Source organism: Streptomyces californicus (genome assembly GCF_000717645.1).
Lineage (GTDB): Bacteria > Actinomycetota > Actinomycetes > Streptomycetales > Streptomycetaceae > Streptomyces > Streptomyces californicus.
Genome location: NZ_JNZZ01000038.1, coordinates 1 through 49424 on the forward strand (window position 1 = coordinate 1; position 49424 = coordinate 49424).

The 49424-nt window shown below is 74.0% G+C and carries 42 protein-coding genes and 3 tRNA genes; 25 read left to right on the forward strand and 20 right to left on the reverse strand.

Annotation, left to right across the window (positions count from 1 at the left end; genetic code table 11):
• From IF19_RS01000000135155 to IF19_RS0131840, 12 genes are all read left to right on the forward strand, one after another.
• A partial coding sequence (locus IF19_RS01000000135155) for an LPXTG cell wall anchor domain-containing protein (protein ID WP_032788683.1) occupies window positions 1-191 on the forward strand: 191 nt, incomplete at its 5' end.
• A gap of 201 nt (window positions 192-392) precedes the next feature.
• A complete protein-coding gene (locus tag IF19_RS0131790) occupies window positions 393-1163 on the forward strand; it encodes a GntR family transcriptional regulator (protein WP_030113165.1) in 771 nt (256 codons plus the stop codon).
• 217 nt (window positions 1164-1380) lie between these two features.
• Window positions 1381-2505 carry a TIGR03364 family FAD-dependent oxidoreductase gene (locus IF19_RS0131795; protein WP_030113164.1) on the forward strand — a complete coding sequence of 375 codons (1125 nt, stop codon included), beginning with the start codon at window positions 1381-1383 and terminating at the stop codon, window positions 2503-2505.
• A gap of 5 nt (window positions 2506-2510) precedes the next feature.
• Window positions 2511-3224 (forward strand): phosphonatase-like hydrolase, encoded by a 714-nt coding sequence (locus IF19_RS0131800; RefSeq protein ID WP_030113163.1) that lies wholly within the window; start codon window positions 2511-2513, stop codon window positions 3222-3224.
• Complete coding sequence (locus tag IF19_RS0131805; RefSeq protein ID WP_234313239.1) at window positions 3221-4384, forward strand: ABC transporter ATP-binding protein; 1164 nt, start codon at window positions 3221-3223, stop codon at window positions 4382-4384. The genes IF19_RS0131800 and IF19_RS0131805 overlap by 4 nt, the downstream gene beginning before the upstream one ends.
• On the forward strand, window positions 4381-5274 hold the full coding sequence (locus tag IF19_RS0131810; protein WP_030120206.1) for a 2-aminoethylphosphonate ABC transporter permease subunit: 894 nt from the start codon (window positions 4381-4383) through the stop codon (window positions 5272-5274). Before IF19_RS0131805 ends, IF19_RS0131810 begins: the two co-directional genes overlap by 4 nt.
• Window positions 5261-6058, forward strand: a complete 798-nt coding sequence (locus IF19_RS0131815) for an ABC transporter permease (RefSeq protein ID WP_030193330.1) — start codon at window positions 5261-5263, stop codon at window positions 6056-6058. The genes IF19_RS0131810 and IF19_RS0131815 overlap by 14 nt, the downstream gene beginning before the upstream one ends.
• A 25-nt stretch (window positions 6059-6083) precedes the next feature.
• On the forward strand, window positions 6084-7139 hold the full coding sequence (locus IF19_RS0131820) for a 2-aminoethylphosphonate ABC transporter substrate-binding protein (protein ID WP_030113158.1): 1056 nt from the start codon (window positions 6084-6086) through the stop codon (window positions 7137-7139).
• A gap of 134 nt (window positions 7140-7273) precedes the next feature.
• Window positions 7274-8818: an alkaline phosphatase family protein gene (locus IF19_RS0131825; RefSeq protein WP_030113157.1), complete on the forward strand. Its 1545-nt coding sequence runs from the start codon at window positions 7274-7276 to the stop codon at window positions 8816-8818.
• A gap of 74 nt (window positions 8819-8892) precedes the next feature.
• Window positions 8893-9732: an HAD-IIA family hydrolase gene (locus IF19_RS0131830; RefSeq protein ID WP_030113156.1), complete on the forward strand. Its 840-nt coding sequence runs from the start codon at window positions 8893-8895 to the stop codon at window positions 9730-9732.
• A 124-nt stretch (window positions 9733-9856) separates the two neighbouring features.
• Window positions 9857-10423, forward strand: coding sequence for a hypothetical protein (locus tag IF19_RS0131835; RefSeq protein ID WP_030113155.1), 567 nt, complete (start codon window positions 9857-9859; stop codon window positions 10421-10423).
• A 1-nt stretch (window position 10424) separates the two neighbouring features.
• Window positions 10425-11171: a class F sortase gene (locus IF19_RS0131840; protein ID WP_030120207.1), complete on the forward strand. Its 747-nt coding sequence runs from the start codon at window positions 10425-10427 to the stop codon at window positions 11169-11171.
• A gap of 524 nt (window positions 11172-11695) precedes the next feature.
• Here IF19_RS0131840 and IF19_RS0131845 read toward each other — a convergent pair.
• A tRNA-Lys gene (locus IF19_RS0131845) sits at window positions 11696-11769 on the reverse strand.
• A 192-nt stretch (window positions 11770-11961) separates the two neighbouring features.
• Between IF19_RS0131845 and IF19_RS0131850 the strand changes: the two genes are divergently transcribed.
• From IF19_RS0131850 to IF19_RS0131860, 3 genes are all read left to right on the forward strand, one after another.
• Entirely contained in the window at window positions 11962-13254 is a 1293-nt protein-coding gene (locus IF19_RS0131850; protein WP_030113153.1) for a peptidoglycan-binding protein, read from the forward strand.
• 752 nt (window positions 13255-14006) lie between these two features.
• The gene (locus IF19_RS0131855) at window positions 14007-15812 is read left to right on the forward strand and encodes an SPFH domain-containing protein (RefSeq protein ID WP_418952754.1); all 1806 of its coding nucleotides are present in this window, start codon (window positions 14007-14009) and stop codon (window positions 15810-15812) included.
• Window positions 15813-16045: 233 nt separating this feature from the next.
• Complete coding sequence (locus tag IF19_RS0131860) at window positions 16046-16636, forward strand: lytic polysaccharide monooxygenase auxiliary activity family 9 protein (protein ID WP_030113151.1); 591 nt, start codon at window positions 16046-16048, stop codon at window positions 16634-16636.
• A 159-nt stretch (window positions 16637-16795) separates the two neighbouring features.
• On the opposite strand, the gene IF19_RS0131865 is transcribed toward IF19_RS0131860, so the two are convergent.
• The 6 genes from IF19_RS0131865 to ehuB all read right to left on the reverse strand — a co-directional run bounded on the left by IF19_RS0131865 (window position 16796) and on the right by ehuB (window position 21096).
• Window positions 16796-16869: transfer RNA gene (locus IF19_RS0131865), tRNA-Lys, on the reverse strand.
• Between the two features lie 160 nt (window positions 16870-17029).
• Window positions 17030-17788 carry an IclR family transcriptional regulator gene (locus IF19_RS0131870; RefSeq protein ID WP_030113150.1) on the reverse strand — a complete coding sequence of 253 codons (759 nt, stop codon included), beginning with the start codon at window positions 17786-17788 and terminating at the stop codon, window positions 17030-17032.
• Between the two features lie 167 nt (window positions 17789-17955).
• Complete coding sequence (gene ehuA / locus IF19_RS0131875; RefSeq protein WP_030113149.1) at window positions 17956-18813, reverse strand: ectoine/hydroxyectoine ABC transporter ATP-binding protein EhuA; 858 nt, start codon at window positions 18811-18813, stop codon at window positions 17956-17958.
• A complete protein-coding gene (ehuD, locus tag IF19_RS0131880; RefSeq protein ID WP_030113148.1) occupies window positions 18803-19447 on the reverse strand; it encodes an ectoine/hydroxyectoine ABC transporter permease subunit EhuD in 645 nt (214 codons plus the stop codon). The genes ehuA and ehuD overlap by 11 nt, the downstream gene beginning before the upstream one ends.
• The gene (ehuC, locus tag IF19_RS0131885; protein WP_030120211.1) at window positions 19444-20175 is read right to left on the reverse strand and encodes an ectoine/hydroxyectoine ABC transporter permease subunit EhuC; all 732 of its coding nucleotides are present in this window, start codon (window positions 20173-20175) and stop codon (window positions 19444-19446) included. The genes ehuD and ehuC overlap by 4 nt, the downstream gene beginning before the upstream one ends.
• 18 nt (window positions 20176-20193) lie before the next feature.
• The gene (ehuB, locus tag IF19_RS0131890; RefSeq protein WP_030113145.1) at window positions 20194-21096 is read right to left on the reverse strand and encodes an ectoine/hydroxyectoine ABC transporter substrate-binding protein EhuB; all 903 of its coding nucleotides are present in this window, start codon (window positions 21094-21096) and stop codon (window positions 20194-20196) included.
• A 224-nt stretch (window positions 21097-21320) separates the two neighbouring features.
• Between ehuB and IF19_RS0131895 the strand changes: the two genes are divergently transcribed.
• The gene (locus tag IF19_RS0131895) at window positions 21321-21794 is read left to right on the forward strand and encodes a hypothetical protein (RefSeq protein ID WP_030113144.1); all 474 of its coding nucleotides are present in this window, start codon (window positions 21321-21323) and stop codon (window positions 21792-21794) included.
• Here the strand turns inward: IF19_RS0131895 and IF19_RS0131900 are convergent.
• Window positions 21784-22848, reverse strand: coding sequence for a D-2-hydroxyacid dehydrogenase (locus tag IF19_RS0131900; protein ID WP_078581019.1), 1065 nt, complete (start codon window positions 22846-22848; stop codon window positions 21784-21786). The two genes, IF19_RS0131895 and IF19_RS0131900, sit on opposite strands and share 11 nt — an antisense overlap.
• A gap of 449 nt (window positions 22849-23297) precedes the next feature.
• Between IF19_RS0131900 and IF19_RS0131905 the strand changes: the two genes are divergently transcribed.
• Together IF19_RS0131905 and IF19_RS0131910 are read left to right on the forward strand one after the other, a co-directional pair.
• A complete protein-coding gene (locus tag IF19_RS0131905; protein ID WP_030277878.1) occupies window positions 23298-24062 on the forward strand; it encodes a maleate cis-trans isomerase family protein in 765 nt (254 codons plus the stop codon).
• A gap of 223 nt (window positions 24063-24285) precedes the next feature.
• Window positions 24286-25428 carry an LLM class flavin-dependent oxidoreductase gene (locus IF19_RS0131910; protein WP_030113140.1) on the forward strand — a complete coding sequence of 381 codons (1143 nt, stop codon included), beginning with the start codon at window positions 24286-24288 and terminating at the stop codon, window positions 25426-25428.
• 213 nt (window positions 25429-25641) lie between these two features.
• Here the strand turns inward: IF19_RS0131910 and IF19_RS0131915 are convergent, their stop codons facing one another.
• On the reverse strand, window positions 25642-27564 hold the full coding sequence (locus tag IF19_RS0131915; protein ID WP_030120216.1) for a putative bifunctional diguanylate cyclase/phosphodiesterase: 1923 nt from the start codon (window positions 27562-27564) through the stop codon (window positions 25642-25644).
• Between the two features lie 355 nt (window positions 27565-27919).
• Between IF19_RS0131915 and IF19_RS0131920 the strand changes: the two genes are divergently transcribed.
• On the forward strand, window positions 27920-29191 hold the full coding sequence (locus IF19_RS0131920) for a M6 family metalloprotease domain-containing protein (RefSeq protein WP_078581021.1): 1272 nt from the start codon (window positions 27920-27922) through the stop codon (window positions 29189-29191).
• Between the two features lie 110 nt (window positions 29192-29301).
• Here IF19_RS0131920 and IF19_RS0131925 read toward each other — a convergent pair.
• The 7 genes from IF19_RS0131925 to IF19_RS0131955 form a co-directional block, all read right to left on the reverse strand.
• Window positions 29302-29375 (reverse strand) — tRNA-Lys (locus IF19_RS0131925).
• Window positions 29366-30061, reverse strand: a complete 696-nt coding sequence (locus tag IF19_RS1000000135760; RefSeq protein WP_030113135.1) for a bifunctional DNA primase/polymerase — start codon at window positions 30059-30061, stop codon at window positions 29366-29368. The genes IF19_RS0131925 and IF19_RS1000000135760 overlap by 10 nt, the downstream gene beginning before the upstream one ends.
• A 358-nt stretch (window positions 30062-30419) precedes the next feature.
• Window positions 30420-30764 carry a hypothetical protein gene (locus tag IF19_RS0131935; protein ID WP_030113134.1) on the reverse strand — a complete coding sequence of 115 codons (345 nt, stop codon included), beginning with the start codon at window positions 30762-30764 and terminating at the stop codon, window positions 30420-30422.
• Window positions 30765-30858: 94 nt separating this feature from the next.
• Complete coding sequence (locus IF19_RS0131940; protein WP_030277881.1) at window positions 30859-32193, reverse strand: AAA domain-containing protein; 1335 nt, start codon at window positions 32191-32193, stop codon at window positions 30859-30861.
• A 37-nt stretch (window positions 32194-32230) separates the two neighbouring features.
• Window positions 32231-33931 (reverse strand): hypothetical protein, encoded by a 1701-nt coding sequence (locus tag IF19_RS0131945; RefSeq protein WP_030113131.1) that lies wholly within the window; start codon window positions 33929-33931, stop codon window positions 32231-32233.
• Window positions 33931-35067 (reverse strand): hypothetical protein, encoded by a 1137-nt coding sequence (locus IF19_RS0131950; RefSeq protein WP_234310371.1) that lies wholly within the window; start codon window positions 35065-35067, stop codon window positions 33931-33933. The genes IF19_RS0131945 and IF19_RS0131950 overlap by 1 nt, the downstream gene beginning before the upstream one ends.
• A 106-nt stretch (window positions 35068-35173) precedes the next feature.
• Window positions 35174-36214 carry a phosphatase PAP2 family protein gene (locus tag IF19_RS0131955; protein ID WP_030277884.1) on the reverse strand — a complete coding sequence of 347 codons (1041 nt, stop codon included), beginning with the start codon at window positions 36212-36214 and terminating at the stop codon, window positions 35174-35176.
• Window positions 36215-36502: 288 nt separating this feature from the next.
• Here IF19_RS0131955 and IF19_RS0131960 point away from each other — a divergent pair, with 288 nt between their 5' ends.
• A complete protein-coding gene (locus IF19_RS0131960) occupies window positions 36503-37099 on the forward strand; it encodes a histidine phosphatase family protein (RefSeq protein WP_030113127.1) in 597 nt (198 codons plus the stop codon).
• A gap of 188 nt (window positions 37100-37287) precedes the next feature.
• On the opposite strand, the gene IF19_RS0131965 is transcribed toward IF19_RS0131960, so the two are convergent.
• The gene (locus IF19_RS0131965; protein WP_030113126.1) at window positions 37288-38685 is read right to left on the reverse strand and encodes an NsdA family TPR-like regulatory protein; all 1398 of its coding nucleotides are present in this window, start codon (window positions 38683-38685) and stop codon (window positions 37288-37290) included.
• Between the two features lie 252 nt (window positions 38686-38937).
• On the opposite strand from IF19_RS0131965, the gene IF19_RS0131970 reads away from it, so the two are divergent.
• The gene (locus IF19_RS0131970; protein ID WP_030113125.1) at window positions 38938-39393 is read left to right on the forward strand and encodes a hypothetical protein; all 456 of its coding nucleotides are present in this window, start codon (window positions 38938-38940) and stop codon (window positions 39391-39393) included.
• Between the two features lie 76 nt (window positions 39394-39469).
• Window positions 39470-40417 (forward strand): spermidine synthase, encoded by a 948-nt coding sequence (locus tag IF19_RS0131975; protein ID WP_030113124.1) that lies wholly within the window; start codon window positions 39470-39472, stop codon window positions 40415-40417.
• Between the two features lie 122 nt (window positions 40418-40539).
• Here the strand turns inward: IF19_RS0131975 and IF19_RS0131980 are convergent, their stop codons facing one another.
• The gene (locus IF19_RS0131980; protein ID WP_030113123.1) at window positions 40540-41148 is read right to left on the reverse strand and encodes a hypothetical protein; all 609 of its coding nucleotides are present in this window, start codon (window positions 41146-41148) and stop codon (window positions 40540-40542) included.
• A gap of 155 nt (window positions 41149-41303) precedes the next feature.
• On the opposite strand from IF19_RS0131980, the gene IF19_RS0131985 reads away from it, so the two are divergent.
• Window positions 41304-42032: a response regulator transcription factor gene (locus IF19_RS0131985; protein ID WP_030113122.1), complete on the forward strand. Its 729-nt coding sequence runs from the start codon at window positions 41304-41306 to the stop codon at window positions 42030-42032.
• On the forward strand, window positions 42029-43456 hold the full coding sequence (locus IF19_RS0131990; protein WP_030277885.1) for a sensor histidine kinase: 1428 nt from the start codon (window positions 42029-42031) through the stop codon (window positions 43454-43456). Before IF19_RS0131985 ends, IF19_RS0131990 begins: the two co-directional genes overlap by 4 nt.
• A gap of 350 nt (window positions 43457-43806) precedes the next feature.
• Here IF19_RS0131990 and IF19_RS0131995 read toward each other — a convergent pair whose 3' ends face one another.
• Together IF19_RS0131995 and aspT are read right to left on the reverse strand one after the other, a co-directional pair.
• On the reverse strand, window positions 43807-45459 hold the full coding sequence (locus IF19_RS0131995) for a bifunctional aspartate transaminase/aspartate 4-decarboxylase (RefSeq protein ID WP_030113120.1): 1653 nt from the start codon (window positions 45457-45459) through the stop codon (window positions 43807-43809).
• Window positions 45460-45506: 47 nt separating this feature from the next.
• On the reverse strand, window positions 45507-47183 hold the full coding sequence (gene aspT, locus IF19_RS0132000) for an aspartate-alanine antiporter (protein ID WP_030113119.1): 1677 nt from the start codon (window positions 47181-47183) through the stop codon (window positions 45507-45509).
• Between the two features lie 612 nt (window positions 47184-47795).
• On the opposite strand from aspT, the gene IF19_RS0132005 reads away from it, so the two are divergent.
• Window positions 47796-49118 (forward strand): ABC transporter substrate-binding protein, encoded by a 1323-nt coding sequence (locus IF19_RS0132005; protein WP_030113118.1) that lies wholly within the window; start codon window positions 47796-47798, stop codon window positions 49116-49118.
• The last annotated feature ends 306 nt before the right edge of the window (window positions 49119-49424 follow it).

The window sequence follows — 49424 nt, forward strand, 5'->3', positions numbered from 1 at the left end:
ATCCGGCCCTCCCCGCGGACCCCGGCCTCCCGCCCCGCGACGGACCGGGCCGCCCGCTGCCCGAACTCGCCCGGACCGGGCCCGCGTCGGCGGCCTGGACCGGGGCCGCCGCGGGGGCGCTCCTGCTCGGCGGCGCCGGCCTGCTCCGGTACGCCCGCCGCATCCACCGCGCCCACCGAACCGTCGGCTGACCGGGGTCGGACCCCCGACGCGCCGACGGGCGCCCCGGCCTCGGCCCACCTCCCGTACCGCCCCGCCCACCGCCGGGCGCCCCGGCCCGGCGCCCCGCACCGAGCCCCGGCCCACCACCCCGGTCACTCCCACCGCCCCGCACACCTCCCCCCACACAGCCCCGTACCGCCCCGTTCACCCGCGTCTGCCACGATCGGGCCGTGGACTACCCGAACGACCAGGCACCTGGCGCACCGATCCGCTCCGGCATCCCCGAGCACGGCCGCATCCCGAAGTACTACGCGGTCAAGGCCCGCATCGCGGTGCTGCTGGACGAGTTGGGGGAGGGCGGGCTCCTGCCCACCGAGCGGGAGTTGGCCCTCCGGCACGAGGTCTCGCGCGAGACCGTCCGCCAGGCCCTGCGGGAACTCCTCCTCGAAGGGCGGCTGCGCCGGCAGGGGCGCGGCACCGTCGTCGCCGGGCCCAAGCTGGAACAGCCGCTCTCGCTCGCCAGCTACACCGAGGGCGTCCGCCGCCAGGGTCGCCGACCCGGCCGCCACCTCATCGGGCTCGACCGCTTCCCCTGCCCCGAGGCGCTGGCCGCCGAGATCGAGGTCGAGCGGGGCGAACCGGTCTGGCACCTGGAACGCCTCCTCCTCGCGGACGACGAACGCGTCGGCCTGGAGAGCACGTACGTCGGCGTCGCCCGTGCCCCGGACCTGGACACCGCGTTCGACCCGGACTCCTCCTTCTACGCCTACCTCCACGACCGGCTCCGGATCGCGTTCGGCGACGCCGACGAGCGGATCGAGACGGTGCTCGCCACCCCGCGCGAAGCCCTGCTCATCGGCACCCCGCCCGCTCTCCCGATGCTCCTGATCCACCGCCTCTCCCGAGACGCGGACGGCCGCCCGCTGGAGCGCGTGCGAACCCTGTTCCGGGGCGACCGCTTCTCCTTCTCCACCCGTCTGCGGGGCGCCGAACGGCGCTGAGCGGGCCCCTCCGGCACGGCGAAAGCGCCACCGCACGAGCCCGTTCGGGCACAGCCGCGCCACCGCACCAGCCTCTTCGGTCACGGCGAACACGCCACCGCACGAGCCCTTTTGGTAACGGAAACATAACGGGTCTGGTCCAAACTTGCGAGGTCGTTCACCGTCCCGTCGAGGGCCGGACGGGTGCGGGACATCCGCCGCGAGGAGCGTGACCGGCGTGAGAGTCATCGTCGTAGGAGCCGGCGTGGTGGGAACCATGCACGCCTGGCACGCAGTCAGCCGCGGCCACGAGGTCGTACAGATCGAGCGCGAGAGCGAGGCGCGCGGGGCATCGCTCCGCAACTTCGGGCAGATATGGGTCAGCGGCCGGGCCGGTGGTGAGGAGCTGGAAACCGCCCTGCGCGCACGTGAGCTGTGGGAGGGCATCGGGGAGCGGGTGCCCGGTCTCGGCTTCCGGCCGTGCGGGTCGCTGACCCCGCTGCGCACCGCGTACGAGGTCGCCGTCGCCGAGGCGGCCGTCGCCCGGCCCGACGCGGCGGCGCGCGGCTACAAGCTGCTCACCGCCGACGAGGCGCGGGCGGTCAACCCGGCCCTGCGCGGCGCGTTCACCGCCGCCCTGTGGTGCGAGCGGGACGCGGCGGTCGAGCCCCGCACCGCCCAACTCGCGCTCAAGGAGCACCTGCTGGCCTCCGGGCGGTACACCTTCCTCGGCGGCCGTGAGGTGCGCGAGGTCGTCGGGACCGCCTCGGTGCGCGACGACCACGGCGACGTCCACACCGGCGACGCCGTGATCCTCGCGACCGGCGCGTGGCTCGGCGGGCTGGTCCGCGAACTCACCGGGCCCGAACTCCCCGTCCGCCGCGTCCGCCTCCAGATGATGCAGACCGACCCGCTCGGCGAACCCCTCACCACCTCGGTCGCCGACGCCGACAGCTTCCGCTACTACCCCGCCTACCGGAGCGAGGCGCTCGACGCCCTCAACGCCGGACAGCCGCAGGACCCCGTCGCCGCCGAGCACCGCATGCAACTCCTCATGGTCCAGCGGCGGGACGGCGGGTTGACCATCGGGGACACCCACGCGTACGAGCACCCCTTCGCCTTCGACACCGTCGAGGAGCCCTACGAGCACCTCACCCGGGTCGTCGAAGCCTTCCTCGGCCGCCCGCTGCCGAGAATCCGCCACCGCTGGGCGGGCGTCTACGCCCAGTGCACCGACACCTCGCGCGTCGTCCACCGGCAGCAGGTGCGCGACGGGGTCTGGCTCGTCACCGGGCCCGGTGGGCGCGGCATGACCTGCTCGCCCGCCATCGCCGAAACGACCGCAGACCGACTGGGCTGGTGAACCACATGACTTCCACGACACCCGCGACCGCACACCCCTTCGGCCTCGTCGTCCTCGACATGGCCGGCACCACCGTCGCCGACGGCGGCCTTGTCGAGCAGGCGTTCTCGGCCGCCGCCCGACGCCTCGGCGTCCAGCCCGGGTCCGACGAGCACGCCCGCCAACTCGCCTATGTGCGAGCCACCATGGGCGAGTCGAAGATCTCCGTCTTCCGGCACCTGTTCGGCGACGAGGACCGGGCCCAGCAGGCCAACACCGCCTTCGAGGGGGCGTACGGGGAACTCGTCGACGGCGGCCGCATCGCCCCGCTCCCCGGCGCCCGCGAGACCGTCGAACGGCTCACCGCCGAGGGCCGCACCGTCGTCCTGACCACCGGCTTCGCCCGCCCCACCCAGGACGCCATCCTCACCGCACTCGGCTGGCAGGACCTCGTCCCGCTCACCCTCTGCCCCGCCGACGCCGGCGGCCGGGGGCGCCCCTACCCGGACATGGTGCTGGCGGCCTTCCTGCGTACCGCCGCCGTGGACGACGTCCGGCGGATCGCGGTGGCCGGCGACACCTCGTACGACATGCTCAGCGGCGTACGCTCCGGCGCCGGGATCGTCGCCGGGGTCCTCACCGGCGCGCACGACGAGGAGCAGCTGACCCGGCACGGCGCGACCCACGTCCTCCGCTCCGTCGCCGACCTGCCCGACCTCATCGCGCGGGCCGAGGCATGAGCCGCGCGACCAGGGCCACGCCCACCCCCGCCCCGGCCACACCCGTCCCGACCGCCCCGGCCCCCGGCCGGTCCGCCCCGACCGCCCCCGCCCCCAGCGGCATCCGCTTCGACGGGGTCACGGTCTCCTACGGGGGGAACGTCGTCCTCGACCGGCTCGACCTCACCGTCGAGCCCGGCGAGGTGATGGCCCTCCTCGGACCGTCCGGTTCGGGCAAGACCACCGCCCTGCGCGCCGTCGCCGGATTCGTCCGGCCCGCCTCCGGGCGGGTCTTCCTCGGCGGCCGGGACGTCACCGCCCTGCCCCCGCACCGGCGCGGCATCGGCATGGTCGTCCAGAGCTACGCCCTCTTCCCGCACCTCAAGGTCAAGGACAACGTGGCGTTCGGGCTCAAGGCCCACCGCACCCCGAAGGCCGAGATCCCCGGCCGGGTCGCCGAAGCCCTGGAACTCGTCGGCATGGCCACGTACGCGGAACGCCATCCGCGCGAGCTCTCCGGCGGCCAGCAGCAGCGCGTCGCCATCGCGCGGGCGCTGGCCATCCGCCCCGGCGTCCTGCTCCTGGACGAACCGCTCTCCGCCCTCGACGCCCGCCTCCGCTCCGGAATGCTCGCCGAACTGGCGCGACTGCACCGCGAGTTGCCCGACGTCTCGATCCTGTACGTCACCCACGACCAGGTGGAGGCGCTGACCCTGGCCGACCGGATCGCCGTCATGGACCGGGCCCGGCTCCAGGACTGCGGCACCCCGCGGGAGCTGTACCGGCGACCCCGTACGGAGTTCACCGCCTCGTTCGTCGGCAACGCCAACCTGCTCCCGGTCACCGTCACCGGCGACGGGTCCGTCGGACTCGGCGACCGCCCCCTCACCGTGCCCACCGGCACCGCCGCCCCGGGCGCCACCGCCACCCTCTGCGTCCGGCCGCACCTGGTCGGCCTGGGCGCCGGGCCCAACGCGCTCACCGGCACCGTCACCGAGGTCCAGTGGCGCGGCTCCACCCACCGCCTGCACGCCGACGTCGACGGCCACCCCGTCATGGCCGACCTCCGCGAACTGCGCGAACCCCCGGCCCTCGGCACACCCGTCACCCTCCACTTCGCCCCCGAGGACGCGGTGCTGCTCCCCGCGGGGGCGGCCGGCACGGCGGGAGTCGGCCCGTGACCGCCACCACCGGCACCGCCCGCACGGGCGCCGCCGTCACCGCGACCGCCGCCGCCCCCGCCCGGTCCCGCACCGTCCCCGCCTGGGTCTGGGCGCTGCCGCCCGTCGCCGTGCTGGCGCTCGCGTTCCTCTACCCGCTCACCCTCGTCGTCCAGCAGTCCTTCACCCCCGACGAGGGCGGCCTCTCCCTCGACCCGTACGCCGAGGTCTTCGCCTCCGCGTCCTTCCGCGACGCGCTCACCACCACCGTGTGGCTGGCCCTCGGCTCGACGGCCGGCTGCCTCGTCCTCGGGTTCGTCCTCGCGCTGGTCATCGCCTTCGTGCCGTTCCCCGGCGGGAAGGCGGTCGCCCGCTTCGTCGACGTGTTCCTCTCCTTCCCGTCCTTCCTCATCACCCTCGCGCTGCTGTTCATCTATGGTTCCGTCGGGATGGCCAACGGGCTCTGGACCGGCGCCACCGGGGCTGCCGACGGGCCCTTCCACTTCCTGACCACGCCGTGGGGCGTCCTGCTCGCCGAGATCACCTACTTCACCCCGTTCGTGATGCGCCCCCTGCTCGCCGCGTTCTCCCAACTCGACACCGGCCAGCTGGAAGTGGCATCCTCCCTCGGCGCCGGGCCCGTCCGGATCATCCGGCGGGTGATCCTCCCCGAGGCGCTGCCGGCCCTCGCCGCCGGCGGCAGCCTCGTCCTGGTGATGTGCCTCAACGAGTTCGGGATCGTCCTGTTCACCGGGGCGAAGGGCGTCACGACGCTGCCGATGCTCGTCTACAGCAAGGCGATCCTGGAGTCGGACTACGCCGCCGCCTGCGTCGTCGCCGTCGTCAACATCGCGATCTCCGTGGGCCTCTACAGCCTCTACCGGGTGGTGAGCCGCCGTGCTGGTGCATAGCCGGGCGGGGAAGTGGGCCACCTGGGCCGTCTTCCTCCTCCTCTTCGTCCCGCTCTTCGCGGTGCCGCTGCTCGTCATCCTCGCCGCGTCCCTCGCCACCCACTGGTCCGGAGCCTTCCCCTCCGGACCCACCGTCGAGCGCTACGCCGCCGCGACCAGCGGAGACTCGCTCCAGGCGCTGACCACCAGCCTGGTCACGGCCGTCACCGCGAGCGTGCTGGCCCTCACCCTCGGCGGCTGGGCCGCATTGGCCGCCGCCTCCCTTCGCACCCGCGGCAAACGGTTCCTGGACGCCCTGTTCATCCTGCCGGTCGCCGTCCCCTCGGTGGTCGTCGGCCTCGCGGTCCTGGTGGCCTACAGCAAGCCGCCCGTCCTGCTCAACGGGACGCGGTGGATCGTCATCCTCGCCCACACCGTCCTGGTCACCGCGTTCGCCTACCAGTCGGTCGCCGCCGCCGTACGCCGCCTCGACCCGATGTACGAACAGGCCGCCGCGGGGCTCGGCGCGAGCCCCGCCCGCGTCCTGTGGCGGGTGAGACTGCCGCTGCTGCTGCCCTCGCTCACCTCGGCCGCCGGGCTCTGCTTCGCCCTGTCCATGGGGGAGTTGAGCGCCACGATGATGCTCTACCCGCCGGACTGGACCCCGCTGCCCGTGCAGATCTTCGCCGCCACCGACCGGGGCTCGCTCTTCACCGGCGCCGCCCTCGCCGTGGTCCTGATGACGACGACGCTGCTCGTCCTGGCCGCCGTCTCCCGCATCCGGACCCGTGCCTCCTACCGCTGATCCCCACCACCTCCCGGAGAAACCCATGCGCATCCCCGCCCGCACCCTCGCCCTGCCCCTGGCCGCCTGCGCCGCCCTCACCCTCACCGCCTGCGGCGGCTCCTCCGCCGCCTCGGACGCGAAGTCCGTCACCGTCTACAGCGCCGACGGCCTCAAAGGCGAGAACGGCGACGGCTGGTACGACAAGGTGTTCAAGGACTTCGAGAAGAAGACCGGCATCACCGTGAAGTACGTCGAGGGCGGCTCCGGCGAGATGGTGCAGCGCGCCGCCCGCGAGAAGTCCAACACCCAGGCCGACGTCCTCGTCACCCTCCCGCCCTTCATCCAGCAGGCCGACAAGAAGGGGCTGCTGACCGCGTACGAGCCCGAGGGCTCCGACCAGGTCGACGGCGCCGACCGCGCGGCCGACGGCACGTGGACCTCCGTCGTCAACAACTACTTCGGCTTCATCCACAACACCAAGGAGCTGAAGACCCCGCCCCGCACCTGGGAGGAGCTGCTCGCCCCCGCGTACAAGGAGAAGATCCAGTACTCCACCCCCGGCGTCGCGGGCGACGGCACCGCCGTCCTCATCAAGGCCATGCACGACTTCGGCGGAAAGGAGCCCGCCATGGCCTACCTGAAGAAGCTCCAGGCCAACAACGTCGGCCCGTCCGCCTCCACCGGCAAGCTCGCCCCCAAGGTCGACAAGGGCGAACTCCTCGTCGCCAACGGCGACGTCCAGATGAACTTCGCCCAGTCCAAGGACATGCCCCACCTCGGCATCTGGTTCCCCGCCAAGGGCGACGGAAAGCCCACCAGCTTCGCCCTCCCGTACGCCGCCGGACTCGTCGCGAAGGCCCCGCACAGCGAGAACGGCAAGAAGCTCCTCGACTTCATGCTCTCCGAGCAGGCCCAGCGCGACGTCAGCGCGGTCGGCGGGGGCTTCGCCGCCCGCAAGGACGTCAAGGCCACCGACGCCAACGCCGTCGAACTCGCCGGACTCATGGAGGGCGTGGAGATCTTCGAGCCCGACTGGTCCGACATCGGCGCCAACCTGGACGCGTACATCGACGCCTGGAAGTCGGCCACCGGAAGCTGACCGGCCACCTCTCGGCCACGGATCCCTGCCAAGGTCTGGACCCGGCCCGGATATCTCGCGAAGGTAACGGGTCTGGTCCAGCAGCACGTTCACGTCCGGCCCCGATCGACCTGCCCCCCTCCATGGAGGAACACGTGCCCCGGTCCCTGTCCCGACGCTCCGTCCTCGCCACCACCGCCGCTGCCGCCACGGCCGCCGCCGTCTCCCCGCTCGCCACCGCCTCCCCGGCCCTCGCCGCCGCGCCGACCCTCCCGAACGGCACCAGCAAGGACAAGGTGCTCGTCGTCGGCATGGACGGGCTCCGCCACGACGTCATCGCCGCCGCCAACGCCCCGCACCTGAAGGCGATGATGGCGAACGGGACGTACGGCACCTCGCTGCTGTACGCCGATCCGATGGCCGCCACCTCCTCCGGGCCCGGCTGGTCGACGATCTCCACCGGCGTCTGGCCCGACAAGCACGGCGTCAAGGAGAACTCCTTCGCCGGGAAGAACTACGCGAAGTACCCCGGCTTCCTCGCCCGCCTCGCCCAGGTCCGCCCCCAGCTCTCCACCTACGCCGCCGTCGACTGGAAGCCGCTGGACGCCCAGGGGACCGTCACCCCGGGCGCCGACGCCACACTCGTCCTCGACGGCGACCGCGACGGCTACACCGCACACGACGCCACCATCGCCGCCGAGACCGAGTCGATCCTCCGGAACCAGAACCCGGACGTGCTCTTCGTCTACTTCGGCCAGACCGACATCGCCGGCCACAACTCCGGCGCGGCCAGCGCCGCCTACCGCCAGGCGATCGACGTCCAGGACGGCCACCTCGGCCGCCTCCTCGCCGCCATCAAGGCCCGCCCCACCTACGCCGGCGAGCGGTGGACCGTCATCGTCACCACCGACCACGGCCACACCGACGCGGGCGGCCACGGCGGCAGCGCCATCGAGGAACGCCGTACCTTCGTCCTCGCCCAGGGACCCGGCATCGCACCCGGCGCCCGCCCCGCCGACACCCGGCTCGTGGACGTCGCCGCCACCGTCTTCCACCAGCTCGGCATCGTCCCCGACCCCTCCTGGGGCCTCGACGGCAAGCCGATCCAGGAGCGCTCCACCGACCCGTTCGAGACCCTGTACCCGGCGCTCGCCGGCCGCGCCGACGAGACCGGCATCCCGGCCGGGGTCCTCGGCTGGACCCGCACCGCGCCCAGCGGCTGGTCCGTCGTGAACTCGGCGATGGGCACCGGGGGCGTCGCCGAGTGGCGCGGCTGGTCCTTCGCCACCGACGAGTTCTGGAGCCGCAGCCAGCGCGACCAGTCCCGCGAGCTGAACGTCCGCTCGCGGGGCGTCTTCGCCGTCGCCGACTCCGACGAGTGGGCCGACAAGACGTTCTCCGGACCGTTCGACTCCACCCTCGTCACCCCGGCGTACGCGGTCGCGGGCAAGGCCGCCGTGACCCTCGGCTTCACCACCCACTACCGCCAGGAGGGCGCCCAGAGCGCCCGCGTCCTCGCCTCCTGGAACGGCGGAACACCCGTCGAGGTCAAGCGGTACACCGCCGACGTGATCGCCCAGCCCCAGGCCATCACCCTGGCCGTCCCCTCCGGCGCCGCCAACGTGAGCTTCCGTTTCCACTACACCGGCAGCAACAACTGGTACTGGGTGATCGACGGGGTCAAGATCACCACGGCCTAATTATGCTGGGGGTGCCGGGACGGCGTGGTCCGGGCACCCCCAGCACGCAGTGCGTACGGCAGGAGTCCCGACACATGGCAGAGCGCAAGCCCATCACATCCTGGCTCACCGACATGGACGGCGTCCTCATCCACGAGGGCACCCCCATCCCCGGCGCCGATGCCTTCATCAAGCGGCTGCGGGATTCCGGGCTGCCCTTCCTCGTCCTCACCAACAACTCCATCTACACCGCGCGCGACCTGCACGCCCGGCTCCGGCGCATGGGCCTGGACGTGCCGGTGGAGAACATCTGGACCTCCGCGCTCGCCACCGCCCAGTTCCTGGACGACCAGCGCCCCGGCGGCACCGCGTACGTCATCGGCGAGGCCGGCCTCACCACCGCCCTGCACGACATCGGGTACGTCCTCACCGACCACGACCCCGACTACGTCGTGCTCGGAGAGACCCGGACCTACAGCTTCGAGGCGCTGACCAAGGCGATCCGGCTGATCAACGGCGGCGCCCGCTTCATCTGCACCAACCCCGACGAGACCGGCCCGTCCGCCGAGGGGCCGCTGCCCGCCACCGGTTCGGTCGCCGCGCTCATCACCAAGGCCACCGGCAAGGACCCGTACTTCGCGGGCAAGCCCAACCCGCTGATGATGCGGACCGGGCTCAACGCCATCGGCGCGCACTCCGAGACCAGCGCCATGATCGGCGACCGGATGGACACGGACGTGCTGGCGGGCCTGGAGGCGGGGATGCAGACCTTCCTGGTGCTCACCGGGCTCACCACCGTCGCCGACGTCGACCGCTACCCGTTCGGCCCGTCGCACGTCGTCGAGTCCATCGCGGACCTGGTCGACCTCATCGACCTCCCCGACCAGGTGGACCAGGGCAAGCAGACGGAGAAGGCCGGCAAGCCGGCCACGTAGGGCGCGTCCGCCCCGCGCAGGCCGCGTCCGCAGCCGCCCGGACGACGCCCCGGCGTCGCCCGAACGGGGGACTGCGGATGCGGCCCGCCGCCGCAGACCCGAACCTTCCCGTAGGAGGTTCACGATGCGTTCCATACCCATCACGTTCTGTGCGGTGGCGGCGGCCGCGCTCATATCCGTCCCCGCCCCGGCGGCCCTGGCGTCGCAGGCCGCACCGGCCGGCGACGACGACCGGCGCACCGGCACCGTCTCGATCACCCCGTCCACCACCGCCCCGGGGGCCGAGGTGGAACTCTGGACCGACGTCTGCGGCAAGGGCCGCCGGGCCAAGGGCAACTCCGACGCCTTCGCCTCGGTCGCCCACTTCCGGCCCGCCGACGAGAGGGGCCTCTTCGCCGAGGCCCGCATCCGGTCCGACGCCGAACCCCGCTCCTACGACGTCTGGGTGACGTGCGAGGACAGCGGCAGCCGGGCCACCGGCACCCTCACCGTCGTCCACCACAACCGGCCCTCGCCCGCCGCACCCGTCAAGGCGGGCGGCGGAGGCGCCGCCACCCTCGCCGACCGGTCCGCCGAAGCCCAGGGCCCCGGCACCCGGCACGCGGTGATCGGCCTGGTGCTCGCCGCCGTCGCGGCCGTCGCCGTCGCCCTGCGCACCTCGCGCCGCCGCCGCGACCCGGCCGGCAGCTGAGATGAGCGCCCCGGACAGCCCGGCAGGCAACGGGCGACTGCTCACCGGAGTGACCTGGGCCGTGCTGCTGCTCGGCCTGTGGCTCTGGGGCAAGGAGTCCGGCGGTGGGTTCGGCGGACTGTCGGGCCCCACCACCGGCGACGTGGCCGCGGTCGGCCGCCCCTTCTCCGCCGCACTGCCCCCGGCGCACGACCCGCTCGACGGGTCGCCCCCCGAGCGCGTCGAGGTCCCCTCCGTGGGGATCGCGGCCCCCGTCATGGCGCGCGGCCTCGACGGGGACGGGGCCATCGACCCGCCCCCGTTCGGCATGCCGAGGACGGCCGGCTGGTACGGCGACGGCACCCGGCCCGGCGCGGAGGGCACGGCCCTGTTCGTCGGCCACGTCGACACCGAGACCGAGCCCGCCGTCTTCTACGAGCTCAGCGCGGTGAAGCCGGGGGCCCGGATCGAGGTCACCCGGGCCGACGGAAGCGTCGCGGAGTTCACCGTGGACGACGTCCAGCTCGTCACCCGGGAGCGGTTCGACGCGCGGAAGGCGTACGGGCCCCGTCAGGAAGGCCGGGCCGAGCTGCGGCTGATCACCTGCGGCGGGACGTACGACCGGGAGACCCGCTCGTACACGGCGAACGTGGTCGTCTCCGCCTACCTCACCGGCGCGAAGGACGCGCGGGGCGGCGGCGACAGTGACCGGGGCAGTGGGGACGGCGGTGAGCAGGCGCAGGCCGCGGTGCTTGCCGGCCGCACCTGACCGCCGCTCCTCCGCGCTCCGTACGGGCGCCGCGCGTCGCATCCGGCCCGGCCGGCCGCCTCCCTGGGGGCGTGCCCGCCGGGCCGGTCCTCGACCGCGTGCGCCCGGCTGCGGGAGTGGCCCGGCGCGGTACGGGAGGCGAAGGGGGTGCGGGAGCCCCGGCCCTCGCCACTGTAGGGGCGCGGCCGGGCGGCCGACCCGCTTTTCCGCGTCCTGTCCGGAACCGGCGCCCCGGTCCGGTCGGCGTACGGGGGCGGAGCGCGGCCCTCCGGGTGCCGCGCCGGGACACGAGGCCCGACGGGCACAGCGGTGCGGCCGGTGGGGAACGGTGCGGGCAGTGGACCCGAAGGGGAGCGCACGGACAGCAGTCGCACCGGCGGCGCGCGGAGGAGCCGCGTGCGCGACGGCGTACGCGGTCGCCTCCGGCGGGTGGCCGCGCGTACAGGGGCGCGGAGTGTCGCCGGATGGCGGGCGGGGAATGATCAAAGCCCCCTCACAGAACGTGAGGGGGCTTCGACCGTGCGTGCGCCGTCAGGGACTCGAACCCCGGACCCGCTGATTAAGAGTCAGCTGCTCTAACCAACTGAGCTAACGGCGCCTGCTGACCTGGAGAACTCTACCGGACCTTCAGGGGTGCTCCGAACCATTTACCGGCCGCCACGCCCCGTCGGATAGTCGTTTTTTTCCGTTGTTCCGTCAAAATACGATATGTCCGATGAGTTGAGATGCCGGTGGCCGGTGCGACCGCGCCCAAAGATCTTGACGACATGACAGTGCGGAGGGGAATCGCATGACTGTGCCGGTCTTCGAGGAGTACGAACCCGCCATCGACTGCCCGTGCGCGGGGTGCGCCCTGCGGCGGCGCACCGCCGTGAGGCCCCTGCCGGTACGCCGCGGCGGCCACCCCGCGGCGCACGGCGCGCGACGCGCCCTGGTGCTGGCCACGGCCGCGGGGGTGGTGCTGTCCTGCGGGGCCGCGGGGGCGGCGGCCGCCGCCGGCCACGCCCACCGGGCCCCGCGCGCCGATGGAGGAGCCGACCCGGAACCGGCCACGCCGCAGGGGGAGAGGGGGCCGCTCGGGGGCACCGGCGCCTCGGGCCCCCCGTCCGCCGGGTCCACCGTGCGCACGACGACCCGCGCCGAGATCCTCGCCCGGGCCCAGCGGTGGGTGACCGCGAAGGTCCCGTACAGCATGGAGAAGTACTGGTCGGACGGGTACCGCCAGGACTGCTCCGGCTTCGTGTCGATGGCCTGGAACCTCGGGAACAACGAGTGGACGGGCAGCCTCGCCGGCTACGCCACCCGGATCGCCCGCTCCGATCTGCAGCCGGGCGACATCCTGCTCTTCCACAACCCCGCCGACCCCTCCAAGGGCTCGCACGTCACGATCTTCGGCGGCTGGAGCGACTCCGCGCGCACCCACTACCTCGCCTACGAGCAGGCGCGCCCGCAGACGCGGAAGCAGTCGACCCCCATGGCGTACTGGAACAACTCCAGCCGCTACGTGGCCTACCGCTACAAGGGCGTCGCGGGAGGCTCGCCCGGCTCCGGGTCCTCCACCGGCTTCCCGGGGGCGGGGCGGTTCGGGCCGGGCGCCGACAACGCCCACGTCACCCGGCTCGGGGAGATGCTGGTCCAGCGGGGCGGCAGGCGGTTCTACACGACGGGCCCCGGGCCGGTGTGGAGCGCGGCGGACCAGCGGGCGACCCAGGCGTTCCAGCGGGCGCAGGGCTGGCAGGGCAAGGAGGCGGACGGCCTTCCGGGCCCGCACACCTGGCGGCTGCTGACGACCGGCGGCGGACGGGACATTCCGGCCACCGGAGCGGGCGGAAGCCCGAATACGGCCGCGACCTTCCCCGGGCGCGGCTATTTCAAGCCGGGTCAGTACAACGGCCATGTCGAGCGGCTCGGTCGGCAGTTGGTGAAGAAGGGATACGGCAAGCACTACGTGTCGGGCCCCGACCCGCGCTGGACCGAGGCGGACCGCCGCAACGTCGAGGCGTTCCAGCGGGCCCAGGGCTGGCGCGGCGGTGCGGCCGACGGATATCCGGGGCCGGAGACCTGGCGCCGGCTCTTCGCGTGACGGAAGCGACGGAAGCGACGGAAAGGAATCGGGTACCGGTGACCCCCAACGACGACCAGTCCCCCCGCACCAGCTCCACCCCCGCCCCCCACCCCCTGGACGACCGGCTTCCGCCGTCGCTCTTCGCCCCGCCGGGCCGGGGGAGCCCGCCGCCCCTGTTCGGCGGCGACCCCGTGCTGCGGGAGGGCGGCCCGGTACGGTCCGGTGGCGACCCCGTGCTGCGGGACGGCGGCCTCGTAGGGTCCGGTGGCGACCCCGTGTCGCGAAGCGGTGGCCCCGCTCGGTCCGGTGGCGATCTCTCCTCGCAGCCCGGGGCCGACCTCGCGCCTCCGACGAGCGGCGCGAGGGGGCCGAGGGGCGGGCTGCTTCCGCCGCCCTTGTTCCGGCCGGTGGAGCCGGCACCCGCCCCGGAGCGGGACGAAGGCCCGATCGCGCCTTCCGGCGCGGGAGCGGCGCAGGCCGGGGGCACCGCCTGTCCCTCCGCTCAGGCCGGCGGAGCGGCCTCGCTCTCCGCTCAGGCCGGGGAGACGGCTTCGCCCTCCGGGCAGACCGAGGGGACGGCCTCTCCCTCCCCGCAGGCTGGGGACACGGCTTCCCCCTCCCCGCAGGCCGACCGGAAGGCCTCGGCTTCCCCTGCGGCGGGGCGCGAGGCCCCGGTCGCCTCTCCGCCCGGGGGCGCGGCCTCACCCGTACCGTCCGGGGGCGCTGCCTCGTCCGTACCGCCCAGGGGCGCCGGTCCGCAGTCGCCGGGCGTGAGTCTGCACCTCGGGCCGGTGCCGGACCCGGATGTGCCCGCTCCGGGCCGCTCCGCCGACCGGCAGGCCCCGAAGCCCGCCGCCGAGGGCCCGTCCGCCGACCGCACCGCCCCGGCGCGCCCCGCGCCGCTGGACGGCAACCTCTACTTCAAGCCCGTCCGGCGTGCGCGGACCGAACCCTCGGGGGAGTGGACCCCGCACCCGTCGTACGGGGCCGAGCCGGGCGGCGCGAAGCCGGACGCCGGAACGGTCCGGGGCGGGGGGTCCGGGGCGGGGAGTGCGGACACCGGAACGGCGAAGGGCGCGCAGCCCGGGGCGGGGAAGCCGGAGGCCGGGCCGGCCAACGGCTCCGGGGCGTCCGCCCACGGCGGGCCCGAGGCCGGGCGCGCACCCCGGACCGCCCCGGCCCGGGGGCCCGTGGACGACGCGGGACCCGACACCGAGCTGGACCTCGTCCTGGACCTGGCCGCCGGTGACCGGGCCGCCTCCGCCACGTTCTCCGTACCCTCCCCGTCGGCCGAGCCCGCCGCCTCCCCGACGACCGGGGCGGCGGCCACCGTGACCACGGGGGCGACCACCGCCACCACCGTGACCGGTTCCCCGGCGAACGCCTCCGCGACGGCGGCCGTGTCCTCGGTGACGTCCTCCATGGCGACCGCGACCACCACCACCCCGTACCCCGCCCGGCGGCACTCCGTCATCGGCAACGAGACCACCGCCTCCATCCCCGTCCACCTGCTCTTCCGGGACGACCGGGAGCCCGCCGAGGCGACGGCGCTCCCCGCCGGGGTGCTCCGGCGGCCCGTCGAGGACCGCGCGCCCGCCACCCGGCGCCCGCCGGTGCCGCGTTCGCCGCAGACCCGGGTGCGGCCGTCGACCCGGCCCGCCCCGGACGCCGACCCCCGGCTCACCGAGCGGCCCGGCCCCGCGCTCCCCGGCTCCGCCGCCCTCCTCGCCGGCGCCGCCGCGATCGCCGGCGGGCTGGCCGTCCTGTGGTGGCGGGGCGTCCTGCCCGCCGCCTGGCAGACGGCCGCCGGGCTCACGCCCCGGCCCGACCTCGGCATCGGGGCCGGCGCCTGGGCCCTGCTCGCCGCCCTCACCACCGTGACGCTCCTCGCGCTCGGCGGCCTGGGCCGGGGCCGGGTCGGGTACGCCTGGGTGCTGACGCTCTTCGGCGACTACCGGGGCAGCGTCCGGCGCACCGGTCTCGTCTGGGTCTCGCCCCTGCTGCTGCGCCGCCGCGTCGACGTACGGCTGCGGCACTGGCGCAGCGAACCGCTGCCCGCCGTGGACGCGACCGGCACCGCGCTGCGCGTCGTCGTCCTCGTGGTGTGGCGGATCAAGGACACGGTCCGGGCCGCCCTCGGCATCGAGGACCACGAGGCGTACCTGAGCGCCCAGGTCGAGGCCGCGCTGGCCCGGGTCCTCTCCCAGCTGCCCGCCGACGCGTTCCACGAGGACGCCCCCAGCCTGCGCGACGCCGAGGCGGTCGGCGACGCGCTGACCCGGCTGCTGAAGGCGGACTGCGAGCCGGTGGGCGTGGAGGTGTACTCGGCGCAGCCGACCGGCATCGAGTACGCCCCCGAGGTCGCGGCCGCGATGCAGCGGCGGCGGATCGCCGCGATCGACTCCAAGCACCGGGACAGCGTGCTGACTTCGGTGGTGGACGCGGTGGACGACACGGTCAACCGGCTGACCACGCGGGGCATCGTCGAGCTGGACGACTATGAACGCAAGGCGCTCGTCAAGGACTTGACCGTCGCCTTCTACACCGGCCGCAGCGGGGCCGGGGACGGGGCCTGAGGGGCCGAGGAGATTCGAGAGGTGCTCGGGGACCCCCGGGGCCGGTCCGGTGACCGCCCCGGGGGTCCTTGCGGAATATGACGCTCATTGGTCTGGACATGTTCATGCGCCGTCAATAATCTAGGACTTGGTCTAGACCGCAGTACCTCGCATGCACAGCACCACGTACCAAGCGCGCAGCAGTCGAGCAATGCTCATGGAACCTCCCCCACGTTCTAGAGGAGCGACAGCCCATGCGGAAAAAGGCAAGCGCGGCAGTGATCGGTCTGGCGATAGCGGGCGTCTCGGTGCTCGCGACCACCAGTGCCAGCAGCCACGGATACACGGACTCCCCGATCAGCCGCCAGAAGCTCTGTGCCAACGGCACGGTGACCGGTTGCGGCAACATCCAGTGGGAGCCGCAGAGCGTCGAGGGGCTCAAGGGCTTCCCGGCGGCAGGGCCGGCGGACGGCAAGATCTGCTCCGGCGGCAACGGACAGTTCGCCCAGCTCGACGACCCGCGCGGCGGCAACTGGCCGGCCACCCAGGTCACCGGCGGACAGGGCTACAGCTTCCGCTGGCAGTTCACCGCCCGCCACTCCACCAGCGACTTCCGCTACTACATCACCAAGGACGGCTGGGACTCCACCAAGCCGCTCACCCGGGCCGCGCTCGAATCGCAGCCCTTCATGACCGTGCCCTACGGCAACAAGCAGCCGCCGGCCACCCTGACCCACCAGGGCACGATCCCCACGCAGAAGACCGGCAAGCACATCATCCTCGCCGTCTGGAACGTCGCGGACACCGCCAACGCGTTCTACGCCTGCTCCGACGTCAAGTTCTGATCACTGATCCTGACGCTCCTCCGGCCGTCGCGCGACGGCCACGAGTGACCGCCGGCCCGCCCTGAGGCCCGGCCCCACCGCGCCTCTCATCGCCGGACGGTCCAGGGGAAAAGCACTGTGGGGCGGTCTCCGCGAAGGAGACCGCCCCACAGTCTGTCGTGCGCCGTCAGGGACTCGAACCCCGGACCCGCTGATTAAGAGTCAGCTGCTCTAACCAACTGAGCTAACGGCGCCTGCTGACTCGAAAATAATACCTGGTCCTCGGGGGTGCTGATGACACCCGCCTCCGAGGCCCCCTCCGCGACGCCCTCCCGCCCCCGTCCGGCCGGCTCCCGTGCCCCTTCGGTCCGGATCGCGGGCGGTTCCCGGCCCCTGCGGGCGCCGGGCCCGCCGCTACAGCGCGAGCGCCAGCAGGACCGGGGCCGCCCGGCGGCTCAGGGTCTCGGCGGCCGAGCGCAGCCGGTGGGCCTCCTGGATCGGCAGCGAGAGCGCCAGGCAGCCCGCCGAGGAACCGGCCGTCAGCGGCACGGCCGCGCAGACGGTGCCCACCGCGTACTCCTGGAGGTCCAGCACCGGGACCGTGGCCGCCTGGGCGTCGAGCTGGGAGAAGAGGATCTTCTCGTCGGTGATCGTCCGGGAGGTGAGCCGGGCCGGCCGGTGCCGCGAGACGTGGTCCCGCCGTGCGTCGTGGTCGAGCTGGGCCAGCAGGCACTTCCCGGCCGCGCTGGCGTGTGCGGCGGAGCGGAAGTCCACCCACTCGTTGACGGCGGGCGTGAGCGGGCCGTCCGCCACCTGGACCACGCTGACCTCTCCGTCGGTGTAGCGGCTGAGGTAGACCGCCGCGCCGACGGCGTCGCGCAGTTCGGCCAGCGTGTTCTGGAGGCGGCCCTCCAGGGCCTGGCGGCGGGCGGCCCCGGAGCCGAGCATCAGGAGCGAGGCCCCGACGACGTACGCGCCGCCGCCGACCTCCTCCACATAGCCCTCGCGCCGCAGGGTGAGGAGCAGCGGGGCGAGGTGTCCGGCCGGCAGCCCGGTCTCGCGGGCGATCCGGGCGCCGGACACCCCGTCGCCGTACTTGGAGACCGTCTCCAGCACGCGCAGCGCGTACTGCACCGAGTGGAACGGCGCGGTCGGCTCGGGCCTCAACGCCACGGTGTCCCCCTGCCAGGTTGTGACCGCAAGCTTTCGCCCCACGATAGCCCCCGGAACCCGCCCGTGGGGCGGCAGTCGGTGAGCCGGTGGATGCGCCCCGGAGCCGCTAGCTGGGGCGCACCCGTATGGCATATGCCAGAGTCATGGGCGATGGGTCAACGGCGAGGTCACAGCACCGCGTTGAGGAATTCGCGCGTACGTTCGTGGGACGGATCCGTGAATATTTTCTCCGGCGATCCCGACTCCACGATCCGTCCCGCGTCGAACATCAGGACCTTCTCCGAGACGTCCCGGGCGAAGCTCATCTCGTGGGTCACGCAGAGCATGGTGATGTCGGTGTCGCGGGCGATGTCGCAGAGCAGCTCCAGCACCCCGGCCACCAGCTCAGGGTCGAGCGCCGAGGTCACCTCGTCGAGCAGCAGGATCTCCGGCTCCATCGCCAGCGCCCGCGCGATCGCCACCCGCTGCTGCTGCCCTCCGGAGAGCTGCGAGGGGTGGGCGTCGATCTTCGCCGAGAGCCCGACCAGGTCCAGCAGCTCCCGCGCCCGGACCTCGGCCTCCTCGCGGCTCCTGCCGAGCACGCTGACCGGCGCCTCGGTGACGTTCTGGATCACCTTCATGTTCGGGAAGAGGTTGAACTGCTGGAAGACCATCCCGATCTTCTTCCGGGACTCCCGCAACTGCTTCTCGCCCGCCGGCTTGAGCGAGCCGTCCGGGGCCCGTACGTGGGACAGCGGGGAGCCGTCGACCCAGATCACGCCGCCGCTGACCTTCTCCAGCGTCATCAGCAGCCGCAGGATCGTGGTCTTGCCCGAGCCGCTGGGCCCGATCAGGGTGACGTGCTCGCCGCGGTCCACGGTGAAGTCCAGCTCGTCCAGGACCACGTGGTCGCCGTAGCGCTTGACCACCTTGTCGAACCGCACCAGCGGCTCGCCGGTACGGGCCGGGGCCGGGGCGGCGTCCTCGGGAGCGGCGGCCGGCCCCGGCGAGTCCGTCTTCTGCAGGGGGAGGGGTTCAGTGGCCAAGGCGCTTCTCCAGCTTTCTCATCAACAGCGACGTGGGGTAGCTCGCGACCAGGAAGATCAGGCCGGCGAGGGTGAACACCTCGGTGTACGCGAAGTGGTCGGCCCCGTACTTCCGGGCCTCGAAGACCATCTCCTGCACCGTGATCACGGCCAGGAACGGCGTCTCCTTGAACATCGAGATCGCGTAGTTCCCGAGTGCGGGCAGCACGTTGCGCACCGCCTGCGGCAGGATCACCGCCTGCCAGGTCCGCCGGGGCGACAGCGACAGCGCGCGGCACGCCTCCCACTGGCCCTTCGGCACGCCGTCGATCCCGGCCCGGTAGACCTCGGAGGTGTACGCGGCGTAGTGGACGCCCAGCACCGCGATGCCGATGTACAACGGCTCCACCGTGTTGAACAGCGCGGCCGCGCCGACCAGTTGCACCAGCAGCGGGGTGGAGCGGACGAACTCCGTGACGACCCGCACGGGGACGGTCACGAACCGGGTGGGGGCGCGCCCGGCCATCGCGACGACCAGCCCCAGCACGGCCGCCACCAGGGTGCCGAGCGCCGTGGCGAGCAGGGTGACCCGGAGGAACCCTCCCAGCAGGACGGGCAGCGAATCCAGGGCGACGTCCCAGTCGAAGCCGTTCACGGCGTACCTCCCACGGCGGTCGTGGACGCGCTGCGGCTCTTGAACAGGCTCTTCGCGCCCGTGTCCAGGCCGAGCCGCCGCTTGGCGCCGCGCTCCAGCAGGTTCATCAGCATCGTCAGGGCGTACGCCAGCACGAAGTAGGCGGCCAGCAGGGTCAGATAGGCGGTGAGTGTCTCACCGGTGCGGTCGCGCAGCTGCTGGACCACCGTCATCAGGTCGGCGGCCGAGATCAGCCACAGCAGCGGGGTCGCCTTCAGGAGCTGGATCAGCAGGTTGGTGAAGCTCGGGATCATCTGCACCCACGCCTGCGGCAGGATCACCTTCCACAACCGCCTGGTGGGGCTGAGGTTGAGCGCGACGGCCGCCTCGTACTGCCCGCGCGGCACGGAGTTGATCGCCCCGCGCACCACTTCGGCGCCGTACGCACCGAAGTTGAGGCCGAACGCGACCACCCCGCAGACGACCGGGGTCAGTTCGTACCCGGTCACCAGCGGCATCGCGTAGTAGAGCCAGAACAACTGGATGTAGAGGGACGTGCCCCGGAAGAACTCCACGACCACCCGGGAGACCCCCCGGGCCAGGAGCAGCCTGCTGCCCGCCGCCAGTCCGAGCGCGAAGGCCAGCGCCCCGGCCAGCAGCGCGCCGAGGACGGTGGCCTGGACCGTCACCCACAGGCCCGACCGGACTCGGGGGAACTCCTCGACGAGGAGGGAGAAGAAGTCACTCATGCGTGCCCGCCCGCCCGGTCAGCCCGCGCACAGGTCCGCGGTCCTGAGGTCCTGCGGCGGGATCTCCGACTCCCCGAAGCCGTACGGCTCCAGCAACTGCACATAGCGGGAGCGGTCGGAGACGATCTTCTTCAGCTCGCGGTTGAAGGAGTCCCGCAGGTCCTCGTTGCCCTTGCGGAACACCGCGCCGCCGGGCGAGAACTGCTCCTTGCCGTCGACCTGCGGCACGAACGGCTCGGTGACCTCGGTGTCCGGGTTGGTCTTGGCCAGCCAGCGCAGCGAGATGCCGGTGAGCAGGAAGGCGTCGATCCGACCGCCCTTGACGGCGTCGGCCCCGTCCTGGGGCTTCTGCAGCGTCTTGATCCGGTCCTCGGATATGCCCGCGCCCTTGGCGTAACCTCCCTCGACCGCACCGGACATGACGCCGATGGTGATGCCCGCCTTCTTCGCGGACGCCAGGTCGGTGACCTTCTTCGGGTTGCCCTTCCGCACCATCAGGGCGGTCGGCGAGATGAACTCCGGCTCGGAGAAGATCGCGTTGCCGCAGCGCTCGGGGGTGATGGCCATGCCCGCGCTGACCACGTCGTACTTGCCCGCCTGGAGCCCGGGGATCAGCCCGTCCCACTCGGAGAGCGTCGGCTTCAGCTCGTCCACGCCGAGGGCCTTGAAGATCTCCCGGTGCAGGGTCGGGGCCTCGCCCTTGAGCTCCTTGCCCTCCAGGTAGCCGTACGGGGCCTCGTTGGCGTACGCCACCCGGACGAAGCCCTGCTTGCGGAGCTTGTCGAGGGCGCCCTCGCCCGTCGCGGAGCCGGAGTCGGTCTTGCTGCACGCGGTGAGGAGGCCGGGAACGACGAGGAGGCCGCCCACGGCCGCCGTTCCGTTGAGGAAACCCCGGCGGGACAGGTTCGGGAATTCAGCCATGGTTCGCAATCTCCTGGAGGTCGAACAGTCCGGACAGGGTGAGCGCCTGCCCGATCCCGTACGTCTATGCAGGAACCCGGGGGCATGTAACCCAACGGTGGCCGGAAGGTGACCTTCCCGTGCCCGGAGCGGGGCTGAGGGCGACCGGAGGTGTGCGGGGCGTGTTCCCCCGTCCCGTACGGTTCATGACTCCCCGTCGGCCACTTCTGTGATCAGCTGGCGCCATGGTTGCGATATGGACAAGCGTCGTGGCGGTCGGCGGCACCCTCCTGGGGGCCGTGGTCACCCATCTCTTCCAGCGCCTCGCGGCCGCGCGCACCGAGCGGTTCGCGCGGTCGGAGGCGCTGCGGCAGGAACGCACGGCCACCTACAGCGCGTTCGCCTCGGCGGCGGAGGAGTACCGGCACGGCCAGGCGGGCCGCTGGTACCGCATGGTGCGGGGCGAGGACGACCGGGTGGAGGTGTTCGTCGAGGCGCGCGACGAGGCCCACCGGCTGCGGACGGTCGCCCGGCAGGCGCTCTACCGGGTCAAACTCCTCACCGACGACCCGGAGGTGGTCCGCGCCGCCGAGCAGGCGTACGAGCGCACCCGGGACGTCTCGACCGCCGGCGACCAGGAGACGCACGACGCGCTGTACGCCGAAGCGCGGGAGGCGATCGAGGCGTTCGTCACTCGCGCCGCCCCGCTCACCCGCTGACCGGCGGGGGCGGAACGTCGGACGGCCGGTCACGGTCGGCGTCGGGCACGGGCCGGGCGGGAGGAGGGGGCGCGATCGCCGGGCGGCGTCCGGTCTCCCCGGAGAGGTCCGGGGAGGGGACGTAACCGCGCTCCTTGTCCACCGGGTCCGGCAACGGCTCGCCCCGCTCCCACCGTTCGTACAGCGCGACGAACCGCTCGCTCAGCCGGTCCCGCCACCCCGCCCTGTCCCCGCTCGGCCGCGGCACGACCAGCAGCCCCGGTACGTCCCACAACGGGTCGTCCGCCACTGGGGGTTCGTCCTCGAACACGTCCAGCGCCGCGCCCGCGAACCAGCGGCGCTCCAGCGCGTCCACGAGATCGGCCCGCACCACGCAGGCCGCGCGCCCCACGTTGACGAAGCACGCCGAGGGCTGGAGCAGCCCGAAGAAGCGGCGGTCGAACATCCCGCGCGTCCGATTGGTCAGCGGCACCGCCGCGATCACCCAGTCCGCCCGCGCCGCCAGCGGGTCCAGGTCGGCCGCCCCGTGGATGGTGCGCCGGGCGGTGCGCCCTACCAGGGCCACCGTCACCCCCAGCCCGTGCAGCAGCCGGGTGATCTCCCGGCCGACCGGCCCCGCGCCGACCACCACCGCCCGCGTCCCGGCCACCCGGCGTCCCTCGCGGGGACGGCTGCGCCGCTGCCGCTGGAGCTCCAGGGTCCCGGGGAGGTCCTGGGCGAGGGCGAGCACCAGCCCCGCCACGTGCTCCGCGACCGGCCGCTCGAAGACGCCCCGCGCGGTGGTCAGGACGGTGTCGGACGCGACCAGCTCCGGGCAGAGGATCCGGTCCACGTCCGCGCCCGCCGTGTGCACCCAGCGCGGCCGTCGCCCCGGCCCCGGCCAGGCCGCGCGCACCGCGTCCGAGGCCACGTCCCACACGAGCAGCGCGTCGGCGGCGGGAAGCAGCCCGGCGAGGGACCCGGAGTCGGCGTACCGCACGTCCGCCCGGCCGGTGAGCCGGCCGAGCCGGGGCGAGGGAGCGGCGTCGAGGACGAGCAGCACGGGATCCGGCATCGGCGATCGGCCCTCCGCGGCAGAACGGACGTGACGAACGGGACGTGACGAACGGGGCGAGGCGAAGCGGGCGAGGCGAACGAGCGTGACGAGCGGGCGAGGTGAACGACCGTGGCCGGCGGACATGACGAGCGGACATGACGAGCGGGCGAGGCGAAACGGGTGTGGCGAGCGGGCGTGCCCTCTGCACCACGCTTCCAGCAGGTCACCCCCGCGTCAACGAGGCCCGGCCGCCCGCGCCCGGGGTATGGGCGGCCCGGGGAACGCCCGCGTGCGGCGGGTCCGGCCGCGCGCCCCGGCGGGCCGCCGGGGGAATACTGGGAACAAGTCGGGGCAAGAGTGACCGGTCGCGCGGTCAGGGGCCGCCGGACCGGCCGGAGGCCCGCCGCGACCCCGTCAGGGGGCCGCCCGCCGCGCGGCGCGCCGCCGACGTACAGGAAAGGGTGGACATGACGACCGTAGGACTTCTCTACCCGGGCCACGCCGCCGAGGACGACTTCCCGCGGACCGAGATCCTGCTCGACACCGACATCCGGCTGCCCCTGTTCTCCACCGAGACCGGCGAGGGCGCCTACCGCGCCGACGCGCTGCGCGAGCAGGGGGCGGCCGCCCGGATCGCCGAAGGCGTCGAGGAGCTGCGGCTCGCCGGGGCCGAGGCGCTGGTGTGGGCCTCCAGCGGCGGCAGCTTCGGGCTGGGGTGGGACGGCGCCCACGAGCAGATCGCCGCGCTCGCCCGCACGGCCGGCCTGCCCGCCTCCAGCACCTCCTTCGGCTTCGTCCACGCCGTGCGCGAGGTGGGGGCCGCCCGGGTCGCCGTCGCCGCGCCCTATCCGGAGGACGTCACCGGGCTCTTCGCCCAGTTCCTGGAAGCGGGGGGCGTGGAGGTGGTGGCGGCCGCTTCCGGCGGGGCCGCCACGGCCGCCGAGGCCGCGACCTGGGGCCCGGACGAGGTGAAGCGGCTGGTGCGGGAGGCGGACGACCCGGACGCCGAGGTGGTGCTGGTCCCGGACACCGCCCTGCACACCACTGCGTACATCCCGGAGCTGGAGGAGCTGATCGGCAAGCCGGTCCTCACGGCCAACCAGGTCACGGTCTGGGAGGGCCTGCGCCTCACCGACCGCCGCACCTGGGCCCCCACGCTCGGCACCCTGTTCGCCACGCGCGAGCCGGTGCTGCGCCAGCTGGAGCCGAAGGGCATCGAGGTGCGGGAGTAGACGGGCGCCGCAGTGCGGGAGCAGGTAGACACCGAAGTAAGGGAGCAGCCGCCGTCGGTGTACGGGAGCGGTCGTCCGGAAGCGAAGGGCGGCCGTCGCGGGGCGCTGCCGCAGGCCCCGGCCGTCCAGCGGCTCCCCGGCGCCGGGAATAAAACGGAGCCGCCCTCCTGTTGTACCGCTCCGATACGCAGACGTACGCCAGCAGCACCGGGAGAGCCGACACGTGGACGACATCCGAGGCGACCAGACCAGCGGCGGGACGGGCGGGAGCCCGGCCGACCCCGACGGGATCCGGGGCACCGCGGCCGGCACGGCCGCCGTCCCGCTCTCCGTCCTGGACCTGGTCACCGTGGGGCAGGGCCGCACCGCGAGCCAGGCCCTGCGCACCAGCGTGGAGATCGCGAAGCTGACCGAGAGCCGCGGCTTCCACCGCTTCTGGGTGGCCGAGCACCACTCCATGCCCGGGGTCGCCTCGTCCTCCCCGGCCGTGATCCTCGCGCACATCGCCGCCCACACCGAGCGCATCCGGCTCGGCTCCGGCGGCGTGATGCTGCCCAACCACGCGCCCCTGGTGATCGCCGAGCAGTTCGGCACGCTGGAGGCGATGGCCCCGGGCCGGATCGACCTCGGCCTCGGCCGCGCCCCCGGTACGGACGGGGCGACGGCGGCGGCGCTGCGCCGGAGCGACCGGCTCAACGAGGGGGCGGACGACTTCCCGCAGCAGCTCATGGAGCTGATCCGCTTCCTGGACGACGAGTTCCCCGACGGCCACCCGTACAGCCGGATCCACGCCGTGCCGGGCCCCGTCCAGGCGACCGCGCCCGGCGGTGTGCAGTCCGCGCACCGGCCGCCGGTCTGGCTGCTGGGGTCCTCCGGCTTCAGCGCCCGGCTGGCCGGTACCCTCGGGCTGCCGTTCGCCTTCGCCCACCACTTCTCGGCGCAGAACACCGTCCCGGCGCTCGACCTGTACCGCGAGTCCTTCCGGCCCTCCGCCGTGCTGGACGCCCCGTACGCCCTCATCGGCGTCTCGGCGCTGGCCGCCGACGACGAGCGCGAGGCCCGGCGCCAGGTGCTGACCGGGGCGCTGTCCATGGTCCGGCTGCGCACCGGCCGGCCGGGGCTGATCCCGAGCCCCGAGGAGGCGGCGGCGTACGACTTCTCCCCGATGGAGCGGGAGTTCGTCGACGGCTGGCTCGCCAACGTCGTCCACGGCACCGCCGACGCGGTCCGGGGCGGCCTGGACGACCTGGCCAAGCGCACCGGGGCCGACGAGCTGATGATCACCGCCAACGCGCACGGCGGGGAGGCGCGGCTGCGCAGCTACGAACTGATCGCGGACGCGTACGGCCTGCCGAACGCCGCGTAGGCCGCCCGACGCGGTGCGCGACCCGGCACCGGGCGCGCCGGCCGCGTACGACGGGACGCCCGGGGCCGCGTACGACGTCGGCCCCGGGCGTCCGGGGCCGGGCGCGGCAGGCCCCGGCTTCGTACGGCACCGATCCCCCGGTCTCGTACGGCACCGGCCCCCGGCTTCGTACGGCACTGACCCCCGGGTCTCGTACGGCCCCGGCCCCGGGTCTCACCCCTCCAGCGGCCGGGACCCGATCAGCCCGGCGATCTGCTCCGGCGCGACGGCCCGCGAGTACAGCCAGCCCTGCCCGGTGTCGCAGCCGATCCGCCGCAGCCGCTCCGCCTGGCCGGCCGTCTCCACGCACTCCGCGGTGACGGTCAGGCCCAGGCGGTGGGCGAGCTGCACCATGGCCTCCACGATCGTTTCGTCGGCCGGGCTCGGGTGCGTGCCGTCCTCGTACCGGAAGCCCTTCACGAACGCCCCGTCCAGCTTCAGCACGGAGACGGGCAGCCGGCTGAGGTAGGCGAGGTTCGAGTAGCCCGTCCCGAAGTCGTCGATGGCGATCCGTACACCCATGTCACTCAGCGCCTGGAGCGCTCTCAGCGGACGGCCGCCGGAGCCCATCACCGCCGACTCGGTCAGCTCCAGCTGGAGCAGCCCGGGGGCCAGTCCGGTCTCGGTCAGGATCTCCGCCACGTCCGCCACCAGGTCGGAGTCCCAGACCTGCCGTACGGCGACGTTGACGCTGATGAACAGCGGCGGCTCGTCCGGGTGGTCCAGCTCCCAGCGCCGCGCCTGGCGGCACGCGGTACGCAGGATCCACCGGCCGAGCTGCACGATGGAGCCGTCCTCCTCGGCGATCTGGACGAACCGATTCGGCGGCAGCACGCCGAACTGCGGGTGGTTCCAACGCACCAGGGCCTCGACCCCGCGCAGCACCCCGTCCGCCATGCCGACTAGCGGCTGGTACTCCAGCGTGAACTCGCCGCGCTCCACGGCGGGCCGCAGCGTGGAGGAGAGGGACTGCCGGGTCATGCGGTGGGCGTTGCGCTCCGGGTCGAACAGCGTCCAGCGGGCCCTGCCGTCCGCCTTCGCCCAGTACAGCGTGGTGTCGGCGGCCTGCATCAGACCGGTGGGCGAGGTGCCCGCCGCGACCCGCTCGACCACCCCGATCGACGCGGAGACCGAGAGCCGCTGCCCGGCCAGGTCGAACGGCTGCTGGAGGGCGGCGAGGACCGAGCGGGCCAGGTCGGCCAGCTCCTCGGTGCCGGCCGAGTCCTCGACGAGGATCGCGAACTCGTCGCCGCCCAGGCGGGCCACCAGCCGGTTGCCGCCGGCGTTGCGGGAGGCGTCGTTCTCCGCGCAGTCGGTGAGCCGCGCGGCGACGGCGGCCAGCAGCCGGTCCCCGGTGCGGTGGCCCAGGGTGTCGTTGATCGCCTTGAAACCGTCCAGATCCAGATAGCAGAGCCCGATCCGGGCCTGCTGCCGGGCGGGCATCGAGTCGTCCTGGTACGGCGGGGTCTCCAGCACAGAGGCGAGGCGCTCGAAGAACAGCGTCCGGTTGGGCAGCCGGGTCACCGGATCGTGCATCTGGAGGTGGCGCAGCCGCTCCTGGAGCTCGCGCCGGTCGCTGACGTCGGCGACCGTCAGCAGCACCCGTGCGGGCTCGGTGGCCGAGGCGCCGGTCATCGGCACGACGGTGATCTCGGCCCACAGCGAGCGCCCGTCGGGGTGCTTGAGGCGGCGGTCGCAGCGGAACCGGGAGCGGCGGCCCAGCAGGACCTCGCGGTAGCTGTGCCAGGTGCGGTCGTCGGAGGCGAGGTCGAGCAGCTCGCTCGCCTGGCGCCCGGCGAGGACCGCCGCCGGCGCGCCCAGCAGCCCGCCCAGCGCCTCGTTGGCCCGGACGACCTGGCCCCGGCCGTCGATGACGCCCATGGGGAGCGCGGCGGCGTTGAAGGCGGCCCGGTAGTCGCGCACCTCGGAGGGGGCGGGCGGTCCGGCGTGCTCCGGGTGGGGGCGTGGCGCGGGGGCGGGCGGCGTGGCGCCGGCGGGCGGAGGATGGGCCGCCGCATGACGCTCCGTGACCGATGCGGGGGGCACGCCGGAGGCCGTGCCTGCCGGGGCGCTCGGCCCTTCGGAGGTTCCGCTCACCGCTCGCTCCCGCTGTCAAGATCGTCGTGAACTGGTGGGGTCGGACAGGCCACCGTGCGGCGGTCCCCGTGAAGGGCCCGTTCCACGCGGGAAAGCGTGGTGAAGCATAGATGAGGCCGCATAGCCCAATCCAGCGCACTGCCCGGTCCGGGCCACCGTGAGGGTCCCCCGAGGGGCGTAATCCAGCCTTCCGGTTTGCCCGCTCCTGATCAATTCTGTGCGGATCTGTTGCCTGAGTGGGCGCCATCGATCGATGGTGACGTTCCGTGAAGGTGTGGGTGGTGTTTTCGGTCGCTGACCCGTGTGGGGCAGCACAACAGGGCGTGGCGTGGCGCGGCGGCACAGGGTGGACGCGATGGACCGTGTTCCCCACCCGGAGGTCGATGTGCCGTCCCGTCGCGGACCCGAGGGAGCCGACCGGCCGCCGCTGCGCAGTCTGGCCGCCGCCGCCACCTCCCTCCTGGCGCTCGCCGCCATGTCCCTGGTCGCGGGGCCCGCCGTGGCCGCCTCCCGGGACGCCGCGTCCTGCGCCCTGCCCCGGACGGCGGCGCACCACTCGCTCGGCCTGGACACCTGGAACACGGCCTACCCGCAGCCCGACCGGGCCCTCGACGCGGTCATGATCTTCCTGTCCTTCCCGGACGCGGAGCCCGCGGTCGACCCCGACGTGCTCACCGCCGACCACTTCCCGGCCACCACCCGCTTCTTCGAACGGGCGAGCTACGGCCGGTTCACCCTGCGCCCGCACCCGCGACCGGGCTGGACGCGGATGCCGCGCCCCTCCACCTGGTACGGCATAGAGCGCGACTGGAACGCCGAACGGCGCTCCGCCTACCTCCGCGACGCGATCGCCGCCGCCGACGCGGACGTGGACTTCTCCCGGTACGACGTCGTCTACCTGGTGGCCGATCCCGACGCCCCGGGCGTGGACTCCGACGCCACGAAGGTGGTGAACTTCGACCGGCCCCTGCGCGCCGACGGCAGCGACATCCGGCGGGTCGTCACGGTCTTCGAGCAGCACCCGCCCGACCGCAACGTCCTCGCCCACGAAACCGGGCACGTCTTCGACCTGGCCGACCTCTACCACCGGCCCGTGGACGGCAAGGGCGACTGGGACACGTACGTCGGCGACTGGGACGTCATGGGCAGCCAGTTCGGGCTCGCCCCCGACCTGTTCGGCTGGCACAAGTGGAAGCTCGGCTGGCTCGACGGCCGCCAGGTCGTCTGCGTCCGGGGCTCGGCCGATCTCACGCTGGAGCCGGTCGCCGCCGCCCCGCCGCCCGGCGGCACGCTCGGCACCCGGCTCGCCGTCATCCGTACCGGCTCCGGCAGCGCACTGGCCGTCGAGGCCCGCAGCGCCACCGGGAACGACCGGACCACCTGCGCCGAGGGCATCCTGATCTACCGGATCCGCAGTGAGACGGCCTCCGGCGGCGGCCCCGTCGAGGTGATCGACACCCACCCGGAGACCGGGGCCTGCTGGGACCGCTCGGTCTACCCGCCGCTGGCCGACGCCCCGCTAGGCGTGGGGGAGACCTTCACCGTTCCGGGCGACGGCACCCGGGTGGAGGTCGCGGACCGTACGCCGTCCGGGTCCTGGACCGTCCGGATTACCACCGGCGTCTGAGCGGGCCGCGCCGGACGGCGACCGTACGGCCGACAGCCCCGTTGCCGTACGGCCGCTCCACCCGGAACACGAAGAAGCCCCTCGCTTCCGCGAGGGGCTTCTTCCGTCTGTGCGCCGTCAGGGACTCGAACCCCGGACCCGCTGATTAAGAGTCAGCTGCTCTAACCAACTGAGCTAACGGCGCCTGGTGACGTCGTAGACATTAGCACCCTGATCCGCCGGAGGAAAAATCGTCTGCGCCCCGGCCCGGGGGAGCGGGGTCCGGCTCACCCGCACACACGCCCAGAGCAGCACGTCGGGGCCCGGCAGCCACGGGGTGCGGGTGTCGGGGGCGACCAGCCAGCGCGGGCCGCCGTCCGACGAGGTGCAGGTCAGAGGCGGTACGGTCACGGCGTCCCCGGTGCCGTGGCAGAGCAGGGGCGGCATCGTGCCGCGCTCCTCGCCGGCCCCGCCGACGCCCCCGGAACCGTCCGTTCCCCACTCCTCCCAGGAGAGCAGCGAGGGCAGCCGCTGGGCCGTGCCGGGGGCGGCGAAGAGCAGCATCCGGCCCCGGTGCGTGGCGACCGGCCCCGAGCCGGGCCCCTCCGCCCAGAGCCGCTCCAGCATCCGCCGCCCGAACAGCGCCGGGACGTTCACGACGTCGAAGGCTGTGCCGCAGGGGAGGACGCCGGGCGCGGTCGGGCGCTCCTCCCACTGGGCGAGGGTGCTGCGCGGGTAGGGGGTGGCCCCGGCCAGCCAGGCGGCGCCGGCCGCCGTGACCTGTGCGGCCTGGGAGCCGGGCTGGTCACGCAGCAGGGCGAAGAGGCCGACGCCGTGGTGCGGGGCGGCACCGGTGTGCAGGGTCGTTTCGTCTTTCAGCCATGCGCTCATGGAGCAATGTCTACCGGGAGTGACGGAACTGATTCCGAGAGTTGCGGGAAAACGGGACAGGGCGGAGGGGTGGGGAGTATCTTGCGCGCCGGAATATGCCACGGGCTCTGACCCCCGGCCTGGTGACGCACCACCTGCCCCACCGCTGCTGCCGTGCCTCACGTGTCACATCGGTCTCATGGCTCACGTACGCGTGTGCCCGCGGGCGCGAGGGCGCGTCCGGCCCGTCCGGAGGGGGCACGTGCCGCCCCCTCCGGGAGGGGCGCTTCGCCGGAGGAGCGCGACCGGCCCGTCCGCCCGACTCCCGCCCGGCACCCGGGCGGCTCCGCCCGCCGGGAGGGGGCCCGCCCGGTGCGTCTCAGGCTGTCGGGGCGGCGTCCAGCAGGGAGCGGCCGAACTCGATCATCTTCTTCGCGTAGTCCTCGGTCCACTCCGCCCGCTCCGCGACGTCCGCCGCCGTCAGCCGGTCGAACCGGCGCGGATCGGCGAGCTGCGCCGCCGCGATCGCCTGGAACTCCACCGACCGGTCCGTCGCCGCCCGGAACGCCTGCGTCAGCTCGGTCGCCCGGGCCAGCAGCTCCCTGGGGTCCTCCATCGACTCCAGGTCGAAGAAGTGCTCCGGGTCCGCCGCGGCCTGAGACGGCTCGAAGAGCAGGGGCGCGGGGCGCAGCCGCTGCCGTTCGTTCCGCTCGGACTCTGTCATGTGCTGTTCCCTCCTCGCGCGGCCAGGACGGCCACCCTCCATTGTCCAACCCCGCGCAAGGGGGCCACGGCCCGTGCGCCCTGCCGGACGCGCCTTACGGGCGCCACCGCACCCGGTGCTCGGCGAGGTGGGCCAAGACCGCGTGGTTGGCCTCCCAGCCGTCGGGGAACTTCACCGTGACGCCGAGCTGGACCGGCTCCGTGGACGGGTGCTCGTCCAGCAGGTCCGCCACCCCCTCACGGCACACCACGACGCAGGCGTGCCGGTGCCGGGACGCCAGGACGCAGAGCCGGCCCGTCTCCAGGTGGAACGCCGTCGCGTCGGGCCGGCCCGACAGCGGGTGGAGCACCACCGTCACGTCGAACTCGCGGCCCTGGAGCCGGTTGGCCGTGTCCACCGCGACCCCCGTGACGCCCAGCTCCGCGAGGGCCGCCCGCACCGCCGCCGCCTGGTCGCGATGGGCCGTGCCGACCGCCACCCGGTCCGCCGTCACCGGAACGGGGTCGTCCGCCCGCTCGCTCGTCGCGACGCCGCCCCGGTCCAGCAGCCGCCGGACCACCAGGGCCACCGCCCGTACCGCCTCGGGATCGGTGCGCGGGGTGTGCCGGGCCGGCAGCTCCAGCAGCCCCCACCCGGACTCCGCCGCCTCGTCCAGCACCCGGTCGGGCCCCGAGCCGTCCGACGCCACCCCGAACGAGAGCTTCCGGTCCCCGTGGTCCGTACCGCTGCGGAACGGTGTGTACGGGTAGAAGGCGTCCGACACCAGCGGAGCCGCCGACGCCGGAAGCCGCCAGGAGACCGGCAGCCGGTGCTGCGGCAGCTCCGGATTGTGCGCGAGCAGCGTGGAGACCGCGCTCGCGGACGGGTCGTAGCTCAGCCCCGCCCACTGGTCCGCCCCCACGATCGAGAACGGGTCCAGCTGGCCGGGGTCCCCGACGAACAGCGCCCGCCGGAAGAGCCCGGCCACGGCCAGCAGCGCGTCCGAACGCATCTGGTACGCCTCGTCCACGATCGCGTGGCCCCACGGCTCCACGTTCTTCACGTGCGCCCACTTGGCGGCCGTCGAGATCACCACGTCGAGCCCGGCCAGATCCGCCGCCTTCGCCGACTTGGTGACGTTGGCGAGCCCGTCCAGGACCTTGTCGTACGGATCGGAGTCGCTGCTGTGCAGCCGCCCCACCGGCAGCTCGGGCTCCTTCTCCGCGAGCCGCACCACCAGGTCGTCGACCTGGGCGTTGGTCTGCGCGATCACCATCAGCGGATGCCCGGCGGCGGCCAGCTCCAGGGCCGCCCGCACCACCAGCGTCGACTTGCCCGCGCCGGGCGGCGAGTCCACGACGACGCCCCGGCTGCCGCCGTGCAGGGTGTCGTCGAGGATCGCGGCGGTCGCGCGGGCCGCCGCCGCACCGGGGTCGAAGGCGACGGTCACAGCGGTCCCCCCGGGGCGGTGGCGGACGGGGTCGGGGTCACAGCAGGTCCTCCGGGGTCACGGGGTCGGGGTGCTCCGCACGCGTCGCGGCGTCCGCGCCCGGCGGCCCGCCGTGGGTCCACGGCGTCTCCTCCGGGTCCGGCAGCTTCGGTCCGCCGCGCTGGTCGTGCTCGAACAGGGTCCAGGCGATCCGGTCGCCGGGCTCCGGCACCGAACCGGGCGCGGGCTCCTTGCCCCGGCCCATCCGGTCCAGGATCCGCAGCACCAGCAGCACCTCGCCGTCGTCGGCGGCGGTGCCGTCCGCGCCGGTCCGGGGACCGCCCTCCGGGTCGGCCCGCACCGGCTCCGCGACGGCCCCGTCCGCGTCGGCCGGAGGCTCGCCCGCGTACCGGACGAACTCCGCCGTCTGCGGCTTGCCGTCCAGCGTGCGGTAGACCTTCGTCCGCTCGGCCAGATGCGGGCGCTCGTCCGTGCGGACCGTGACCAGCGGGCGCGGGGAGGGCCGCTTGGACTCGGTGTACGTCATCTCCACATCCGTCACCGAGGCGAGGAACGCCTCGCCCGCGAGCCGCCGCCCCGCCAGCACCAGCGGATCGTCCAGCGCCTCCTGCGCCTCCAACTGGGCCTGCGCGGTCTCCCGGGAGGCCAGCTTCTGGGCCGCCGTCACCGCGTCGTCGCGGCGCGGCTGCGGGGGCTCGCCCGAGCGCACCCGGTCGCGGTGGCCGGTGAACGACCACCGGTCCCGGGACCAGCGGTCCTCGGCCCGCGCCCCCTCCGGCAGCTCCCGCAGCAGGTCCAGCCCTCGCCACACCGCGTCCCAGGTCGGCAGCATCACCCGCGCCAGCAGCGAGCGGATCTCCCGCTCGGCGCCGCTCAGCTCGGCCAGCCGGGCATCGGCGGCCAGCCCGTCCTCGGCCGACGCGAACGCCGTGCGCGCCCGGTCGTACCGCTCGATCGCCGGGGCGAGCAGGCGGTTGTCGAAGTCCGGGTCCGTCGCCGGACCGGCCGGCGGGCAGAGCAACTGGCCCTCCCCGTCCCGGGCCAGCTCGGCCCGGAGCGCCGCCTCGGCCCCCGAGGAGCCGGCCGGCGGGTCGATCCAGGCGAGCAGCGCGCCCAGGTGCTGGTCCTCCAGGCTGCTCTGCCCGGTCGCCCAGTGCCGGTTCAGCAGATCGGTGGCGGCCAGCAGCAGCGAGGAGCCGGGCACCCGGGCCCGCTCCCCGTAGTGCGTCAGCCAGCGGCCGAGCAGCGGCACCCGCGCCGGGGCCGGATACGGGGTGTCCGGGTCGTCCTCGGCGGTACGGCGGAACCGCATCGACCGGCCCAGCAGCCGGACGAACTCGACGCCCGCCCGGCTCGGCACGACGAGCTGGGCGGCGTCCGTGCACAGCTCGACCTCGACCTTGGTCTTCTTGCCGGTCGCCGGGTCGGTCTCGTTGCGCTCGGCGGGCTCGACGACGTCCGCGTACGCCTCGATGTGCGGCAGGACCGCCTCCGCCAGCTCCGCCAGGAACGCGAACCGCAGGTCCCGGTCGCGCGGCTGGGCCACGGCCAGCAGCCGGGGCGACTCCCGGTCGGTGCCGACCAGCGCCCCGAGCGGGGCCCCGGCCTCGCCGGCGGTGGTCAGCGGCACCAGCACGAGCGGCCGGTCGGTGAGATGGCGGTGGCGTACGGTCGCAAGCGGCTGGGCGCGGCCCGAGTCGACGGCCTCCAGCCGGGCCAGGGTGGTGATCAGCGACATCAGCTCTGCCCCTCCGACGCGCCGGCCGTACCAGCCGCACTGCCAGTACGGCCGGCACCATCCGCACCGGCCGTACCGCCGGCACCGGCCGTACCAACCGCACTGCCCGTACCGCCGGCACCGCCCGTGCCGTCGTCCCCGCTCCCGGCGTGGTCCCCGATACTCCCGGCGCGCAGGGCGGCCGCGCTCTCCAGCGCCTCGGCGCGCAGGGCGGCGGCCCGGCGGAGCGCGGCGACCGTCGGATCGGCCGGGTCGCCCTCCTTGCCCGCGGCGGCGGCCAGAACCCCGGCCACCGTGGTCAGTCCGCCCAGCTCGCCCCGGACGCTCCGGCCCAGCGCCTCCACCGCGCCCTCGGCCCGGGACTTCGCCCGGCAGTGGAACGCCAGCTCGCACGCGGCCAGGCACTCCGGGGCGTACGCCGGGGGCACCGCGGCCACGGCGGCGTCCAGCTCGTCGGGGGCGCACGCCGGATCGAACGTCGTCCCCTCCGGAAGCTCCGCGGCGATGTCCTCGATCCGGGTCAGCCGGGTGAGCTGCCTGCGGGTCACGGCGCGCTGCTTGCGCACGTCGACGACGGAGGCGGTCGGCAGGTTGGAGAAGTCCTTCGGGCAGACCAGCAGCACCTGGTGTCCGACCTCCGCGCCCTCGGTCACCGCGGCGACCCGCTCCAGGGCCAGCACGTAGACCGCGGCCTGCCGGGCGGCGGCGCCGACCTTCGACGCGTCGGCCGACGCGTCGATCATCGGGAATGACTTGATCTCGACCACCGTCCACCGGCCGTCGGGGTGCACCACGACCGCGTCGGGCTCCAGATAGGCGGGGGAGCCCGCCACCTCCAGCGCCAGCATCGGATGGTCCAGCAGGGCCCAGCCGCCCGCCGCCGTCGCCTCCCGCAGGGCGAGCGCGGTCCGCGCGGCCCGGCCCTCGGGACCGGCGGCGCTCAGATCCGGCGCGGCGGCGTCCCCGGCCGGCTCCGGCGCCCCGCCGCCGAGCCGCTCGTACAGCAGGCGCAGCAGCTCGGCGCCGCCGTCGGCCTTGACCTTCGCCTCGAACGCGTTGCCCCGCATGAAGGCGAACTGGGACTGCCCGAAGGGGGCGGGGGAACCGAGCGCCGTGGCCAGCACACCCTTGTCCACGCCCGCGCCGTCGAGCAGGGCCCGCCGCTTGCAGCCGGGGTTGGCGGCCAGCGCGGCGAGGGCTCTCGCGTCGAGCGGATGCGGCGCGACGGAGGGGCCGCGCAGCTCAGCGAGCCGCTGCCGGAGCGTCGTCGCTGGTGGCCGCGGGGTCGGCGCCGCCGACTGACGCGCCGTCGACTGCCGTGCCGGGGGGATCTGCGGAGGTGGTCCGCTGGCCGGGGATGCGCTCACCCGGGGAAGTCTTGCATCCGCTACTGACATTCGGGGGCGCGGTCACGGATACGGCACCGGATACGGGGCGTTGGGCGGCGGCGGACCCGTGCGGGGGACCGGCCGCGAACAGGACGGCGACCGGGCCGGTGAACCGGGCCGCGCCCCACGCCTTGACCCGGTCGGCGAACCGGGTGACGGGCTTGACCAGCAGGGCCCCCGCCCCCATCACCGCGGCGCCCGCGACGGCGTCCAGGAAGTAGTGGTTGGCCGTGCCCATGACGATGACCGTGGTGAGCAGCGGATAGGCGACGCCCGCCGCCCGGACGAGCGGATGGCGGCCGTGCCGCCACAGCAGGACGCCGCACCAGAGCGACCAGCCGACGTGCAGGCTGGGCATCGCCGCGTACTGGTTGGTCATCCCGCTCAGCCCGCGCGGCGCGCTCGCCCCCTGCCCCCACCAGCCGTACGCGCTGTACTGCGCCATCGTGTCGACGAAGCCGTGGCTCGCGTCCAGCAGGCGGGGCGGGCAGGTCGGCATCAGCGAGAAGCCGACCAGGCCCAGCAGCGTGGAGTTCATCAGCCAGACGCGGGCCGACCGGTACAGCGCCGACCTGCGCCGGAACATCCATATGAGGACGGCCGGGGTGACCGCGTAGTGCAGGGAGGCGTACGCGAAGTCGGCGGGTATGCCGAGGGAGGGGGTGCTGGTGAAGAGACGGTTCAGCGGGTGCTCGGCGTTGAGGTACAGCGCCTGTTCGAGCCGGAGGATCGCCAGGCCGTGGTCGACCGCGGTCGACACGTCGCCGCGGACCAGGAGCCTGCCCACCGAGTACAGCGCGTAGACCACCGCGATCAGCGGCAGCTCGGTCCACCAGCGGGGCCGATGACCGGTCGCGGGCTGCGCGTTGGCGGGCGGCGCGATGGCGTGCGGCATCCGGTGGCTCTCCCCAAGGTTCGTGCGGCCGACGGCGAACGTTCAACCGTACGGTGGCCCCGTGCCCCCGTACCCGCCGGGGCCCCCTTTCCGGACGCCCCCTGTCGCAGCACTCCCGCCGGGGCCGGACGCACCGCCGGGGGCTGCGCAGGGAGGGACGCCGGGCGGGCCCGGGAGGTTGCCTGTCCCCTCCGTACGGGATGATGGAAGGTCCCACCAGCACCAGCACCAGCACCAGCACCAGCACCAGCACCAGCACCAGCACCAGCGTTCTCAGGGAGAGCCTTCATGGCACCGCGCATCCTGCTCGCCCGGCACGGCCAGACCCAGTGGTCGGTCCGGGGCAACCACACCGGCAGGACGGACATCCCGCTCCTCGACGCCGGGCGCGAGGGCGCCGAACTGCTGGGCGCGCGGCTGCACCGGGCGCCGTGGGACGGGCTGCCCGGGGTCGAGGTCCGCACCAGTCCGCTGATCCGCGCCGCCGAGACGTGTGAACTGGCGGGGTTCGGGAAGCGGGCCGAGCCGTGGGACGCGTTGATGGAGTGGGACTACGGCGCGTACGAGGGCCTGACGCCGGCGCAGATCAAGGCGGACCGGCCGGACTGGCTGATCTGGCGCGACGGGGTCCCGGACGGGGAGTCCGTCGCCGACGTCACCGCCCGCGCGGACGAGATCGTCGCCTGGGCGCGGTCGGCGGACCGGGACGTCCTGGTCTTCGCCCACGGCCACATCCTGCGGGCGCTCGGTGCGCGGTGGCTGGGCGAGGACCTGTCCTTCGGCGCGCGCGTACGGCTGGAGCCGACGTCGTTGTCCGTGCTGGGATGGGCGTACGGGATGCCGGCCCTGGAACGCTGGAACGACACCGGCCACCTGGACCGGTAGGGACCCGGTAGGGGCGGGCCCGCCCGCGTCGGCCCGCACGGCCGCCCGCCCGCGCGGCCGTCTGCCCAGTCCGGGCCGAAGGGGCCGCGGCGAGGGTCCCGTGGCGGCTCACCCCGCCGGTGCCGCGCGGTGGACCCGGGCGCCCGGTGCCGCGCGGTGGACCCGGGCGCCCGGGGGAGCGCGGCGGCTCACTCCGCCGGCTGCGCCCCGTGGCGGATCAGGAAGGCCGACACGTCCGCCGCCCCCGCCCGCGGCTCCAGCACCCGCGCCGCCCCCGCCACCATGCCCCGGATCCGCGACGACCTCACCCGGGTCAGCAGGTCCAGCACCTGGTGCCCCGTCGCCGCCGCCTCGTCCACCCGGCCGGCCCGGGCCAGGTCCCCTGCGAGCTGGGCCCGGTACAGCGCCAGGTTCCGGGTGAAGTGGACGTCCTGGAGCGCCGTCGCCCGCCTGCCGTGCCGGGCCGCGCGGGACCAGTCGCCCAGCGCCGACCAGCACTGGGCCTCCAGCAGCTCCAGCTCCGCCTCCCGGAAGAAGCTCATCCACTCCGGGTCGCCCGCCGCCGGGCCCCGCTCGAACGCGGCCCGGGCCCGCCCGATCGCCCGGTCGCACCCCGTACGGTCCCCGAGCCCCGCCCGGCCCCCCGCCTCCCGCAGCGCCAGCAGCGCCATCAGCCGGTGCGACCCCAGCGAGCGGGCCGCCCGCAGACCGGCCTCCGCCGCCCGTACCGCCTCCCTCGGCCGCCCCGCGTCCCGGGCCAGGAACGACGTGTTGCAGAACGCGTGCGCCTCCAGCCCGGCGTCGCCGGCCAGCCGGGCCGTGGCCAGCGCCTCCGCGTAGTGCGAGCGGGCGTCGTCGAGCCGCCCCGAGTCGTGGGCCAGCCACCCCACGGAGATGGCCAGCTCGCCCGCGCCCGCGTGCAGCCGGTCCGAGGTGGTGCGCCGTGCGGTGGCCCCGGCGTCCAGCAGTTCGTACGCCGCTCGCAACGGGCGGGTGGCCTGCCGGTAGAGCCCGTCCGCGCCGCGCCGGTCGTCCAGCAGCCGGAACTGCCGTACGGCCTCTTCGACGGCGCTCACCTCCGCTTCGCCGACCCGGCGCTGTACGGGCAGAGAGACCCGGGCGGCGGCGGGCGCCCCGCCGAGGCCCAGGGAAGCGGCGGCCATCGTGGCGGTGCCGCTCGTCATGAACACGCGACGCAGCACGTCGCTCTCCTCGGGGATGTCGTGGGGGTGGTCGTGGGAGACGCCGGGGTCGTGGCCCCGGCCGGAGGGGCGGGACGCGGGGCCGGCCGCGGGCGGGGGTTCGGACACGACCCGGGCGCCCCGCCCCCGTACGGTCTCGCGGGCCGAGAACCCCAGGTCGGTCAGGGACAGGCCGGGGAACATGTGCCGGAAGACCCGTTCGTAGGCGTAGTTGGGGCAGCGGATCTCCCCGGACTCCACGCGCCCGATGTACCGGGCGTCGCACGCGACCTGCTCCCCGATCTCCCGGGCCGCCCGGCGGACGGCGGCCGCGAACTCCCCGGCCGAACGCGGTCCGCGCAGCTGACGGAAGGCGAGGTTGGGAACTGCCGCTGTCGACGCCATGACCGGCCCCTCTCTGGTGCGGCCGGGGTTCGTGCCACCCGGTCTCCCGGGTGCCCCGGCGGAGCACGAACGTACCTGCTGTGACGGCTCGCACACGCAGCGTTTCGTTGCGAAAAGGGGCATACCGTCCCCGATCCGCCATGAACTGCCACCCTTTGCGGCGGTCTCGGCCCGTAGCCCTTGACGCGCCGTCGCGTTGGTCACTGTGGAGACGGAGTGTGGCTCCGTTCGGCGATGAGAGGAGGGGTTCCCTTGTTGCACCTCGGCAGGGAGACCGGCTCACGGACGACCGCGACGCAACCGACGGACCCCCAGCCCCCGCCGGCCCCGAAGCCGCCCGTGCCCCCCGCGCAGGGAACCCCGCCCTGCGACCTGGTCACGGTCCCGGCCCGGCAGGGACTGGAGGCAGTCGACATCCTGCGGCGCGCCCAGGGCCACGAGCCCGTGGGCCCGGTGCTGCACGACGGGACCTGCGACACCCTCGGCTTCCTCGTGCCGCCGGGCACCGCCGACGCCTGGGACGTACCCGGCAGCGCCTGTACGCGGACCGACGGGCGCGGGCTGCGCCTCCCCACCGTCCCGCCCGCCGCCGGCTCCGGCTGGCTGCTCCCGCCCGCCGAGGACGCGCCGGTCACCGATCCGGCCGTGCTCCGCGCCGCCCTCGACCAGGCCGCCCGGATGATCGAGGCGGCCGACAACTGCTGCTGAGCCCATAATGGGCAGACCGGCCGAATGCCTCCGCGAAGCCGGCGCCCCGGGCCCCCACCAGCAAGGACCAGCGAACGTGGCACGTCGAGGAGGGCCGGGCCGGGACAAGGCCGCGGCCAAGGGCAAGGCGCCGGCCAAGGCCGCGGACGCGCCGGCGAAGGGGCGCCGGAGCGGCGGCCGGGCCGAGCGCGAACCGGTCGCGCGGCCGGTGGGCGGCGGGCTCGCGGAGCTCATACCCGACCGGGAACGGCCGAACGGCTGGTCCCTCCTGATCGACGGCGCCCCGCAGTCCCACGTGGACCTCGACGACCCCGCACACCTCTCGTTCGCCTACCAGCGCCGCATCGGCCACGTCATCGACCTCGCGGCGCCCCCGCTCCAGCCCCTGCGCGTGCTGCACCTGGGAGGCGGCGCGTTCACCCTCGCCCGCTACACCGCCGCCACCCGACCCCGCTCCACCCAGCAGATCGTGGAACTCGACGCGCCGCTCGTCCAGCTCGTCCGCGACCACCTCCCGCTGGACCCCCAGGCGCGCGTCCGGGTCCGCACGGCCGACGCCCGTGAAGGGCTCGGCAGGTTCCCGGACGGCTGGGCCGACCTGATCGTCGCGGACGTGTTCAGCGGGGCCCGCACCCCCGCCCATCTCACCTCCGCCGGCTTCCTCACGGAGGTGCGCCGGGTGCTGGCGCCCTCCGGCCGGTACGTCGCCAACCTCGCGGACGGGCCGCCCCTCGCCCATCTGCGCGGACAGGTGGCCACCGCGGCCGCCGTCTTCCCCGAACTGGCGCTCGCCGCCGACCCGGTGGTGTGGCGCGGCCGCCGCTTCGGCAACGCGGTGCTGCTCGCCTCCGCGCTGCCGCTGCCGGTCGCGGAGTTCACCCGGCGGGTGGCGACCGACCCGCACCCGGGCCGCGTCGAGCACGGCCGCGCCCTCGGCGACTTCACCGGCGGCGCGGCCGTCGTCACCGACGAGGCCGCCAAGCCCTCGCCCGCGCCCCCGCCGTCGGTCTTCGAGAACCCCTGAACCGCCGAGCGCCCCTGAACCGCCGAGCACCCCTGAGCCGTCGACAGACCCCGGCCCCCGGCGGGCCGTGCGGCGCCTCGGCGGCAGGCTCCGCGGCGGACCGGCGGCCGGCCCGCCCCGGCTCACGGCTCGACGACCTGCACCACGGGCGGCGTCCCGTTCCAGGTGCACCACACCGAGTACGTCGTCCCGTCCTCGCCGCGCCCGTCGCCGAAGTCCACCCGGATCCACGCGTCGTTCGTCCACACCTGCATCGACCAGCCCGGCTCCGGCGTCGCGGAGACGAGCTTCGCCGCGTCCGCGCCCAGCTCGAACACCACCCGGCCGCCGTCCGTCCGGTAGCTCTTCACCTCGCCGGAGGCCGAGGACCCCGAAGCGCCCGGCCTTCCCGCGGCCTTCGACGATCGGGCCGGACCGGAGTGCGCGGACGGTCTCGCCGGGGCCGCCGACGGCGTACGGGCGGGGCGCGGGGCGGCGGCCGAAGGGCTCGCGTCAGCGGTGCGCGGCGTGCCGGTGGGGGAGGGCGACGCCCGGTGGGTGGAGGAGACCAGCGGCGGTCCGCCGTTCTGCCCGGCGCGCTGGGACGGCCCCGCTGCCGCCGAGACCGGCACCGCCCGGGGGCGGTCGTACAGCGTCCCCGACAGGACGGTGTGCACGCCCCACCACGAGAGCGTGACCGCCGCTCCGGTGCTGAGCGTCCACGCCAGCACGTGTACGAGTCCTCGTCGCATCGGGGACATCCTCGCACCACCGGGACCCGCCGGCGCCCCCTGTCCGTACGGCACTTGGCGGCCCCGGCAGACCCCGTACACCCTCTTCTCCGGCCTTTGCGGAGGATTCCGACGGGGCGGGACCGGGCCCGTCGGCATGGCGTACGGTGCCGCCCATGGCAAGTGTGCTCGTGGTCGAGGACGACCAGTTCGTGCGGTCCGCGCTGATCCGGCACCTCAGCGAGGCGTCCCACACGGTACGCAGCGTGGGCACCGCGCTCGAAGCGCTGCGCGAGGTCGCCCACTTCCGCTTCGACGTGGTCATCCTCGACCTCGGACTGCCCGACCTGGACGGCGGCGAGGCGCTGAAGATGCTGCGCTCCATCACCGACGTGCCCGTGATCATCGCCACCGCGCGGGACGACGAGAGCGAGATCGTCCGGCTGCTGAACGACGGGGCCGACGACTACCTGACGAAACCGTTCTCCGTGGAGCACCTCTCCGCCCGGATGGCCGCCGTGCTGCGCCGCTCCCGCGCCGCCGGGGCCGAGGCCCCGCCGCCCGGGGTCCTTCGCGTCGGCGGTCTCTCCATCGACCCGCTGCGCCGCACCGCCGAGCTGGACGGGGCCGGACTTGACCTGACCCGGCGGGAGTTCGACCTGCTGGCGTTCCTGGCCGGGCGGCCCGGGGTGGTCGTCGCCCGCAAGGAGCTGCTGGCCGAGGTCTGGCAGCAGTCCTACGGCGACGACCAGACCATCGACGTGCATCTCTCCTGGCTGCGCAGGAAGCTCGGTGAGACGGCCGCCCGGCCGCGCTATCTGCACACCCTGCGCGGCGTCGGCGTGAAGCTCCAGCCACCGCCGGACACTCCCGGCGCCGCCCCGCTCGCGGAGCCGTCCGCATGAGATGGGCCCTGGTCAAGGTCTGTCTGGCGGTCACGGCCATGGTCGTCATCGCCTTCGCCGTACCGCTCGGCATCGTCATCCGGGAGCTGGCCAGCGACCGTGCGTTCTCGGACGCCGAACGCCAGGCCGCCACGATCGGGCCGACCCTCTCCATCACCACCGACCGCGCGGAGCTGACCCGGGCCGTGCTGTCCACCGAGCCGGGCGGCCGGGGCCACCTCGCCGTCCATGTCCCGGTCGAGGGCGGCCCGTTGGACATCGGTACGCGGCGCGCCGCGCGGCAGGACGTGGAGACCGTGCGCGAGGACGGCCGGGCCTCCGTCGCCGAGGTCGAGGGCGGCTTCGCCCTCCTCCAGCCCACCGCGCTGGGCACCGGGGAGATCGCCGTCGTCGAGGTCTACGTCCCCGAGGACGAGGTCTCCAACGGCGTCGCCACCGCCTGGCTGATGCTGGCGGGCGTCGGCCTCGCCCTGGTCGTCGGCTCGGTCGCGGTCGCGGACCGGCTCGGCGTGCGGATGGTGCGGCCCGCCCAGCGCCTCGCGGGCGCGGCCCAGGAGCTCGGGGAGGGCAAGCTCGCCACCCGGGTCCCCGAGGAGGGGCCCACCGAACTGCGTTCCGCCGCCGTCGCGTTCAACTCAATGGCCGACCAGGTCGTCCAGCTCCTCGCCAACGAGCGGGAGTTGGCCGCCGACCTCTCGCACCGGCTGCGCACCCCGCTCACCGTGCTCCGGCTGAACGCCGCCTCCCTCGGCGAGGGCCCGGCGGCGGAGCAGACCCGGGCGGCGGTCCAGCAGTTGGAGCACGAGGTCGACGCCATCATCCGCGCCGCGCGCGAACAACGCCCGCACGCCCAGGGGTCGCCTGCGGAGGCGGGGTGCGACGCCTCCGAGGTGATCCGCGAGCGGATGAGCTTCTGGTCGGCGCTCGCGGAGGACGAGGGGCGCGAGACGCGCGTCGCGGGGGCCGACCGCGCGGCCCGCATCCCCGTCGCCCGGCCCGAACTGGCAGCCGCGCTCGACGCGTTGCTCGGCAACGTCTTCCGCCACACCCCCGTGGGCACCGCCTTCGCCGTCGACGTCCACCACAGCGGCGACGCCGTCATCGTCCTCGTCTCCGACGCGGGGCCGGGGATCGCCGATCCGCGGGCCGCCCTCGCGCGGGGCGGCAGCGGGAGCGGCGGCGAGGGCGGGTCCGTCGGTTCCACCGGCCTCGGCCTGGACATCGTGCGCCGAGTCGCCGAGTCCACCGGCGGCGACCTGCGCATCGGGCGGTCCGTCCTCGGCGGCACGGAGATCCGGATCTGGATCGGCCTGCACGGCAGCGGCCCGGAAGGCGGTCGGCGCGGCCACGGCCGCAAGGTCGGCCGCCGCATCGGCTGGCGGCGGCGCCGGGAGCCCCGGACCCCCGCCGGCCCCCTGCATTAACCGGCCCCGATGCCTCCCTTAAGCGCACCATAAGAACACCACCCGCTGTCCGTAAGGTGCTGTTTGCCCCTTGTGCAGCCGCTAGCGTGCTGCTCGTAGCAACCCCGGGAAGTCGTCGAACCCCACCTCCCCCGGGGACCCCCACGTCGGCCCCCGCCGCCACCGTTCGCCCCGGTGGCGGCGGGGAATCCGGCTCCCGCAGCCCGCAGCCCGCAGCCCGCAGCCCGCAGCCCGCAGCCCGCCGCGCCCCCGCCGCCCGCCGCGCCTCGGCCGCCCGCAGCCCGCCGCGCCTCCGCAGCCCGTCGTTCCCCGTACCGGCGTCCGCCGCAGCGCCGCCGCCCGCGACCGGATCACCCGCCCTGGGCCCGCCACTCCTCCGCGTACTCGTCGAAGATCGCCCGCAGATGGTGGCCGATCTTCAGGTAGTCCAGATCGTCCAGGTTGGCCAGCGACACCCGCACCGACCACTCCGGCCCGTCGAAGCCGCCGCCGTTGAGCAGTACCACCGAGGTCTGCTCGGCCAGCCGGAACAGCGGGTCGACCGGCTCGTAGTGCTGCTCCAGGAAGGCGGCGAACGCCTTTCCGCGCGTACGCTCCGCCTCGGCCAGCAGATCCAGCTCGATGTAGTACGCGGCCCGCTTCGGGTCCTCCGAGATCTTCATGTGCGCGCCCTCCAGCAGGAGTTCGAGCCGCTGCTGGACGATCTCCCGGATCCGGTGCTTGTACGCCTGACCCTCGTCGAGCATGTCGAAGAGCGAGAACAGCACCATCATCACCTGCTGCGGCAGCGACAGCCCCGCCGTGTGGTTCAGCGCCACCTGCCGGGAGTCCGCCACCATCCGGTCGATGAAGCGCATCGTCCCGGGATCGAGCGTCAGCGTCCCGTACCGCCGGTCGAGCCGCGCCTTCTGCTCCCGGTCCTGCGCCGCCAGCATCGCGTCGATCACGTTGTCGTCGTGCAGCGCGATCACCCCGAGCCGCCAGCCCGTCGCCCCGTAGTGCTTGGAGTACGAGTAGACGAGCAGGGTGTTGCGCGGCAGATCGGCGGCGAGCGACCGGAAGCCCTCCACGAAGGTCCCGTACACGTCGTCCGTCACGACGATCAGGTTCGGGTTCCGCTCGGCGACGATGGAGACGATCTGCTCGGTGACCCGGTCGGAGAGCGCCAGCGAGGGCGGGTTGCTCGGGTTCACGCAGCACACCAGCTTCACCGACGGGTCCGCGAGCTTGGCGATCTCCTCCTCCGGATAGCGCCACTGCCGCACGCCCGTCTCGGTGAACAGGCTCGCCTCCACCCGCACCACGTCGAAGTCGTACGTGTCCAGCTCGGGGATCTCGACGTACGGGGTGAACACCGGCACCATCAGGGCGATCCGGTCGCCCCGGTCCAGGATGCCGTTCTTCAGCAGCGAGTCGAAGACGTAGCACATCGCCGCCGTGCCGCCCTCGGTCGCGAACAGGCTCAACGTCTGCCCCTCCGGCGGCCGGTGGTCGAACATCTCGTCCGCGAGATAGCCGCGCACGATCTGCTCGGTGTGCGGCAGGATCCGGTCCGGCACCGGGTAGTTGTCGCCGATCGAGGCGTCCGCCAGCTCGTGCACGAACGCGTCCCGCTCGAAGCCGAACCGCTTCACCGCCAGGTCCACGCTCGCCCGCAGCAGCTCGACGCCCGGCAGCCCCGGACGCGTGCGCACGAACCGGTCGAAGCGCTCCGCACACCCCGCCTCCTCCGGCATCCCGCCCAGGTTGTCGGCCGTCCACACCCGGCGGGACTCCTCGATTGCGAAGTAGCCGAGTGCGTGGTATGCCTCCCGGGGGCCGGTGGCCACCCAGTTCGGGTTCCCCCGGCCGGCGTTGAGCATCGCCCGGGTCGTCCGGCCCTTCTGGCCGGGACGGCCGCTCTGCGCGGCCGTCGCGATCGCGATGAACTTGTCCTTCAGCTCGAAGGGGGAGAGCTGGGCGAAGGACCGGATCTCTTCACGGCTGAGACTGCTCCTGGGCATGGCGGGGTCCGTTCCGTACGGGTCGGTGGTCGCGGAGGCCGGGCACGTCAGGCCCCCAGAACGCCGACCAGGATGGGCCCGGTCAGCGGCAGCAGGAAGTTGGAGAGCGTGTACGTGATCGTGTAGCCGAGGAGCGGGACCGAGCTCTGGGCCACCTGGGTGATGGAGGTGATCGCCGGGGTCGAGCACTGCTGTCCGGCGATGGCGCCGATCAGCAGCGGCTTCTCGATCTTCAGCAGCTTGCGCCCGACGACCAGCGAGACCGTCGCCGGGACCAGCACCATGGCGATGCCCGCGAACGGCAGCAGCGCTCCGTACTCCTTGAGCAGCGGCCACGCCTGCGGTCCCGCGGCCAGCCCGGTGCAGGCGATGAAGACCGCCAGGCCCATGTCCTTCAGCGTGGTCGCGGCCTGCGGCGGGAACGCCCCGAAGGTCTGGCTGCGCGAGCGGAACCAGCCGAAGACCAGCCCCGAGATCAGGCAGCCGCCGCCGGTGCCGAGCGACATCGGGACGTCACCGAGCTTCACGACGACCTGGCCGAGCAGTGAACCGGCCACGATGCCGAAGCCGAGATAGATGAAGTCGGTGGCGTCGTTCTTCACCACAGCGCCGAGCTTCGCGACGAGCCGGTTCAGCCCGCCGCGCGCACCGACCAGGGTGAGCACGTCGCCCCGGGCGAGGACCGTCTCCCCGCTGGCCGGCAGGTGCTGGTCGTTGCGCAGCACGTCGGTGACGTAGACCCCGTCCTTGCGGAACTCCGGGTGGCGCTGCTCCAGCCGGTCGATGCTCGCGCCGATCGTGTCCTTCTCGGTGACGGCGACCTGGCTGGTGGCGAGCGGGGTGTCGAGCCCCGGCACGGCGGGTGTCTCCGGGCCGATCTCCCGGCCCGCCTCGATGATGGCGGCCCGTTCCCCGACCACCTGGACCAGATCGCTCAGCGTCAGCTCCAGGCCGGGGGAGGGTGTCAGCAGCTTGCTGCCGCGCTTGACCCCCTCGACGGTGATCCGGCCGCCCAGCGCGCTCTGGAGATCGCCCACGGTCCGCCCGTCGGCCAGCGTCACCAGGTAGGTGCGGCCGACCGTGCCGGGCAGCGCCTCGCGCTCGTCGGAGTCCAGTCCGGCCTGGCCGCCGCGCATCTTCTCCCACAGCTCGCGCGAGGCGTCCGCCAGGTTGATCCGGAGCAGCATCGGCATGATCTGGCTGGTGAAGAGCACGATGGTGATCAGGCCGAAGAGGTAGCAGACGGTGTACGCGGTGGCCACGTGCCCCTGGTACCGGCTGATCTGCTCGGGAGACAGGTCCCCGAGCTTCCCGATCGCCTCGGTGGCCGTTCCCACGACGGCGGACTCGGTGGCCGCCCCCGCGAGGATGCCGGAGGCGGTGCCCACGTCCAGGTCGAACGCCTTGGCGAGCCCGAAGGCGATGCCGAGGACGCAGACCAGCTCGATCAGGCAGAGCGCGAAGAAGCGCAGGCTGCGGCGGTTGAGGTTGGCGAAGAACTGCGGTCCGGCCAGGTAGCCGAGCGAGAAGATGAACAGCGCGAAGAAGACCGTCTTGACGTCGTCGTCGACGCTGACGTGCCGGGTGCCGAGCAGCAGCGACACGATGAGGGTGCCGCAGATGCCGCCGAGCGTGATCGGGCCGACGCGGAGCTTGCCGATGAGGTAGCCGGCCGCGAGGCAGAGGAAGAGAGCCAGTTCGGGATGGTCGCGCAGCACGCCCACCCCGGGTCACCCACCGGTGACGGCGTCGGCGATCAACGTGATCAATGGGTACATAAGGGCGAAATTAACAGGGGGTCGGCGCCTCGGCACCTCACCCGTCACGGGCCGCCCGGCCCGTGGAGGGCCCTTCTCGCGGGGCGCTGCCGCTCACCTCCCGGCGAACCTCCCCCTTCACCTTCCGACGGGTGGGCGGCCCGAGACCCCCGTCGTGACGCGCCGGACATCCCTCGGCAACGGAATCGTCTTCAACTCTTGACACCCACCGCCTCCAGGCAGCAACCTTCCGTCACGGCATGTGGGAGCGCTCCCACTCGTCGCGGCGGCCCCACCCGTCGTTTCTCTCCGCACCCGGACCCGGCCGCCTCCCGCCCTGTCGCACGGCGGGGCGCGGGCCCCCGAACCGCCCGGCGCCACCGCCCGGCGCCACCTCTCGGAAGAACCACGAAGAACCACCCCGCACCACTCCAGAACCGCCCGGAACCACTCCGTACCGATCTGAACCACCCCGCACCGAACCGAACCACTCCGGAGCACCCCCGGAACCATGCCGGGACCCTCCGGGAACACCCCGGGACAGCCCCGGAACACCCCCCGGAACAAGGAGCAGTGGACATGCGCATCACCCGCCGCGTCACCGGTCGACGCCAGCGAGCCGCCCTGGCGGCCACCACGGGCCTCACGGCCACCGCCCTCCTCCTCAGCGGATGCGGCGGCTCGTCCGACTCCGGCAAGGGCGCCGACGCCGACGGCAACATCACGCTGACCGTCGCGGACTTCGGGCAGTTCGGGTACAAGGAGGCCGGACTCTTCGAGAAGTACCACGAGTTGAACCCGAAGATCACGGTCAAGGAGGACACGACCGCCGAGGAGAAGAACTACTACCCCAAGCTCCTCCAGCAGTTGAACTCCGGCAGCGGCCTCGCCGACGTCCAGGGCATCGAGGTCGGCCGGATCAAGGAGATCGTCGACACCAAGGCGAACTCCTTCGCCGACCTCTCCAAGGTCATCGGCGTCGACGAGTGGGTGTCGTGGAAGGCGAAGCAGGCGACCGCACCCAACGGCGCCGTCATCGGCGCGGGCACCGACATCGGCCCCATGTCCCTCTGCTACAACCGGGAGTTGTTCGAGAAGGCCGGGCTTCCCACCGACCGCTCCGAGGTGGCGAAGCTGACGGCGGGCGGCTGGGAGGACTACCTCGCGCTCGGGGAGCGGTACAAGAAGAAGGCCCCCTCCGGGACGTACTTCATGGACTCCGCGAGCGCCATGTTCAACGCGGTGGTCAGCTCCAGCCCCGAGCAGTACTACGACGCGAGCGGCAAGCCGGTCTACCAGGAGAGCGCGAGCGTCGAGAAGGGCTGGCAGCTCGCCGCCCAGGCCGCCTCCAAGAAGCTGACGCAGGGCCTGGCCCAGTTCGAGGACCAGTGGCAGGCGGCCCTGCGCAAGAGCACCGTCGCCACCGTCGTCTGCCCCGCCTGGATGGCCGGCCAGATCTCGACGTACGCCGGGGACGCCAACAAGGGCAAGTGGGACATCACCAGCGCGCCCGGCGGCACCTCCGCCAACTGGGGCGGCTCCTTCCTCGCCGTCCCCAAGTCCGGGAAGAACGTCGACGAGGCCGCCAAGCTCGTCAAGTGGCTGACCGCCCCGGAGCAGCAGGCCGCCGTCTTCAAGGCGATCGGCGTCTTCCCGTCCAACCAGGGCGCCTACGAGCTGCCCGACGTGAAGAACGCGACCCTGCCGTACTTCAACGACGCCCCGATCGGCCAGATCTACGCCGACGGCGCGAAGTCCATCCCCGAGGCGGTCCTCGGCCCGAAGGACGGCGTCATCAAGGACTCCATCTCCACCCAGATCAACAACATGGAGCAGCGCGGCACCAGCCCGGACGACGCGTGGGACGCGGCCGTGCGGACGATCGACAAGGCCATCGGCTGACCCGATCCCACCGCCGGGCCCGGGGGCCGGGGCTTCCCGACGGCCCCGGCCCCGGCCCCGGGACCCAGGATCCCGGACCCCTGACCCGGCCCCCGGGTCCAGGGCCCCGGCCGCACGGCCCGCTGACCGATCCCGGGGCGGGCGACGACCGCCCGCCCCGGCGGCCCCTGGCCGCACTGTCCGCCGGGCCGGGCCCGACCGCCTCTGGACGCGAACCCCCGCCCTCTGCCCGCCTCAACGCCTCTCCACCGCCCCGGGAACCGAACTCCCCCGCCTTCCACCGTCCCGGCCCCCGAACCCCCGCCT

Bases quoted from the DNA above. Each gene is read 5' to 3' on its own strand.
- IF19_RS0131805 (WP_234313239.1), top strand. From the start codon at position 3,221: ATGAGCCGCGCGACCAGGGCCACGCCCACCCCCGCCCCGGCCACACCC.
- IF19_RS0131990 (WP_030277885.1), top strand. From the start codon at position 42,029: ATGAGATGGGCCCTGGTCAAGGTCTGTCTGGCGGTCACGGCCATGGTC.
- ehuC (WP_030120211.1), bottom strand. From the start codon at position 20,175: ATGAGTGACTTCTTCTCCCTCCTCGTCGAGGAGTTCCCCCGAGTCCGG.
- IF19_RS0131905 (WP_030277878.1), top strand. From the start codon at position 23,298: ATGACGACCGTAGGACTTCTCTACCCGGGCCACGCCGCCGAGGACGAC.
- IF19_RS0131945 (WP_030113131.1), bottom strand. From the start codon at position 33,931: ATGTCGCTGATCACCACCCTGGCCCGGCTGGAGGCCGTCGACTCGGGC.
- IF19_RS0131800 (WP_030113163.1), top strand. From the start codon at position 2,511: ATGACTTCCACGACACCCGCGACCGCACACCCCTTCGGCCTCGTCGTC.
- IF19_RS0131955 (WP_030277884.1), bottom strand. From the start codon at position 36,214: ATGCCGCACGCCATCGCGCCGCCCGCCAACGCGCAGCCCGCGACCGGT.
- IF19_RS0131835 (WP_030113155.1), top strand. From the start codon at position 9,857: ATGCGTTCCATACCCATCACGTTCTGTGCGGTGGCGGCGGCCGCGCTC.
- IF19_RS1000000135760 (WP_030113135.1), bottom strand. From the start codon at position 30,061: ATGAGCGCATGGCTGAAAGACGAAACGACCCTGCACACCGGTGCCGCC.
- IF19_RS0131980 (WP_030113123.1), bottom strand. From the start codon at position 41,148: ATGCGACGAGGACTCGTACACGTGCTGGCGTGGACGCTCAGCACCGGA.
- IF19_RS0131985 (WP_030113122.1), top strand. From the start codon at position 41,304: ATGGCAAGTGTGCTCGTGGTCGAGGACGACCAGTTCGTGCGGTCCGCG.
- IF19_RS0131995 (WP_030113120.1), bottom strand. From the start codon at position 45,459: ATGCCCAGGAGCAGTCTCAGCCGTGAAGAGATCCGGTCCTTCGCCCAG.
- IF19_RS0132005 (WP_030113118.1), top strand. From the start codon at position 47,796: ATGCGCATCACCCGCCGCGTCACCGGTCGACGCCAGCGAGCCGCCCTG.
- IF19_RS0131820 (WP_030113158.1), top strand. From the start codon at position 6,084: ATGCGCATCCCCGCCCGCACCCTCGCCCTGCCCCTGGCCGCCTGCGCC.
- IF19_RS0131850 (WP_030113153.1), top strand. From the start codon at position 11,962: ATGACTGTGCCGGTCTTCGAGGAGTACGAACCCGCCATCGACTGCCCG.
- IF19_RS0131920 (WP_078581021.1), top strand. From the start codon at position 27,920: ATGGACCGTGTTCCCCACCCGGAGGTCGATGTGCCGTCCCGTCGCGGA.
- IF19_RS0131965 (WP_030113126.1), bottom strand. From the start codon at position 38,685: ATGGCGTCGACAGCGGCAGTTCCCAACCTCGCCTTCCGTCAGCTGCGC.
- IF19_RS0131960 (WP_030113127.1), top strand. From the start codon at position 36,503: ATGGCACCGCGCATCCTGCTCGCCCGGCACGGCCAGACCCAGTGGTCG.
- ehuB (WP_030113145.1), bottom strand. From the start codon at position 21,096: ATGGCTGAATTCCCGAACCTGTCCCGCCGGGGTTTCCTCAACGGAACG.
- IF19_RS0131900 (WP_078581019.1), bottom strand. From the start codon at position 22,848: ATGCCGGATCCCGTGCTGCTCGTCCTCGACGCCGCTCCCTCGCCCCGG.
- IF19_RS0131895 (WP_030113144.1), top strand. From the start codon at position 21,321: ATGGTTGCGATATGGACAAGCGTCGTGGCGGTCGGCGGCACCCTCCTG.
- IF19_RS0131860 (WP_030113151.1), top strand. From the start codon at position 16,046: ATGCGGAAAAAGGCAAGCGCGGCAGTGATCGGTCTGGCGATAGCGGGC.
- IF19_RS0131935 (WP_030113134.1), bottom strand. From the start codon at position 30,764: ATGACAGAGTCCGAGCGGAACGAACGGCAGCGGCTGCGCCCCGCGCCC.
- IF19_RS0131840 (WP_030120207.1), top strand. From the start codon at position 10,425: ATGAGCGCCCCGGACAGCCCGGCAGGCAACGGGCGACTGCTCACCGGA.
- IF19_RS0131830 (WP_030113156.1), top strand. From the start codon at position 8,893: ATGGCAGAGCGCAAGCCCATCACATCCTGGCTCACCGACATGGACGGC.